Genomic DNA, 42,508 nt, shown 5'->3' on the forward strand with positions numbered 1-42,508 from the left:
CAAGGACGCCTCGCGACTGGTCTGACGCGCCGTCGGCGGGGGCGCCGCTCCCGCCCGTTGCGGAGCAATCAGAGATTGATCCTGTCCGGTTGGGCCCGGCGCCGCTGCGCGGCGCTGGGAGAAGACGGAAAAAGGCGGGCCACCGGCCCGCCTTTTACATTTTGATAGCAGTGATCTTGGTCGGAACTCGTCCTCGCTGCGCTCAGAAACCATGCATCCGCTTGGCCCATTGATAGGCCACCACCAGCCCCTTCATCCGGGGCAGCATCACCAGTGAGGCCACCACCGTCACGGCAGACAGGATCAGCGCCAGCGTCCAGGGGTCGGGACGCAGCTGCACATAGACGATGTGCAACACAAACCCCAGGATGTGCCCCACCACCAGAATGGTCAGATAGGCGGGCCCGTCATCCGCGCGTTGGTGGCTCAGATCCTCGCCGCATTCGCTGCAGCCGTCATTCACCTTGAGATAGCTGTGCAGCAACTTGCCCTGCCCGCAGGCGGGGCAACGCAGCCGCAGCCCGTTCACCAGCGCAGGCTTCATCGCCCGTGCATCCGGTTGCATCAGATCGGTGCCAGTCATTCGCGCGTCTCCTTCGCTTTGCCGTCTGATACCGCGATTCCGCGAATGCATGCAATCAATACGCAAGCATTTGCCTTGCGTAAATTGACGCAGTCTGACATTGAACCAATCAATTCTGGAACAATAGGCCTGCTCGGCAGGAGGGGCGGCAGATGGCACAGTGGACCCCGGAACGGCTGGCAGAGGCGCGACATGGCGGCAGGCCGCGCTATCTCGAGATCGCCGAGGCGATTGGCGCTGACATTGACTCCGGCGTCTTGACGCCGGGCGACCGGCTGCCACCGCAGCGGCGGGTGGCGCAACAGCTGGGGGTGGATTTTTCCACCGTATCGCGCGGTTATGCCGAGGCGGTGCGGCGCGGCTATATCGAGACCTTCGTGGGCCGCGGCACCTTTGTGAAAGCGGCGGATGCGCTGCCGCCCCGCCCGGATCCGCGCCGCGCGCGCGAGGAAGACCCGATGATGAACATGCCGCCGGAGCCGGACGACCCGGCGCTGCTTGCACGCATGCAGGCAGGACTGGCGCATGTCTCGGCCAACCTGATGCCCTTGCTTCGGTATCAATCGGTGACTGGTAGCCCGCAGGACCGGGAGGTGCTGTGCGGATGGTTGCAGGCCAACGGGCTGCCCGCGGCGGCGGAACGGCTGGTCATAACGCCCGGCGCCCATGCCGCGCTTTATGGCATTCTGACGGTGCAATGCGCGCCGGGCTCGGTGGTGCTGTGTGAGGATGTGACCTACCCGGGCCTGCGGGCCATCGCCGCGCAACTGGGGCTGCGTCTTGTGGGGCTGGCTGGCGACGATGACGGCATCCTGCCGCAGGCGCTGCGGGCGGCGATCCGCAGCCATGCCCCCGCGGCGCTCTATCTGAACCCGACGCTGCACAACCCCACCACCCGCACCATGCCCGCCGAGCGCCGCCGCGCAGTGGCCGCGGTGCTGGCGGAACATGACCTGCCGCTGATCGAGGATGATGCCTATTGCCTGGTCGCCGAGGACGCGCCACCGCCAATCAGCAGCCTGGTGCCGGAGCTGGGCTGGCATGTGGTCGGCCTGTCCAAATGCCTTGGTGCCGGGCTGCGGCTGGCCTGTACCACGGTGCCGCAGCAAGCTCGAATAGGCCGGTTCAGCCAGGCGCTGCGGGCGTTGCATGTGATGGTTTCGCCGTTGACCCTGGCGCTGCTGACGCGCTGGATCGAGGACGGCACCGCAACAGACATCCAGGCCCATCTGCGCCAGGCTGCACGGGCGCGGCAGGCGCTGGCAGCAGAGGTGCTGACAGGTGGTCTGCCAGAGGGGCTGGCCGGGGGGCTGATGGTGGCAACCGACCCGCTGGCGTTTAACCTGTGGCTGTCGCTGCCCCCTGGCACCAGCCGGGCCGAGGTCATGGGCCGCATGGCCACCCGCCAGATCGGTATCCTGCCCAGCGATGCCTTCACCATCAGCGGCCCACCGCCAGAGGCGCTGCGGGTCTGCCTGGGTGGCCCCATCGGCCTTGGCGCCCTGCGCGCGGATCTGCTGGCGCTGAAGGACGCGCTGAGCCGCAAGGATTGGCTGGGCTGAACGAGCGCTAAAGCCCTGCACAGCGGCTGAAATCCAGGCGGCCTAACGGCGAGTCCGCCGTAAAACCTTCACCCGTTAGCGCAATCGACCCGTTGTTTCTGCGCCGTTTCGCGGTATAGACAGCGCAAAGACTGACCATTTCCAACAAGAGTGACGCATCATGGCAAAAGACGCTTCCACCCAGCAGGCTCAATTCGACCGCATTGCCACTGGCAAGGGGTTCATCGCGGCACTGGACCAGTCGGGCGGCTCCACCCCGAAGGCGCTGAAGCTCTATGGCGTGACCGAAGACGCCTATGCCGGCGATGACGAGATGTTCGCCGAGATCCACAAGATGCGGACCCGCATCATCACCTCCCCCAGCTTCACCCAGGAGCGCATCCTGGGCGCGATCCTGTTTGAAAAGACCATGGACGGCGAGATCGAGGGCAAACCGACGGCGCAATATCTGTGGGAAGACTGCGGCGTGGTGCCGTTTCTGAAGGTCGACAAGGGTCTGGCCGACGAAGAGAATGGCGTGCAGGTGATGAAGCCGATGCCGGAGCTGGATGCGCTGCTGGCGCGGGCCGCCGACAAGGGGATCTTTGGCACCAAGATGCGCTCTGTCATCAAGGACGCCAACGCCGAAGGTATCAAGGCGGTTGTGGCGCAGCAGTTCGAGGTTGGCCAGCAGATCGCCGCCGCCGGGCTGGTGCCGATCATCGAGCCGGAGGTGGACATCCACTCTGCCACCAAAGCCGAGGCCGAGGAGATCCTGCAGGCGGAGATCGCTGCCCAGTTGGACGCCCTGCCCGACGGCACCAAAGTGGCGCTGAAGCTGACCATCCCGACCAAGCCGGGCCTCTATGACGATCTGGCCGATCACGCATCGGTGGTGCGGGTCGTGGCGCTGTCGGGCGGCTACAGCACCGATGAGGCCTGCGAGAAACTGGCGCAGAACCCGAAGATGATCGCCTCTTTCAGCCGGGCGCTGACCGAGGGTCTGAACGTGGACATGTCCGACGCCGAGTATAACGCGGCGCTGGATGCCAACATCGGCAAGATCTACGCCGCCTCGGTGTAAGCCTGCCGGGACGGTCCAGACAAGGGCCACACGCCAAGGAATGACAGGGCTGCGCCACCGGGCGCGGCCCTTTTTTGTGGTGCTATGGGGGGGGCGTCGGCCCGACCTGGCAGCGGACGGGACGCCGTGCCAAAGTTCAACCGCCGGAGCGCCCGGCCCAAAAGACCGCCAGCACCAATCCCGCACCGCTGAAAAAGGGGAGCCAGAAATGCCGCAGCCCCGTGGCGCTGAACCAGCCTGCCGCCCGCGGCGCGGCGTTCGGGGTCAGGCCGCTCCCCAGCCAGTGCCAGAACAGAACCGAGGCGAGGCAGATCAGGATGCCGCACAGCGCCAGCAACCAGCGCGCGGAACTAGGCATCCCTCTGCCTGCCGAGGCCGGTTGTCGCGTTCGGGCAGCCTCGGGGCCGGGCCGTCACGCCGCTTCTGTGAGCGAGGGGCGCAGCCCCGTGCAGCTGACCCGGTTTTCATTGACCGCAAGGTAGCTCTGCGCCGACTCGCGGTCGCCAAAGCTCAGAGCCTCGTCGTAGAAATAGGTGATCCGGTCCCCGCTGCGCGACAGGAGCGCGCCGCTTTCGAATGCGATGAACCATTTTTTCCGCACCAGCTGCATCAGCCTCAATCCTTCTTTTCACCCACGGACCTGCGGTCGCTGACCCCGGCCGGGTTCGCATTGCCTTATGGTCGCCGCCGCCCCTTCGGGGCAGATCGACCTGCCTCTGCCGTGTTGGTGCATGAACAAGATCTGGGCACCCGACGACAGATCCCGGCCAGATTTTGCGCTATTTCCTTGCCAAAAGGTTAACAAGGCCGGGTAATCCCGGAACGCGGCAGCATTCTGCCGGCTGCGGGCGGTTTCCCGCCGGCCTCGGCGGAAAATGGATCATTCCGGCAAGAATTTGCGCTAAATTTTCAGAGGTTTACATCCGGGTTGCCAAGCCGGACCGTCGCCCGACAGCACCGCGAGTGGCCCGTGCGACTCGGTCCGGGCAACTGGCGCGTTTTCAGCTGAAATCCGGCTTGCGCTTTTGCAGCTGGGCTGTCACGGCCTCCATCTGCTCCGGCGTGCCGATGAGCGCCAGCTGTTCGCGGCTTTCTGCCAGCAGCACCTCTGCCTGGCAGGCACCGCTCTCGGCGAGACCGATCAGACGTTTGGCCGCACGGATCGCGGCGGGGCTTTGCCCGGCGATATGCCCCGCCAGTTCACTGGCCCGCGACAGCGGGGTGTCGGACAGCTCGCTCAGCACTCCCCAGTCCAGCGCCTGTTGCGCGTCGACCACCTCGGCGGTGTAGGTCAGGCGGCGCAGCACGTCAGAGCGCAGCAGTCGCGGCAGCAGCGCCATGCCGCCCATGTCAGGGATCAGGCCCCATTTCATTTCCATCACCGACAGGCGCGTGTCGGGGTGGGCAATGCGGATGTCAGCCCCCAGCGCCAATTGCAACCCGCCACCGTAGCAGGCGCCGTGAAGCGCCGCGATCACCGGCATCGGCAACCGCCGCCAGACCATCGCGACCTCCTGAAAAAGGTTGGCATCGTTGTGGGTTCGCGTCATCACCTCTGCGGTGAGGTCGCGTTGAGCGAGGCCAGCAAAGCTGGCCATGTCGAGCCCGGCGCAAAAGCTTTTGCCTGCGCCCGAGACGACCACCGCGCGGGCGTCGGACCCGGCCAGCTCCTGCCCTGCGGCGACGATCGCCTGGATCATCGCGTCATCCAGCGCGTTGTGCTTGTCCGGTCGGTCAAGGGTGACATAGGCGACGTGGTCCGTGTGGCCGATGGTGACGCGGGGCATGGGGTGGGTCTCCGGTGTTGGGGCTGTCGTCAGCCTGCCCCGGATGCACAGCCCCGCGCCAGTACAACGTGGCGGCAGGCCAAGGCTTGCCCCGCCCGCCCCCTTGCGGTTATCTGCCGGCATGACTGGACCCCGCTATACCCCGCTTGTGCAATCCCTGCCCGCCACCGTGCCCTTTGTCGGCCCCGAGACCCAGGAACGGGAGCGCGGCGCGCCCTTTGCCGCGCGGCTGGGCGCAAATGAGAACATCTTTGGCCCCTCGCCCCGCGCGGTGGAGGCAATGGCGCAGGCCTCGGCGGAGATCTGGAAATACGGTGATGCAGAAAACCACGACCTGCGCCAGGCGCTGGCGGCAGAGCACGGCGTGGCGATGGACAATATCGTCGTCGGCGAGGGCATCGACGGGCTGCTGGGCTATCTGGTGCGGCTGCTGGTGGCGCCGGGCGATGCGGTGGTGACCTCCGAGGGGGCCTATCCCACCTTCAACTACCATGTGGCGGGGTTTGGCGGGGTGCTGCACAAGGTGCCTTACCGCGACGACCGCGAGGACATCGCGGCGCTGTTTGCCCGCGCCGCCGAGGTGGATGCCAAGATCGTCTACCTGGCCAACCCGGACAACCCGATGGGCAGCTGGCATAGCGGCACGGAGATCGTCGCCGCGCTGGACAGCCTGCCCGCGGGATGTCTGCTGTTGCTGGACGAGGCCTATGTGGAATGCGCCCCCGAGGGTACCGCGGCGCCGGTCAGCGTTGATGATCCGCGGCTGATCCGCATGCGGACCTTCTCCAAGGCCTACGGCATGGCAGGCGCACGGGTCGGCTATGCGCTGGGGCATCGCGATCTGATCGCCGCCTTCCACAAGGTGCGCAACCATTTCGGCATGAACCGCGCCGCCCAGGCCGGGGCGCTGGCGGCGGTGCAGGACCGTGACTGGCTGGCGCAGGTGATCGCGCAGATCGAGACCTCTCGCTGCCGGATCGGCGAGATCGCCGCGCAGAACGGCCTGACCGCGCTGCCGTCCGCGACCAATTTCGTCGCCATCGACTGCGGCCGCGACGGCGCTTTTGCCAAACGCGTTCTGGATGCGCTGGTGACGCGCGGGGTGTTCGTGCGGATGCCGCAGGCGGCGCCGCAGAACCGCTGCATCCGGGTCAGCTGCGGGCCTGAGGTCGAGATGGCGGCGCTTGCCGCGGCCTTGCCACAGGCGCTGGCAGAGGCACGGGGCGAGCCGTCGGCCGAGACGCGGGCCACAAACGGCTGAAACCCGCCCATGCGCCGTGAATCACGCGGCTTTTAGCGGACATCTCCCCCGGCCGGCCTATCCTTTTGCTGGTATCACCGGGAGAATTGTCATGCGTGACCCTAACCTGCCGGACCGCATTCCGGACCTGTTCACGGCGGCCATCACCTTTGCCGCCATCAATCTGATGTGGATCTTCTTTGTCATCTGGGTGCTGTACGGGCTGGTGCCCGTGCTGGTGCTGGCGGTGTTTATCAACCACTTCATCACCCGGCTGGAAATTCGCCTGAACGGGCATAAAGGGCACAAGGGGCGCAACGCCTGATCCCCCCTGCCCCTTTGGCTCGCGCGCGGCGCCCGCTCTGCCACGGGCAGCCGCAATCAGCTCGCCGCAAGAACCGCTGCGGCGTTCTCCAGCGCGCCAGTGCCATGCGGGATGCCGAGCGTCTTGAGGCCGGCATCAATGCCGCCCAGAAGCCCCATCACCATATGACCATTCACATGCCCCATATGGCCCAGCCGGAAAAACCCGTGCCATTCCGGGCTGTCCGGCGCAGCCATGCCCAGTCCGATGCCCAGGGTCAGGCCCAGGTTCTGCTCCAGCCACTGCCGCAGTCGGGTGCCGTCCGGCGGTGCCAGGTGCAGCGCGGTGACCGCGTTTGAGCGCAGCGAGGGGTCCGGCACGTTCATCCGCAGCGGTCCCGCCTGGCCCCAGGTCTCGCAGGCGGCCCATATGGCACGGGCCAGATGGGCATGGCGCGCCCAGACGTTTTCGACCCCTTCGGCGTGGATCAGGTCCAGCGCGGCCCGCAGCCCGTAGAGGTGATGGGTCGGCGCGGTACCGCCGAAATACTGGTAGAAGATCTCCGGGTTGGCGCGCGGGCTCCAGTCCCAATAGCGGCTGATGCGGGGCAGCGCGGCGCGGGCTGCGGCGGCGCGGTCGTTAAAGAAGACAAAGCCCATCCCGGCAGGCACCATCAGCCCCTTCTGACAGGCGGTGACCATCACATCGACGCCCCAGTCGTCCATTTCGAACCGGTCACACCCAAGCGAGGCAATGCAATCGGCCATCAGCAATGCCGGGTGGCCCGCGTTGTCCAGCAGGCGGCGCAGGGCCGCCACGTCATTGCGGATCGAACTGGAGGTATCCACATGCACCCCCAGCACCGCCTTGATGCGGTGATCGCGGTCGGCGGCCAGTGCCTCGGCGATGCGATCATGGTCCCACGGGGCGGCCGTGCCAAAGTCGAGAATCTCGACCTCCAGCCCGAGCGCCTCTGCCATTTCCGACCAGCCGATGGCAAAGCGTCCCGAGGCAGGCACCAGCACCCGATCGCCCGGTTGCAGGGTGTTTTGCAGCGCCGCCTCCCAGGCGCCGTGGCCGTTGGAGATGTAGATCGCCACCTGATGCCGGGTCCGCGCCACCCGGGTCAGATCCGGGATCAGGGTCTCGGTCATTTCCACCAGCTCGCCCGCGTAGATATTGGGCGAGGCCCGGTGCATCGCTTGCAGGACCTGGTCCGGCACCACCGAGGGTCCGGGGATGGCCAGGTAAGATCGCCCGGCTGACAGGTTGACGGAAGTGTTCATGGCTGCTGCTCCCTGCGCTGCGGCGGGCGCGCGGGCGCGCCGCAAATGGTTGTGCCGGTACAGTAGCCATCCCGCCCGCCGGGTCAATCGCGCCGCGCGCCCGACTTTTGCAGCGGCGCGGCCTTTGGGGCCAATAGGTTGCACCGCCGCCGTTAGCTGCTTAAATGGCGCCATCCCGCCGGGATGGACACCATCACAAAGAGGCCCGAGATGACCACAACGAACCGCCGGACCTTGCCCCTGCGCCGGAGCCTGCTTCGATGAGCAAGCCGCATAAATCCTCGCGCGAGCTGTTTGGCTGGCTGTGGCGCGGCTACCTGCGCCATTATATCGGCATCCTGGGTGTTGCGGTGGTCTTCATGCTGATCGAGGGCGCCACCATGGGCGCGCTGGGATACATGATGCAGCCGATGTTCGACCTGGTCTTCGTGGCCGGCAATTCGAACGCGCTGGTCTGGGTCAGCCTGGCCTTTCTGGCGATCTTTACCCTGCGCGGCGTCTCCAGCGTCACCCAGAAGGTGCTGCTGAGCAAGGTCTCGCAAACCTCCGCCGCGCATCTGCGCAAGGATCTTCTGGCGCGGTTGATCCGGCAGGATCCGGCCTTTCACCAGCAGCATCCGCCGGGTCTGCTGTTGCAACGGGTGCAAAGCGATGTGGGCGCGATCAACGCGGTCTGGCAGGCGGTGATCACCGGCGCAGGCCGCGACCTGGTGGCGCTGGTGGCGGTGCTGAGCGTGGCCTTCAGCATCGACTGGCGCTGGACCCTGATCCTGCTGATCGGCGTGCCGGTCCTGCTGCTGCCGATTGCCTCCATCCAGCGCTATGTCCGCAAAAAGGCATCCCGTGCGCGCGATCTGGGCGCCGACCTGGCAACCCGGCTGGACGAGATTTTTCACGGCATCGTGCCCGTCAAGCTGAACCGGCTGGAAGACTATCAGGTGGGTCGGTTCGCCCAGCGAACCGACGAATTCGTGCACTCCGAGGTGAAGGCCGCCTTTGGCACCTCGTCGATTTCGGGGATGACGGACATCATGGCGGGCGTCGGTTTCATGGCGGTGCTGCTGTATGGCGGCAATGAGATCATCGCGGGCGAAAAGACCGTCGGCCAGTTCATGAGCTTCTTCACCTCGATCGGGCTGTCGTTCGAGCCGATGCGGCGGCTGGCCAATATCTCTGGCGTCTGGCAGGGCGCTGCGGCCGCGCTGGAGCGTATCAAGGAGCTGCTGGACGCACCGATCCTGCTACAGGAGCCGCAAAACCCCAAGCCCGCCCCCGAGGGCCTGCCGGACATCCGGCTGGAGGGTGTGAACCTGCGCTATGGCGAGGCGCAGATCCTGAACAGTCTGTCGCTGGAGGCCGAGGCCGGCAAGACAACGGCGCTGGTGGGGGCTTCCGGGGCGGGGAAATCGACCATCTTCAACATTCTGACCCGGATGGTTGACCCGCAGGACGGCGCTGTGACCGTGGGCGGGGTCGGCGTGGCGGAGCTGAACACCGCCGATCTGCGCAGCCTGTTTTCGGTGGTGACGCAGGATGCGATGCTGTTCGACGAGACCCTGCGCGAGAATATCGTGCTGGGGCGTACGGATGTCAGCGAAGCGGAGTTGCAGGCGGCGCTGGAGGCCTCGCATGTGGCGGATTTCCTGCCCAAGCTGGAACATGGGCTGGAGACCCGCGTCGGCCCGCGCGGCTCTGCCCTGTCGGGGGGACAGCGGCAGCGGGTGGTGATTGCCCGCGCGCTGCTGCGCAACACCCCGGTGCTGCTGCTGGACGAGGCGACCTCAGCCCTGGACGCGCAGTCGGAGAAGGTGGTGCAGCAGGCGCTGGACAAGCTGTCGGGAGGGCGCACCACGCTGGTGATTGCGCACAGGCTGTCGACCATCCGCAATGCCGACAAGATCGTGGTGATGGACCGCGGCCGGGTGGTGGATCAGGGCAGCCACGATGAGCTGCTGGCGCGCGGCGGCATCTATGCCGATCTCTATCGGTTGCAGTTCCAGGACGGCAAGACGGTGGTCGACACCACCGCCATCGCGGCCCAGACAGAGCATCTGCCCAAGGGCCGCAGCGGCCAGCGCGACCGCTGGTTCCGCCGCTTTGTGCGCAAGGTGTTCGGCTAGCTAGCGGGCAAGAGGCGGCCCGCCTCGCCGGGGCACGGGCAGCGTCGTCGCCCGCAAAAGGGCGCTGCGCGGCCGCCTACTTTCGGTAGGACGCTGCCAGTTTGTGCGTGTCCTGGCCCATGAAATACCGCGCCAGCGTCCAGAGATTGCGCGCGCCGCGGCGCAGCCAGCCCGCGCGCTGATAGCGCGCGGCGCTGGTGAAGGCGGTGCAGGGCAGCGGCGTTAGCCCGCGCAGGCGACGCACCAGCGCCACGTCCTCCATCAGCGGCTGCTCGGGATAGCCGCCAGCGGCCGCATAGTCGGCCCGGCGCAACAACAAGCCCTGATCGCCGTAAGGCAGGCCAAACAGGCGCGCGCGCAGGTTGGCCCAGCCCGCAACCCAGGCCGCTTTTGGTCCGGTGGCGCGAAACCGCAGGCGGAAGTAGGCCGCACGCCCCTGGCCCTCGTCCAGATGTCGGCTCACCGCCGCCGCCCACCCCGGCGCCAGATGGGTGTCGGCGTGCACCACCAGCAGCCAGTCCCCGCGCGCCGCCGCGCAGCCGCGTTGCAGCTGCCCGCCGCGGGACGGCGCGCCGCTGATCCACGCCGCGCCGGCGGCTTGCGCGATGCCGTGCGTCTCGTCCTGCGAGCCACCATCGCTGACGATCAACTCGCGGATCAGCCCGGCGCCCAGCCCCTCCATCAGATGCTCCAGGCAGGCGGGCAGCTCTGCCCCGGCATTCAGGGTGGGGATCACGATGCTGACCGGCGCGGGCATGGCGGCCTCCTGTGCGGATTTGCGGTTTTCTTCCGCCGCACTTTCTATATCACTGTGCGACAGAGTTAAACGTCCCGGCCCCGCGCCCGGTTCCAGTGGAGACACGAGCATGAGCAACCGTCGCATTCTGCGCCTGAGCGGCACCGACACACGCAGCTTCTTGCAGGGGTTGGTGACAAGCAACGTGGACCGTCTGGACGATGCGCAGGGCGGCGGGCTGGTCTATGCCGCGCTGCTGACGCCGCAGGGCAAATATCTGGCCGATTTCTTTCTGGCCGCGGAGGGCGACGCGGTGCTGCTGGACGTGGAGGCGAGCCTGGCCGACGGGCTGATGAAACGGCTGAACATGTACCGGCTGCGCGCCGATGTGCAGGTGGAGATGACCGACCTTGAGGTGCAGCGCGGCACTGGACCGGCACCGGCGGGCGCGCTGGCCGATCCGCGCCATGCGGATATGGGCTGGCGGCTGTATGGGACCGAAGGCGGCGATGACGGCACCGATTGGGACGCGATCCGGGTGGCCCATTGCATCCCCGAAAGCGGCGTTGAGCTGGGACCGGACAGCTATATTCTGGAAGCCGGCTTTGAGCGGCTGGGCGGGGTCGATTTCCGCAAGGGCTGCTATGTCGGCCAGGAGGTCACCGCGCGGATGAAGCACAAGACCACCCTGCGCAAGGGGCTGCGGATCGTCGAGGTCACGGGTGCCGCCCCTGTCGGCACCGAGATTACCGCGGACGGCAAGGTGGTGGGCTCCCTGTTCACCCAGGCGGGTGGCAAGGGCATCGCCTATCTGCGGCTGGACCGCGCCAAGGGCGACATGCAGGCAGGCGACGCACGCGTCAGCTGGCAGCCCGACGCGGAAGCCGAGACGGACGGCAAGGGCTGAGGCCCGCTGCCGACACGAGGGCAAAAAGGCTTTGTTCACCCCTGCGCGATAGGCTCGGGCCAAATTGTTCCATGACCCAAAGGATCCTTCATGCGCCTGATTTCCGCCGCCGTGCTGGCCGCGATGACCGCCTCCCCGACTTTCGCCAACGAGTGGAGCTACAAGGACTGGCGGGTGTCTGTCACTCCGCACGAAAGCGCGCAGGACAGCTACGTGTACTGCCGCGCCAGCACCGGCGGCGATGGCGATCCGGTGCTGGAGCTGAACGTGTTTTCCGGCGATGCCGGTCCGCCCTACAGCTATCCGATGGCCGTGGTGGTGGAACGCGCCCCGCGCGGCTACGCCACGGCGGTGCAGCAGGGCCAGCCGGTGGATTTCATATTCGACTTTGACCGCAGCTTTGCGATCACCGCCCAAGCCGCATCCTGGTTCGACCAGGAGGGCATCGCCACCGCCGGCACCAACCTGCACACGCAGGACCGGCTGCCGATGCTGCGGGCGATGAAGCAGGGAAGCTGGGTGGAAATCTGGACTGGCAACAACATGCTCTATGAGGCGTCGCTCAGCGGGTTCACCGCCGCTTATGGCAAGATGATGGATGAATGCGGTTTCAGCCTTGATCTGCCTGCGGGCTGATCCGGCAGACACAGCCGCACACAACAGTTTTCCGCAGAACGTTTGCCAGGACGTCTTGCAAAAGTCTTGGGTGCCCCGCGGCCACAAAAAAGCCGCCCCGGTCGCGGGGCGGCTTTCTGATTTGGGACGCTTGGTCCGGATCAGGCGCGTTCGGAGTATTCCATGGTCTCGGTGTTGACCACGATCATTTCATCCTGGCCGACAAAGGGCGGCACCATGACCTTGACGCCATTGTCCAGGATCGCAGGTTTGAAGGAGTTGGCAGCAGTCTGCCCCTTCACCACCGGCTCTGTCTCGACGATCTTGCAGGTCACTTTCTGCGGCACGGTGGCGTTCAGCGCCTCCGACTCGTAGAATTCCACCACGATGGTCATGCCATCCTGCAGGAACGGGCGGCGATCGCCCAGCAGGTCTGCGGGCAGCTCGATCTGCTCATAGGTTTCGGTGTCCATGAACACCAGCATGCCGTCGGACTCGTACAGGAACTGCTGGTCTTTCTGCTCCAGGCGGACGCGCTCCACCTTGTCCGCCGAGCGGAAGCGCTCGTTCAGCTTGGAGCCGTTGCGCAGGTTGCGCAGTTCGACCTGGGCAAAGGCGCCGCCCTTGCCGGGCTTGACGTGATCGACCTTCACCGCTGCCCACAAACCGCCATTATGTTCCAGGACGTTTCCGGGACGGATTTCATTGCCGTTGATCTTGGGCATGGGAAAATGCCTTTCAGATGGTTGATGATAATTTGCAAGACCCTATATCTGGCAGGCTGATCGCTGGCAAGACAAGGATATGGTATGGAGGAAGGGTGAAGAAGCTATGCGCAATTTGCATGAATGCTATGCATCTGCGCTCTATCCGAATCGTCACAATTCCGCCATAAGCAGCGCTACGCCGAAAATTGCAATAGCAAGAACAACAAGGGATACGAGATGCGAGATTTCGTAGACGGCACCGCTTACAACAACGAGCAAGGCAACCGCGCCCGCAAACTTTTTGCCGCAGTTGTCCTGGCCGCATTGGATGATGCCATCGCCGACGACAAGAAATATGGCAACGGCCCGGAACAGATCGCCCGCTGGGCGCGCTCGCGCGATGGTCGCGAAGTGCTGTCCTGCGCCGGTATCGACCCCAACGAACGGGTGGTCGAAGGGCTTATGGACTTTGTGGGTCGCGGGGTGCGAACCTCTGTCGCGCTGTCGCGCGAAGAAAGTGAACGCCGCAACGCCGCACAGGCAGAAGCCGCCTGACGGCCTCTGACTGTCTGATATAAATGTCAGATGAAAAACGCGCCCCTAGCGGGGCGTGTTTTCTTTTGTCCGGCCAAAACATTACCGGTCGGCAGATCACACGAGGGCAGCCTGTCGCGCCCATGCCGCACGACGGCGGATCTGGTCCGCGCCCCATGGACGATAGCGGCTAACCTGCTATCCATGCCTGCATCCAGAGGCGCAGTCAGGGAGCCGCGAATGGCGCGTTCGATCATGATCCAGGGCACCGGCAGCAATGTCGGCAAATCGCTGCTGGTTGCGGGGCTGGCGCGTGCCTATGTGCGCCGCGGACTGAAAGTGGCGCCCTTCAAGCCGCAGAACATGTCCAACAACGCCGCCGTGACGCCAGAGGGCGGCGAGATCGGCCGTGCCCAGGCGTTGCAGGCCCGCGCTGCCAAGCGCCCCGCCCATACCGACATGAACCCGGTGCTGCTGAAGCCGGAAACCGACACCGGCGCGCAGCTGATCGTGCAGGGCAAGCGGCGCGGCAGCCAGGGGGCCGGGTCGTTCCTGCGCGACAAATCCGGATTGCTGGAGGCTGCGCTCGAAAGCTACCGACGGCTGGCCGCAGATGCGGATCTGGTGCTGATTGAGGGCGCGGGATCGCCTGCTGAGACCAACCTGCGCAAGAATGACATCGCCAACATGGGCTTTGCCTGCGCGGCGCAGGTGCCGGTGGTGATCGCCGGCGACATCCACCGTGGTGGCGTCATCGCGCAGATCGTCGGCACCCATGCGGTGCTGGAGCCGCAGGATCTGGAGTGGGTCGTCGGCTTTGTGGTCAACCGCTTCCGCGGAGACCTGAGCCTGTTCGACGGCGGCCGCGACGATATTGCTGCACGCACCGGCTGGCCAACCCTGGGCGTGGTGCCCTGGTTCTGGGACGCCTGGAAACTGCCGGCTGAGGACATGATGGACATCGCCTCGCGCCAGGGCGGCGCCTGCAAGGTGGTGGTGCCGCAGCTGGAGCGGATGGCGAATTTCGACGACCTTGACCCGCTGGCGGCAGAGCCCGCGGTGACGGTGGAGATCGTGCCGCCGGGCCGCGCCCTGCCGGGCGATGCCGACCTGGTGATTCTACCGGGCAGCAAATCGACGATCGGCGATCTGGCCTATCTGCGCGCGCAGGGCTGGGACATCGATATTCTGGCCCACCACCGTCGCGGCGGTCATGTGATGGGGCTGTGCGGCGGCTACCAGATGCTGGGCCGCACCATCAGCGACCCCGACGGCGTCGATGGGCGCGCGGGCAAGGTGGCGGGTCTGGGCCTGCTGGACGTGGACACCGTGATGGCAGGCGACAAACGGGTCACCCTGACCCAGGCCACCACACGCGACGGCAAGCTGCCAGTCAGCGGCTACGAAATTCACATGGGCCGCACCAGCGGCCCTGACTGCGCCCGCGCCTGGCTGGACATCCAGGGGCGGCCCGAGGGCGCTGCCTCGGCGGATGGGCGCGTCAAGGGCTCCTACCTGCATGGGCTGTTCGCCGCGGACGCCTACCGCGCCAGCGTTCTGGACGCGCTGGGACATGACAGCCAGCCCGGTTACGAGGATGGCGTCGAGGCCACGCTGGACGCGCTGGCCGATCACCTGGAGCGTTACATGGATCTGGACCAGCTGCTCGCGCTTGCACAGCCCGTTATGGTCTGACCGCCGACCGCGGGTGCCCGCCGCCTGCCCCGCCTACGGTGGATGTGGCCTTGCCCTTTATCCGTCGCCTTCGCTGATGCCGTTCGATGGCGGGCCGGGTTCTGTGTCAAGGATTTACCAGCTTGCTGGCGCGCAGCGTCCTTGATGCAGGTTCGGGCGCGCCATAGGCATCTGTCTGCGAAGGGGATGGAGACAGGGCAAGGCGGCGCCTGCACCCATTCTCTTGAGCCAGAAGCAAATAAACCGGAAGCCAGAGTTCCGTGCCCCGCCAACCGCGGTCAAACAGGCGCGAGGCAGGGTCAGCCGGTCAGAGCAGGTCGTGCGCCGCCAGCGCGCGGTGGATTTCGCGGCGCACCAGTTTGCGGACGTTGCGGGTGATCCGCTCACCCAAGGCGCCCTGGAGCTCTTCGCGGACGATGCTGGCGACGAGGTCGCGCAGACCGTCCTCATCCAGAAATGTCTCGCCCTCATCACCGGATCCAGCCTCGTCGCGACCGGCAGTCAACGCATCCAAGGCCGCCTCGGTTGCCGCGGTCTCGGTCAACGTTTTGACCGGGTCCGCTCTGGCGTCGTCCGCCGCCGTTTCAGCTGGTTCCGCCTCTGGAGAGGACGTGTCGGCTGCGGCCTCTGCGCCTGTATCCTTGGGGTCGTGAGGTTCCACCTGGCCTCGGGTGGTGTGCGCGGCCAGGGCGAAGGGTGTCTGACGCAAGGGTTCGTCCCGCCACTCGATCACGTCTGGCCCGGCAGAGGCAAACGGCGCCTCGCTCACGCTGTCAGGTTCCCAGTCCGGCTGCGCCTGCTCTTGGCTGCGAGCTTCCAGCTCGGCAATCTTGCGCACCACAGAGGCGGCGCGATGGGCGGCGGACCCGGACTTGGCCGTCTCGGAAACGGAAGTGGCATCCGGCGTCTCTTGCCTGTCCACAGGCGGTACGACGTCCAGACGTGCACGCTGGGCGCCGGGCTCTGCCGCGGACGTGTCCGCCCCCGGCGCGTCCGCTGACGCCCGCCGCTGCGCCGCATCGGCTGCGGCGGCAAAGAGGGTGGCACCCGGACGCACCCAGGGAACGTTGGGCGCGCTGGGGTTGTCCGTGTCAGGCGCAGCCCCCCCACTGTCCACAGGTTCCGCGGCAGCGTCGTGAGCCGGCTCCGCCTGCCCAGCCGCGGCCTTGGGTTCCGTTGGCGCTGCGGCCAGCTGCTCCTGCACGGAGGGCTCCTGCGCGGGCGGCTTAGCAGGGGTCATGTCCCGATGATGAAAGACCAGCGCGGGTTCGGAGGTCAATTCAGCCGCGAGGTCCGCCGCCGCAGAAGCGGCCGCTGGCCCCTCAGGCTCGGTTGACCGGTCCGGTTCGAGCTCCGGCCGGGCGTCGCAGTTGTTGGCCGCGCCGTCCGGCACCGGGTTCTGTGACGCCTGTTCGGTCGGTTCCGGCTGTGGTGCCGCGCCGCTATCCTGCACCCGCAAGGCTGGCGTCAGCACCAGCCGCGCCGCGGGGTGCGGCGTCGCTTCTTCGCTGCTTGGGTCTTCGCTCACCAAACGGCGGATCGAGGACAGGACATCTTCAATCTCGGCGTGGGTAACTGGGTCGGACATTTTTTTGATAACCACTCTTGCCTCTTGCGGTAGAGTGTAACGGCCTTCCCGTTGCCACACAACAGATAGGATGAATTGTCAGTTCCGCCCCAAGGCCTTGAGCACCCGGTCCAGATCCTTGCCGCGCTTGCTGACAGGCGCCGGGGCGTCCTTGACCAGGTTGTAATACAGCGTCGGATCATAGATCTCCACCGCGAGGCCCAGGTGTTCCGCCGTCAGGAGCCCCTGCGCCTGCAGCAGCTGATAGGCGGCGATGGCCTGGTTGGCACGGGCGTTGATCTGCTCTGTCTGCGCATCCAGATAGTCCTGCTCCGCCGCCAGCACGTCCAGCGTGGTGCGCGCGCCCAGCGTGGATTCCTCGCGGATGCCGTCAAAGGCCACCTTGGAGGCGCGCACGCGCTCTGCCGAGGAAATCAGGCTGACCCGTGCAGTTTCCACATTGTAATAGGCGGCACTGACGCTTTGCTGCACCGCACGCTGGGTGTTGATCAGGAGACCGCGCTGCGCGTCGGCATTCGCGATTGCGCGACGTCGGATGGCCGAGTTGCGGCCACCGGCATAGAGCTGCTGGCTGAGATTGACGCCGATGCTGGAGGTATTGCCGGAACTGCTGCCGTCGTGGGTGTCCTCGCTGACGCCGATCTGTGCCTGCAGATTGACTTGCGGTCCCAACCCGGCGGTGGCGGCGGCGACCTGGTAGTCGCGGGCCTTGACCACATGCTGCTGCGACAGCAGATCCGGGTGGTTGCGGATGGAGACGGCCAGCGCCCGGTCCAGCGAGGCGGCATTGCGCGGCAGCGGCGGCTGCCCGGCGATGACGCCGGGGTCACGTCCGACCACCTGCCTGTAGGTCGCCTTGGCGGTCAGCAGCAGACCTTCGGCGGTGGTCAGGTTGGCGCGCGCGCCCGCGACCTGGGCTTCGGCCAAGGCGACGTCGGTGCGCGTCACCTCCCCCACGTCGAACCGGTCGCGCGCGGCCTTCAGTTCTTCGCCCAGAAGGCGCAGGTTGTTGCGGCGAAGGCGGACAGTTTCCTGCGCCTGCAGCACATCCACATAGGCCTGCACCGAGTTCAGCAGCACCGCCTGCTCAACGCTGATCAGCGCCTGACGGGTGGCCAGGACGGTTTCCTGTGCTGCCAGCGTGTTCAGACGGGAGGCGCCGCCGTCATACAGCAGCTGTGTCAGTTGCAGCCCGGTGGACAGGGTGTTTTGAGTCCCGTTCAGGCGAAACTCGCTGTAGCTGTTAGTGGCGGAGATCGTCCATTCGATCAGCGGCCGCAGCTGCGAAACCGCAATGGCCACGTCCTCGTCCGCGGCGCGCAGCAGGGCGCGGTTCTGTTCCAGCAGGCCGCTGGTCTTGTAGGCGCCGATCAGCGCATCCGAGAGATTATCGGCCGCGGCCTTCAGCGGCGTCAGAGCCATGGCGGTCACGCCGCCGGCAAACACAAAAGCCTTGAACACACTCGCAGGAAATTTCATTCGCATCGGTTGCCTTGTTCTCTTGCCGCGCCGCCAGCCGCGGTGAATTACTCCTGAAAGTCGGCCGCCAGAGTGTCCTCTGCGCCCAACCCGTTCGCTGTTGCCGCACGGCCGCCCCACCGGCCGCGGTACCATCCGACGATGGCCTAGAGCGCAAACTCGCGCGCGGCTGCAAAGCCCGGCAATACCGGTGCATTTGCGTTGAATTCAAACCGCCAGGAGATCTGCCCACCGGACTTGTAGCCGATCTTGACCTCTCCCAACGCGCCGCTGACCATCAGCACCGCGATGCGGCCGCCGTCCTTCAGCTGGTCCAACAGGGCTGCGGGCAGCTGCTCGGCGCCGCCCTGCACCAGGATCACGTCATAGGGTCCATGCTCCGCCGCCCCCTCGGCCAGTGGGCCGATGTGGACGATGGCGTTGTCTGCCCCGGTGTCCGACAGCAGCGTCTGGGCATCTGCCGCCATGTCTTCGTCTTCCTCGACGCCAATCACCATCTGCGCGATCCGCGCGGCCACGGCGGTGGAGTAGCCCAACCCGCAAGCCACATCGAGCACCAGTTCGTCGTTTTGCAGGTCGACGGCGTCCAGCATCTTGGCCAGCGTGCGCGGCTCCAGCAGGACCCGGGAGCCGCCGAGCGAGACGTTCTGATCGGCATAGGCGGCTTCAACCTGGGTGTCCGGCACGAATTCTTCGCGCGGGACCGCCAGCATGGCCGCAATGATCGGGTATTTGGTGACATCCGACGGACGGATCTGGGTATCCACCATCATGCGGCGGCGCTCAGGGAAATCTGGCATCTGCTAAACTCATGTGTTCAGTCGGTCAGGCAGGTTGTGACACATCCCGCCCGGCACGGCAACGGTGGCTTTGGCGCGAACGGCCAAAGTCGTGCTGTGCTGCCGCCCGGCAACTGTCGGAACCAATTGGGCTATCGGGACCCGACGCCCGCGCGACAAGCGCACCGTTGCCAAGCGGCGCGTCGGCTTCGCTGCGGGTGCGGTCGCGAACAGGTCAGCGGGCAGGCAACCCGGAGATTGCCAGACGCGTTACTGCGCGCAGGATTTGCAGAATGGCGTCGCCGGGCGCTGGTCCAGCCAGTCTGCGCCGATCTCGTCGCCGCAGATCTGGCAAAACCCATATGAGCCCTCGCGCAGGCGGGCCAGTGCGGCCTCGACCCGGCGCAGTTCTTCAATTCGGGCACTGGAAGGCACCGCAGTCCCGGCCACGTTCAACGGATCCGGCCAGGCCGACGGCGCTGTGGTGCCCTGTGGGCGCAGCGCCAGGTCAGACACGTCGCGCGGCTGCCGCGCAATACCCGGCCCAATGCCCGAAGCGGCGCCAGTCAGCCGCGTACGCTGCACCTCAAGCGTCTGCTTCCTTGATGAAAGATCCATCTTTTCACCCTCCAGCGCTATGTTCACCCATTATGCTGCCACGCGATCTGTCGTGGCGGGCCTTGAGATCAGCACACTCACAACAAGGCCCTTGCACACGCCCGATCTTAACACTCACCCTATAGTTGCGCAAGCCGGTGAAGCGGCCCAGCGCGGCCAGGCGCCGCTTTCGCGCCTGCCGAAACCGCTGGCCTGCCTGCGGACCGCTTGCTAGAAACTTTGCAAGAAGCGTATCACCTCATTACTCTTCACGTCAGGGAGCCATCGGAATGATCCGGATTTTTGCAATAGGGCTGGCGCTGCTGGGGCTGGCCGCCTGCGAAACCGCAAAGGGCGCGGGGCGCGACATCCAGAAGGCGGGCCAGGCCATCAGCGGCGCCGCGCAGGACGTGCAGAACACCATGTGACCCTGCCCAGGCGCGGCAGTCCGCCGGTTCGGCAGCCGCCGCGCGCGCCGCGCCCGCGCCGGTCCCGGCGCCCCGTCAGCGCCCCCGCCGACGCCTGTTCACAGGCCCGCCGCACCTGTGCGTATTTTGCGCCGGGGTCCACGTGGCGGCTTGACCAAACCCCGAATCCAAATCATATGCCTGAGCATGACAGATCTCGCCAAAATCCGTAATTTCTCCATTGTCGCCCATATCGACCATGGCAAATCCACGCTCGCTGACCGGCTCATCCAGGAGACCGGAACGGTGAAGGACCGCGATATGAAGGAGCAGCTGCTCGACGCGATGGACATCGAGCGCGAGCGCGGGATCACCATCAAGGCCAACACCGTCCGCATCGACTACACGGCGCAGGACGGCGACACTTATGTACTGAACCTGATCGACACCCCCGGCCACGTCGACTTTGCCTATGAGGTCTCCCGCTCCATGCGCGCGGTCGAAGGCTCTCTGCTGGTGGTCGACAGCACCCAAGGGGTCGAGGCGCAGACATTGGCGAATGTCTATCAGGCGATCGAGGCGGACCATGAGATCGTTCCGGTCCTGAACAAGATCGACCTGCCCGCCAGTGATTGCGACCGGGTGGCGGAACAGATCGAGGATGTGATCGGCATCGACGCCACCGGCGCCATTCAGGTGTCGGCCAAGACCGGCCAGGGCATCCGCGAGACACTGGAAGCCATCGTCCAGCACCTGCCTGCGCCCACCGGCACCCGCGATGCACCGCTGAAGGCGATGCTGGTGGACAGCTGGTACGACAGCTACCTGGGCGTGATCGTTCTGGTCCGCATCATGGACGGCACCCTGAAAAAGGGGATGCGGGTCAAGTTCATGTCGAACAACACCCTGCACCACGTGGACCGCGTCGGCGTGTTCCGCCCGCAGATGCAGATGATCGACGAGCTGGGGCCGGGCGAGATCGGCTTCCTCACCGCCTCGATCAAACAGGTGCGCGACACCCGCGTCGGCGACACCATCACCAATGACCGCAATGGCTGCGAGACCGCCCTGCCCGGCTTCAAACCCGCCCAGCCGGTCGTGTTCTGTGGCCTGTTCCCGGTGGACAGCGCCGAATTCGAGGACCTGCGCGATGCCATCGACAAGCTGGCGTTGAACGACGCGTCGTTCTCCTTCGAGATGGAGACCTCGGCGGCGCTTGGCTTTGGCTTCCGCTGCGGCTTCCTCGGCCTGTTGCACCTAGAGGTGATCCGCGACCGGATTGAGCGTGAGCATGGTATCGAGCTGATCACCACCGCGCCCAGCGTGATCTATCATGTCTATATGAAGGGCAAGGACAACGAGCCCGGCGAGATGATCGAGCTGCACAACCCGGCCGACATGCCGGATCCGTCCAAGGTCGACCACATTCAGGAGCCGCGCATCAAGGCGACCATCATGGTGCCGGATGAATTCCTTGGCGACGTGCTGAAGCTATGCCAGGACCGCCGCGGCATTCAGGAAGACCTGACCTATGCCGGCAGCCGCGCCATGGCCGTCTACGACCTGCCGCTGAACGAGGTTGTGTTCGACTTTTACGACCGGTTGAAATCGGTGACCAAGGGCTATGCCTCGTTTGACTATCAGATGACCGGCTACCGCCAGGACAACCTGGTCAAGATGTCGGTGCTGGTGAACGATGAGCCGGTGGATGCGCTGTCGACCATGGTGCACCGTGACCGCGCCGAGATGCGCGGCCGGGCGATGTGCGAGAAGCTGAAAGACCTGATCCCGCGCCACATGTTCAAGATCCCGATCCAGGCGGCCATCGGCGGCAAGGTGATCGCGCGCGAGACCCTGTCGGCGCTGCGCAAGGACGTGACCGCAAAATGCTACGGCGGCGACGCGACGCGGAAGCGCAAGCTGTTGGACAAGCAGAAAGCGGGCAAGAAGAAGATGCGCCAGTTCGGCAAGGTGGACATCCCGCAAGAGGCGTTTATTTCCGCCCTCAAAATGGACAGCTGAAGCTGTCCGATTTGAGGCACGGCGGGCGAAAGCGGCTGGCACAGCCAATTGTCTTCCCGTCCTCCGGCGTTCTGCGGCGGAAACGCCTATCAAACGCTTGCAAAGCGGGGCTTCGGCCCCGTTTTTTGTTTCCGCCCCATTGAATGTCTGGTCCGACGGAACGCTGGGCACCTTGCACCGTCCTCGGCACCAACCAGCGCCTCCATGCGCCGCTCTCCGCCGGTCCGTAGCCCTAGGGGAAAGTCTGCCGCTAAAACGCACGCATTCTGTGTTATCCTCCGTCCCGTTCATCTGTGGAGGACAACACCATGAAACACCTGACATTGGCCGCGGCGCTCACCCTCTTGGCGTCGCCGCTTCTGGCCGGGCAGTGCCCTGCCGATATTGCCGCCATCGACGCCGCGCTGGCGGCCGGGACAGAGCTGTCGGAGGAAGATCTGGCAACGGTTCGGGAATTGCGCGACGAGGGGCAAAGCTTGCATGACAGCGGCGACCATGACGCCTCGGTCGAAATCCTGGCCGAAGCCAAGGGGCTGCTGGGGATCGAATAACCGCTAAATGAAGGACGCCCGGCGGCAAACCGGGCGTTCTTGCATTGGCTCTGCCCGCCCCGCCCCGGCCAGAACGCGCCGATCCCCCCTGCATTTCCCGCCAAGATCCGCTATACTGCGCCCATTCCGCGGCATACGCGGCCCCTTGCGGGTGACGAACCAAGCACAGGAGGACCACCGGAATGGACACCATCAAAGCCAGTGAATACGCGCGCGCGCTGTACTCCGCACATGGCGACAAGGCCGAGGCCGAGGCGGCGCAGAAGATGCGCCAGTGCTCAGAGGCCGGACGCGACAGCGAGGCCGAGGACTGGAAGGCCGTGCGCCAGGCCGTGCGCTCCATGCGCGGCCCGAACCAGGGCTGACAGGGCACTGACACAGGGGCGGCAGGCATTGCACTGGCGGTGAGCTGCCACCCCGTTTCACCTCCGGTTTACCAAGATTGAAACGCCTGCCCGGATGCGGCATACTGCGGCCAATTGCGGGCAACAAGCCCGCGCCGCATGAACGGGGCACGAGCAAATGAAACACTTCCTGACCGCCGCATTCTGCGCCGCTCTCCTGACCGGACTGACCCCGGCGGAGTCGACCGCGGGTGCCATTGAACGCGCTTGTCGCCAATCTGATCGCACGGCCGCCTCGCCCGGTCTGTGCCGCTGCATCCAGCAGGTCGCCGACGGCAGCCTGTCCCGCAGCGAGCAGCGGACCGTGGCCAAGTGGTTTTCAGATCCGCACCGGGCGCAGGTGGTGCGCCAGTCTGACCGGCGCAGCGACGAACGGCTGTGGCTGCGCTACAAGGCGTTTGGCGAACACGCAGCGCGCAGCTGCGGCTGATCCTGCCACTGCCACCACCGCCACTGTCGCTTCCGTAGAGGCCTGCCCACAGGGCTGCGGTCCACCTGCGTGGAGCTGGTGGTTACTGCCACGCCATATCCCAGACTGCCGCTGCCGCCCGGCGGCTGCGGCATTTTGCTGTGCCGGGCACAGCCCCTTGACCATCATGTTGCAACGCGGAACAAACGGGCCGAAGGGATTTGGAGTGTTTGCATGTTGATGAAGGGTGTCACCCTGCGCGGGCTCGAGGTGTTCGAGGCGCTGGCCAAGACCGGCTCTGTGGCGCAGGCGGCAGAGCTGACGGGGCTGAGCCAGCCTGCGGTCAGCCAGCAGATGCGCAACCTCGAAAAGGCGCTGGACAGCGAGCTGATCGATCATGGTCGCCGCCCGATGGTGCTGACCGCCGCGGGGCGCAGCTTTCTGACCCGCACAGAGGCCGTGCTGGGCGAGCTGCGGCTGGCACAAAGCGAGCTCACGGTGATGGACCTCAGCCATTTGCAGGCGCTGTCGATCGGGTTGATCGACGATTTTGACAACGACCTGACGCCGCGGCTGGCCACCATCCTGGCCGACAGCCTGACCGGGTGCAGGCTGAAGCTGATCACCGCCTCCAGCCATGACATCGTGCAGGCGCTGGAAGCGCGCGATCTGCATATTGCCATTGCCGCGACCTCTGGCACGGTGCGCGAAGGGCTGGTGGAATATCCGTTGGTGCGCGACCCCTTTATCCTGGTGGCGCCGCGCGGCACGGTGCGGGACACGGCAGAGGCTGCGGCGCAACTGGAGGGGCTGCCCCTGCTGCGCTATGCCCGCGAGCAGCTGATCTCGCAACAGATTGAGGGGCTGCTGGCGCGGCAGGCGTTGTCCTTTGAGAACCGCTTTGAGGTCGGTTCGCATCTGGCGCTGATGGCGATGGTGGCGCGGCGCATCGGTTGGGCGATCACCACGCCGCTCGGCTATATGCGCGCGGGCCGCTTTCACGACGAGATCGACGCCCTGCCGCTGCCCTTTGGCGAGATGTCGCGGACGATTTCCCTGTTCACCGGTGCCGATTGGTCCGACCGGGTGCCGCGCGACGTAGCCCAGACCGTGCGCCGTCTGGTGCAAAGCCAGATGATCGACCCGGCGGTGCATCAGATGCCGTTCCTGGCCAGCGGCTTTCGCGTCATCGCCGAGTAGGCGTTTCGGGTCAGAGCGTCGCTTTCAGACCTTGAGCGGCTTTTGCGATCAGGTCCAGGCAGCCCTCGAAATCGCGGGTGTAATACGGATCCGGCACGTGGTCCGCGCCGGTGTCGGGCGCGTAGTCGGTGAACAGCCGCACCGGGGTGGCGTTGCCGTCGGGCCGCAGCGCCTCGATCCTGGCGATGTTGCTGTCATCCATGGCGACGATCAAATCGAACGCGTCGAAATCTGCCGCCGTAAACTGCCGCGCCCGCAGGTCGCTGATGTCCAGCCCGCGCGCGGCAACGGCAGCTTGCATCGCCCCGTAGGGCGGCGCTCCCACATGCCAGTCCGAGGTTCCTGCGCTGTCGGTCTCGACCTTTGGGCACAGCGCGCGAAACACGCCCTCGGCGGCGGGGGAGCGGCAGATGTTTCCTAGGCAGACAAACAGAATACGGGTAGGCATGGGGCGGCTCTCCTCTGGACGTAGGCCGTATAAGGGGTTCGTGGCAAATGGAAAAGAGCATGCAGAAGATCGTGATCCTGACCGGTGCCGGGATCTCTGCCGAAAGCGGGCTGGGAACGTTTCGCGACGCGGGCGGATTGTGGGCGCAACACCGGATCGAAGATGTGGCCACGCCGGAAGGGTTTGCCCGCGACCCCGGCCTGGTGCAGGGGTTCTACAATACGCGCCGCGCGCAGGCGGCGGCGGCGCAGCCCAATGCGGCCCATCGCGCCCTGGCGCAGTTGCAGGCGCAACATCCCGGCGAAGTGGTGATTGTCACCCAGAACGTCGATGCGCTGCATGAGGCCGGCGGCGCCGCCTCGGTTCTGCATATGCACGGCTCGCTGGCGGGGGCGCTCTGCCCGGCCTGCGATCATCGCTGGACCGCGCCGCCAGAGATGCAGGCAGGCCACCCCTGTCCGGCCTGCGCCGCCCCCGCGGGGCGCCCGGATGTCGTCTGGTTCGGCGAGATGCCGTATTTCATGGAGGAGATCGACGCGCATCTGGCGACGGCGGATCTGTTTGCCGCCACCGGCACATCGGGCGAGGTCTATCCGGCTGCGGCCTTCGTCGATGAGGCGCAGGCGGCGGGGGCTCATACGGTGGAGCTGAACCTGGAGCCCTCCAGCACCACCTCGCGCTTCGCCGAGCGCCGCTTTGGTCCCGCCAGCGAGATCGTACCTGCCTGGGTGGCGGAGCTGCTGGCCTAGCGGCCGGACGGCAAAAAGCCCGCCCTCGAGGGCGGGCTTTGGGCGCGAAGGAGGGCTGCGCCGCAGCCTGACGCCGCGCCCGCCCCGCCCTGCGGATCAGTTGGAGTGACCAGAGTGGTCGTGGCCGTCATCATGGCCGTGATCTTGGCCATGGGCGTCGGGTTTGCGTTCCAGGTCAACGGGCACGTCGATCTCGATTTCACCGGCCTTTTCGAACACCAGCGTCAGTTGCACGGTGTCACCGTGGTTCAGCGCCCCCTTCAGGCCCATGAACATCACGTGGTCGCCGCCGCGTTTCAGCCTGTGGGTGACGCCTGCGGGCACGGCAAAGCCTTCCTCGACGTGCATCATCTTCATCACGCCATCGCCGCTTTCCTTGTGGGTGTGCAGCTCCACCCGCGCAGCAACGTCGGAGCGCACGGCCACCAGCCGGTCGTCCTGTGGCGTATGGTTGGTGATCTCCATAAAGGCGGCGCCAGCCTTGGCGACGGGCGAGGACACCCGGGCGTATTGGTCGTGGACCATGATCTTGGCGGCGTGGTCAGCCAGCGCCGAACTGGCGAGGACAGCGGCAGCGGAGGCCGCAAGAAAAACGGATTTCAGGGACATGGCATGTCTCCTCATAAGTCAGAATTTTGGCAAGGGTATCAGGGGGAAGGCCCGCGGGCCTCAGCCTGCTTCGGGAGGCGCACGCGCGCTGGCGCGCGGCTGCGCGGCTGCCGCTTGCCGAACCGGGGCCCCCATCATCAAACCCTCCGCGGCATATTCGCCGGGCACCGGCAGCGCAGCCAGTGAGACCACCGCATCCAGAACATGTGTCACGCAGTCGGGACAGTAATGCGGTGTCGGAACCGGCTGGCCCTCGGCGTCCACATAGACGACAGCGGCGCCCATGCCGGTGCAGATCACCATCCGCCCCGCCGCATCGCGGCTGCCCTGCGCCGCGGCGGCGCTGTGCGCCGTCAGGGCAACGGCAAGGGCCAGAAACAGGCCGAGGTATCTGCGCAGCAAGGGTTTCATCACCGCAAGATATGCCCGCGCCGCACCACAACCGCAAGGGGCCGAAGGGCGACACAGCCGCGACAGTTTGTGCAAACGCAAACACCGCGCGAAGGAAGCCCTTCGCGCGGTGTCCGTATCCGTGATCCGTGACGGATCAGCGCCAGAAGATCAGGCCGCGGCGGCCTGCGCCTTGGCGATCTCTTTTTTCACTTTCAGCGCGTTTGCCGACAGCTCTTCGTCCTTGGCTTTGGCCAGGAACGCGTCCAGACCACCGCGGTGGTCGACAGAGCGCAGCGCGGCTGCCGAGATGCGCAGCTTGACGCCACGACCCAGAACTTCGGACTGCAGGGTCACGTCGTTCAGGTTGGGCAGAAAGCGGCGTTTGGTTTTGTTGTTGGCGTGGCTGACATTGTTGCCAGTCATCGGGCCTTTTCCGGTCAGTTCGCAACGGCGCGACATATCATCATCCTTCGTTTCTGTAAGCCCAGAGCAGATCCGGGCCAAATCACAAGGGGCGCGGCCATTGGCTGCGCCCGAAAACTGGTCCGCTGCTCTTACGCTCAACCGGCAACAGCGTCAAGTGATTCAACTCAGCTTTCTTGCCCGGCTTATGCCCCGGTCTCTGCGGCCGGTGCAATCCGCTTCAGCTGGGCCTCCGCCGCCGCGCCGAGCTGCGCACGCCCGCGCTGCCGCGCCACCCGTGCCAGTTTCTGCCAGTAGCTGGGGGACTGCCTGCGGCGGCTGCGGTGCATCGCCAGCACGTGTGCCGCTGTCAGCGGCCCCTCCCGCAGCAGGGATTGCAGATCCCAGAAGCTGCCGCCCTCACGGATCACCTGGGTGGCGGGGTGACCGCCGCAGGACAGGCGGCACAGGCTCAGATCGGAAAACACCGCCTGGATGAACAGCGCATGGCTCACATCCATCTTGCGAAACGGATCGAACAGCACCACCCCCTGCACCCCGTGGCGGCCATAGCGCACCAGATCACCGAGCGCGGCGTCAAATGCCGCGGCCTCCTTGCGGCGGCGGTCGTGGGGCACGGCACCTGGGGCAATGGTGAACTGCGGCGACACCGCGATCAACCGGTTGAGGTGCAGCGCCTTTGAAAACCGCAGCGCCCCGTAGCCGCCCATGGAAAAGCCCATCGCCGACACATCGCAATACCCCTTGGTCAGCGCTGACAGACTGCGCGACAGCGCCTTGGTCTCGGCGTTGATGTACCAGTCGTTGTGTTTTGGCTGGATATGCAGATGGGCGTAGCCATGTTTGGTCATGTTTCTGACCGGGCCGCGGTCCTCGAACTGCCCCGCAACAGCAACGCGCTGGCGGAAGGTCACGAACAGCCGCTCGCCGCCCGGATTGAACAATGAGGCGCGCAGGGCCTCGCCGTCAAAGACGCGGGTTTCCTGCATCGCGCCTCAGCCCTGCAGGTGCTGGTGCAGCATTTGCTCAGCCGCGGCGGCCGGGGTCAGCGCCCCGTCGGCTACCTGCGCCGACAGCTCCGCCATGGCCGCCTGCGCCCCGGCGCTGCGCAGCCGGGCCAGCAACGCCTGGCGCACCTCCTGCTCAAACCAATAGCAGGCCTGATGGCCGCGTCGTGCATCCCAATGGCCGTTTTCGCGCCGCCAGGCGACCAGCGCCTGGATCTCGGCCCAGGCCTGCTCCAGCCCGTGTTCCTCCACCGCGGAAACCATCAGCGCCTTCGGGAAACCCTCGGGATCCTGTGGCCGTTTGCGCAACAGCCGCAGCGCGCCGGCGTAATCGGCACAGGTGCGGGAGGCGACCGGTTTCAGCGCGCCATCTGCCTTGTTGACGAGGATCAGGTCGGCCATTTCCATGATACCGCGCTTGACCCCCTGCAATTCATCCCCGCCAGCAGGCGCCAGCAGCAGCACGAACAGGTCGGACATTTCCGCCACCACGGTTTCCGACTGGCCGACGCCGACGGTTTCGATCAGCACGACGTCAAACCCGGCCGCCTCGCACAGCGCCACCGCCTCGCGGGAGCGCCGGGCAACACCGCCCAGGTGGCTCTGGCTGGGGGACGGGCGGATAAAGGCGTTTTTCTCGCGGCTGAGCCGCTCCATCCGGGTCTTGTCACCGAGGATCGAGCCACCGGACCTAGTCGAGCTGGGATCAACCGCCAGCACCGCCACGCGCAGGCCCATGCCGGTCAGCATCATGCCGAAACTTTCGATAAAGGTGGACTTCCCCACCCCCGGCGTGCCGGACAGACCGATGCGCAGGGCCTGGCGGCGATGCTCGGCCAGTGCCGACAGCAGCTGAGTTGCCAGGGCGCGGTGATCTTCGCGGCCGCTCTCAATGAGGGTGATGGCACGGGCCAGGGCGCGGCGGTCGCCCGCCAGGATCTTGGGTTTCAGCTGTTCGATGTCCATCTGGGCCTTCCTGTCGTCACGCGGGTGACCTTGGCGCAAGGCCGCCTGCAATGTCCAGTGGGTGCAGGGCCTGTTTCGCCCAGCTGAAAGCCGGGCAGCGCCCGTCGGGCGCCGTCAAACCGCAGGTTTGCCTGCAGCAAATCGGCGGGCGCCGCCTTGGGCGGTCCGCCAGCCAACGCCTTTGCATCACATGAGCTAGACCTCTCCCGCAGGTTTGGCGATAAGGCGACATGACCAGATTGCCGATCGAAGACGCCCTGCCCGAGTTGTTGACTGCCCTGCGCGCGCGCGGGCGTGCCGTGTTGCAGGCGCCCCCAGGCGCGGGCAAGACCACGCGGGTGCCGCTGGCGATGTTGGAGGCCGGGCTGACGCAGGGCCGCATCGTGATGCTGGAACCGCGTCGGCTGGCCGCCCGCGCCGCTGCCGAGCGGATGGCCGAAACCCTGGGGGAGGCCCCGGGCGAGACCGTCGGCTACCGGGTGCGCGGCGATGCGAAGGTATCAAGCTCCACCCGCATCGAAGTGGTGACAGAGGGCATTCTGACCCGAATGCTGCAATCGGAGCCGGACCTGCCGGGCGTGGGCGCGGTGATCTTTGACGAATTTCACGAACGTTCGCTGAATGCGGATCTGGGGCTGGCGCTGTGCCTGGAAGTTGCGGGCGCGCTGCGCGACGATTTGCTGCTGCTGGCCATGTCGGCCACGCTGGACGCAGATCCGGTGGCGACGCTGATGGACGCCCCCATGGTGACCTCCGAGGGGCGCAGCCACGCGGTGGAGACCCGCTGGCTGGAGCGCCCCCTGCCCGCCCAGGCCCGGCGCACCGATGCGCTGGTGGATCTGGTGGTACAGGCGGAGCGCGAGACAACATCCAGTGGCGGCGGCATCCTGGTGTTCCTGCCCGGCGAGGGCGAGATCCGCCGCGCGGCGGGCGCGCTGGCCAAACGCCTGCCCGGCGACTGCCACATCCGCCCGTTGTTTGGCGCCCTGCCCTTTGCCGAGCAGCGCGCCGCGATCCAGCCCGAAGCGAATGGCCGCAAGGTGGTGCTGGCGACCTCGATCGCCGAAACCTCGCTGACCATCCAGGACATCCGGGTGGTGGTGGATATGGGCCAGGCGCGCCGGGCGCGGTTTGATCCGGGCTCGGGCATGTCGCGGCTGGTGACGGAAAAGGTCACCCGCGCCGAGGCCACCCAGCGGCAGGGCCGCGCGGGCCGGGTCGCCGAAGGCATCTGTTACCGGCTGTGGACGCGCGGCGAGGAAGGCGCGCTGCTGGCCTTCCCGCCCGCCGAGATCGAAAGCGCCGACCTGACCGCGCTGGCGCTGGAACTCGCGCTGTGGGGGGCGTCGCCGGAAGATCTGTCGTTTCTGACACCGCCACCCGCGGGGGCGATGGCCGAGGCGCAGGCGCTGCTCGTCATGCTGGGGGCGCTGGACGCGCAGGGGCGTATCACCAAACACGGCAAGGCGCTGGCGGCGCTGCCGCTGCATCCCCGGCTGGGGCATATGCTGCTGACCACCGGGCCTGACGCCGCACCGCTGGCCGCCCTGCTGGGAGAGCGCGATCCCTTGCGCGGCGCGCCCTCGGACCTGTTGCTGCGGCTAAAGGCGGTGAAGGATCCCAAGGGATATGAACGCAGCCACACCCATCAGCTGAACCGCGCGGTGGTGGAGCGCATCAACGCCGAGGCGCGTCGGCTGCAACGACAGACCGGGCGCAGCGAGGCCGGGCTGTCGCCCGCGGCCATGGCGGCGCTTGCCTATCCCGACCGCATTGGCCAGCGCCGCAAGGGGGACACCCCGCGTTATGTGTTGTCGGGCGGCAAGGGCGCGGTGCTGGACGGCGGCGACACCTTGGCGGCGGCGCCGTTCATCGTGGCGCTGGACACCGACGGCAACCCGCGCGAGGCCCGCATTCGCATGGCCGGGCAGATTGCCCTGTCAGAAATCCGCGCGACCTTTGCCGATCAGATCGCCTGGGTGGATGTTTGCGAATGGTCGAAACGCGAGCGCCGGGTCGTGGCGCGCCAGCAGGAGCGGCTGGGTGCCATCGTGCTGGACGACCGGATCTGGAAAGACGTCCCGCCCGAGCGCGTGGCCTTGGCGATGCTGGACGGTGTGCGCGACCTGGGACTGCGGCTGGGCGGTGCGGCGGCGCGGCTGGCCGCGCGGGTGGAGCTGCTGCGTGCCGATGGCCATGATCTGCCGGATTTCTCGATCGCTGGGCTGACGGACACGCTGGACGACTGGCTGCTGCCGATGCTGAGCGGGGTGAAATCCGCCGAGGACTGGAAACGCTTTGACGTGCTGCCCGCGCTGCGTGCCGCGCTGAGCTGGGAGCAGACGCAGCTGCTGGACCGCGAGGCACCGGGCAGTTTCATCACCCCGTTGGGCCACAAGGTGCCGATCGACTATGCCGGCGAGGTGCCGGAGGTGGCCTTGCGCCTGCAGGAGCTGTTCGGCGTCACCCGCCACCCGGCGGTGGGGGGCGTGGCGCTCAAGGTCACGCTGCTGTCCCCTGCCCGTCGCCCGATCCAGATCACCCGCGATCTGCCGGGGTTCTGGGCCGGGTCTTATGCCGATGTGCGCAAGGATATGCGGGCGCAATACCCCCGTCACCCCTGGCCCGAGGATCCGACCCGGGAAGACCCCACCCTGCGTGCCAAGCGGCGCAAGTAGCGCCGCCTCCCTCTCAGCCCCAGCCCCCCGCTGCGGCATCGCCATTGCTAGCCTTGCGTAAATGCTGCCCGCCCGCCTGCTGCGGAGCCGCCCGGCGCGCCCGGCCCCGCTGCGCGCTTGCAAAGCCGGGGCGGCGCTCCTACTTTGTGACAAACCAAAAAGACACGGGGTATCCCGCATAAAGAAGGCTGAGCAAACATGACCCGCACCCTGACCCGCGCCTGGGAAGAAATCCTGAGACCGCTTCTGAAACGGCCCAATCGGTTGCAAGTCGCCGCGCTGTGCTTCCGCAACGGTGCCGCCGGCAAGGAAGTGCTGATGATCACCAGTCGCGGCACCGGCCGCTGGATCCTGCCCAAGGGCTGGCCGATCGACGGCAAAAACGGCCCGGATTCCGCCTTGCAGGAAGCCTGGGAAGAGGCGGGCGTGCGCAAGGCCCAAATCTCCGAGCGCCCGATTGGCGAATACAACTATATCAAGCGCCACGACAACGGCACCGATGAGCCGGTGACGACGCTGATCTTCGCTGCCGAGGTGGAAGAACTGGAGGACAGCTACCCCGAAGCCGCCGAGCGCAACCGCCAGTGGATGTCCCCGCAGGAGGCCGCAACCTTGGTCCATGAACCGCAGCTGCAGGACGTTCTGCGGCAATTGTAAAACTTATGTGACATTTTTATGTCAGGAACTTGATCCGGCGCCAGCCGGGCGTTAGGCGCGTGCGCAGACCTCAGATTCGGGATGATGATGACGATGAGCGACGAACCGCAACGCAGCCAGTGGAACACGCTGGACAAGGACCTGAACCGGATTTCCCAAGTGGAGCTGGCGACGAGCTATGTCTCGCGTCCCTTGGTGGCACCGGGGATCGCGCTGGCCTTTATCGTGCTGGCGGGCCTGGGCGCCGGCGTGTTCTTTGGCGGCTCTGCCATGAGCATGGTGGTGATCGCCGCAGCTGCCTTTGGCGCCTATATGGCGATCAACATCGGCGCCAATGACGTGGCCAACAACATGGGACCGGCGGTGGGTGCAAATGCGCTGACCATGGGCGGGGCCATCGTGATCGCCGCCATCTGCGAGAGCGCAGGTGCCCTGCTGGCGGGCGGCGATGTGGTTTCGACCATTTCCAAAGGCATCATCGACCCCACCGCAGTGGCCAATGAAAGCATCTTCATCTGGGCGATGATGGCCGCGCTGATTTCCTCGGCGTTGTGGGTAAATCTGGCCACCTGGGTCGGCGCGCCGGTGTCGACCACCCATTCGGTCGTGGGCGGTGTTCTGGGCGCCGGCGTTGCGGCCGCGGGAATTGCCGTGGTGAACTGGCCGACCATGGCCAAGATCGCCGCCAGCTGGGTGATCTCGCCGGTGCTGGGCGGGGTGATCGCGGCGGCGTTTCTCGCCTTCATCAAGGCCAAGATCATCTACCAGGACGACAAGATTGCCGCCGCGCGCCGCTGGGTGCCGGTGCTGGTGGGCATTATGGCCGGCGCCTTTGCCGCCTATCTGGCACTGAAGGGCCTGAAGAAGATCGTCAAGATCGACTTGCAGACCGCGCTTTTGATCGGGGCTGCGGCCGGGGCGCTGTCCTATGTGATCACCGCGCCGCTGATCAAACGCCAGTCCGAGGGCATGGAGAACCGCAACAAGTCGCTTAAGGCGCTGTTCGGCCTGCCGCTGGTGATTTCCGCGGGGCTGCTGTCGTTTGCCCATGGCGCCAATGACGTGGCCAATGCGGTCGGCCCCTTGGCGGCCATTGTGCATGCAACCGAGTTTGGTGACGTCGCCTCCAAGGTGACAATCCCAACCTGGGTGATGGTGATCGGCGCTTTTGGCATTTCCTTTGGCCTGTTTCTGTTTGGCCCCAAGCTCATCCGCATGGTCGGCAGCCAGATCACCAAGCTGAATCCGATGCGCGCCTACTGCGTGTCGCTGTCGGCGGCGATCACCGTGATCGTGGCCAGCTGGCTGGGGCTGCCGGTGTCCTCGACCCATATTGCGGTGGGGGCGGTGTTCGGTGTCGGCTTCTTTCGCGAATGGCACATGGAGCGCCGCCTAAAGAAATCCGCAGAAGGCCGCCCGTCGGAGAAGCGCATCGCACCCGAGGAACGCCGCCGCCGCAAGCTGGTGCGCCGCAGCCACTTCATGACCATTGTCGCCGCCTGGGTCATTACGGTGCCGGCTGCCGCGCTGCTGTCGGCCGGGATCTACCTGCTGCTGAACGCCATCACTAGCTGAGACGGGGCAATTTCCTGTCAGCCCCACCTGCCCCCCCCCGCCGGAGTCCCTCCGGCGGGTTTTCTTTAACTTGCGTGCGCAGCGACCGATCCGGATGCCCGGTGCAACCGCGATTGCTGACAGGAAAACTTTTGGGCATCTGTCGTATCGTGTCGCAACCCGCCGCCAGTCCTTCAGCCTGCCGAACATAATCTCAATGCGGTTGCGCCGCTTATATCGGCGTTTGTCGTATCTGATGGCTTTCTTGCGCTGCTTTCGGCCGGGGATGCAGGCGCGTATCCCTTTGTCTTTCAACGCTTCTCTAAACCAATCGGCATCATATTCGCGATCTCCGAGAAGCCACTGGACGTCAGGCAGGCCACTCAGCAGCGCCTTTGCACCGGTGTAATTACGGACCTGCCCGGCAGTTACGAACAGGTTCAGCGGACGGCCCTGGCTGTCACAGATTGCGTGCAGCTTGGTGTTCATGCCGCCCTTAGTGCGCCCGATCAGACGCCCACGCCCCCCTTTTTATCCCCAAGACTGGAGGCTGTACGGTGTGCTTTCAGGTAAGTTGCGCCGATCATCACGGTCTTTTCCTCACCGTGATCAGCAGCCAGACCGGCCATCATCTGGGCAAAAATGCCCTTGTCGCTCCACCGCTTCCAACGGTTGTACAAGGTCTTGCGCGGGCCATAACCTTTGGGAGCATCACGCCAGCGCAAGCCATTGCGATTGATGAAGATAATTCCGCTCAGAACACGCCGGTCATCAACAAGCGGCTTGCCGTGGGACTTTGGAAAATAAGGCTCAAGACGGGCCATCTGCGCATCCGTCAGCCAGAAAAGATCGGACATATCACCGCTCATTTTTCGAACCGTGAATCACGCCACCTACCGGAAATCAATGGGTCCTGAGCCTAGCAGAGGACTTCGTTATGACGATCAGAGAACGCTCGTAGCCGGAGCTGCTCCTGCCCATTTGGAACAGGATACCAGCTCAAGAGCCACATCGCGCGTCAGGTCAAAAACGACGTTACGGGCCTTGTTGGGCGGAAGCCTTTTGGAAGAAGCCAGACAGACGGTTCGTTGAATAGGCGGATTGACAATTTCTGCGGCTTGGATTGATCCACCGAGCACCTCATGAGCAATTGCCGCCTTGGATACGATTGAATAGCACGATCCTTCCGAGGCAAGTCTAACGAGAACTGACGGTGCGTCTGCCTCGAACCGAAAGTTCAGGGTGATGTTGGCATCGCTCGACCATCGTTCCAGGACAAGTCGCAAACCGTGTGGCGGTCGCGTGCCGACTAAAGGCACCTTGGCAAGCTGTCGCGCGTCAACCGTGTCGCCTTGGATGAGGGGGGCGTCCGCGGCGCCGATGAGGTGCAATCGCTCGGTCAAGAGGGCTTCCGATGTGTGGTCATCGGTCTCGTGAACATTGAAGAGCACCGCGATATCCGCACGCCCCTCGCGCAGGTACTCCTCCAGATCGCCGCTCATGAGCTCGAATATCTGGAGCCGCACGCCCGGGTATTTCTCCGCCGCTGCCAGCATCAGCGGTGGCGCCAGCACCGAGCAGATCGACCCGGGCAGGCCCAATCGGATCTCGCCGTGAATTTCGTCGGCGCCTCGGCGGTAGCGACGCTCCGCCCGCTCCACAAGCGTCAGAATCTCGCGCGCATGGGCGCTAAAATCGCGCCCGTTGGCCGTTGCCGAAACACCGTGGGCGCTGCGATCCAGGAGCTGCGTGCCAAGCGCGTCCTCCAGCTTTTTCACATGCTGGCTGAGCGCGGGCTGTGCGATATTAAGCGACCTTGCCGCCTTCGAGAAGCTGCCCAGGTCCAGAACGCGCAAGAAGCTGCGAATATGTTTGTTCTCGATCATGAGGTTATAATCTTTCGAAATAATGTGAATATCAATATTGTATTTCTGTATCGCCACATCAGTCCTTTAAGATGTGTGCAAGGCACGTGCTCTGCGTGCGGTTTGGGAGGAGCCAACATGAAACGTTCACAGACACTCGCGCTTGCGGCAGCCACAATGGCGTTTGCTGCACCGGCTTGGGCTGATTTTCCGGAAAAGCCGGTCAACCTCGTGGTTGGGTTTCGCGCGGGCGGAGGCAGTGATACCGCGGCGCGTATCCTGGCGACCGAGATGGAAGCCACGCTGGGGCAGAAGATCATCGTCGAGAACCGCGGTGGCGCCGGTGGTGCGGTTGCGACAGAATACGTCCGCGCGCAAGACCCTGACGGCTACACCATCGGGTTTGCAGTTGCGACGACGTTTTCGTTCACCCCGCTCACCGGTAGCGTCGCCTACACGCCGGATGACGTGACCTTCATCGCCACGACGCATGGCTATCGGACCGTGATGGTCGCGCCGGCGGACGCCCCCTTCGACAACTGGGCCGGCATGCTCGAAACCGCCAAGGAACGTGGATGGATCAATTATGCGTCGATCATCCCGCTGGACCGCGCAATCATGCAGTATGTCGGCAAAAAGGAAGACATCGCGATCAACATTGTGCCGACCCGGGGCGGTTCCGGTGCGCGGCAGGCCGTGCTTGGCGGTCATGTGGACTTGGCGTTCTCGGGCTCGAACGCGCTGCCGATGATGGAAGACGGCGCCTTGAAGGTCGTCGCGGCCCTGAACCCGGAAGGGATCGAGGAACATCCCGACATTCCGACATTCCGACGCTGGACGCGCTTGGTTATGGCGTCAACGCCGTTGAGGCGGCCGTGTTCTTCGGACCGGCCGACATGGATGTCGACGCCTTGGCGAAACTCGAAACCGCGCTGGCGACAGCCGTGCAATCCGATACGTTCAAGGATTTCGTGAACAACAAGTTTCGGGGTTTCGAAACCTTCAAGACCGGGGCAGAAACCGCCGAGGGCATCACCTTAGACGCCAAGGCCTACCGCGACCTGCTCGACTTTATTTCGGAATAAGCGCGATGTCGCCTTCCTCCAGAGGGCCCAGCGATGCCACATCGCCGGGTCCAGCGACCGACCTGATCCTTGGGATCGTGATTGTCCTGTTCAGCCTTCTCCTGCTCTTCTGGATCATTCCGGCCCAGGTGAATGACGCGGGAGCCTTCGGACTTCCGCCCAGTCTTGCGCCCCGCGCGCTGGCCTGGCTCATGGCCGCACTTGGCGCCGCGCTGATTGCCGGGAACTTGCGTCATGGTGAGGACGACCCGCTGGCCGGGAGACTGACGTGGCAGGATACCGGGCACCTCGCGCTATGCATCCTTGCGGTCGTGTTGATGCTAATCGTGATGCGGTTGGTCGGAGACGCGATCGGACGGCCTTACTCGGGGTTCTGGATCGGCGCCCCCCTGGGGTTGATCGCATTTACGCTGATCCACACCCGTGCCCCGCTTTGGGCCTATGCATTCAACGCATTGGCTGCGCCCGCCGTAATCTATGCCGGGTTCTGGTGGGGCCTGGAACTGCCTTTACCCTGACTGGAAGCATCACATGGATATCATTTTCGCAGCCATGCTCGACGCGCTATCGCTGACGACGTTTCTGTCAGTCGTGCTCGGCGTCATGATCGGGATCGTAATCGGCGCCGTGCCGGGGCTAAATGCTCCTATGGCCATCGCAGTGGCCATCCCACTGACATTCACGATGGCGCCGCTCGCAGCGATCGGCATGCTGGTAGGCGTGATGAAGGGTGGTGGCTTCGGCGGAGCAATCGGGGCGATCCTGCTCAACACGCCAGGCGAGCCGCACTCTGCCGCGACGACCCTCGATGGCCATCCTCTGGCCAAGGGCGGCAAACCGCGCAAGGCCTTGCAGACAGCTCTCTATTCCTCTGTCGCCGGGGACAGTTGCTCGGACCTTGTACTGATCCTGTTGGCGCCCACGCTCGCAATTTTTGCCCTTCGGGCCGGACCGGTCGAGCTTGCGGCTATCCTCGTGATCTCGCTCACGCTGATCGCTTCCCTGTCGGGCCGCTCGCTGACCAAGGGGATATTTGCCGCGGCCCTTGGTGCTTTCCTTGCCACGGTCGGGGTGGACCCCGAAACCGCGTCCCCGCGCTTTACCTTCGGGCAGGTCGACCTCTTCGACGGCCTTCCTCTCGCGGCCGTTGCCATTGGCGTTCTCGCCGTACCCGAAATCATCCTGAGGCTGCAGGAGGGCCGTCGCTACCGCCCCGATGCCAGCAGGATCGTTGCCAACAGCGAGGGCGATGACCGCCTGACGTTCGGCGAATTCCTGGCCCTGCGACGCACGGTCTTTCGCGGCGCGGGTATCGGAACGGCCATCGGCGCCTTGCCGGGGCTTGGTATGACGCTCGCCGCCTTTCTGAGCTACGCCGCCACCAAACGGTTCTCGACAGCGCCCGAGAAACTCGGCACCGGCGCGACCGAGGGCATTGCCGCGACTGAAAGCGCTAACTCTGCTGTCTCAGGCGCGAACCTGATCCCCCTTCTGACGTTGGGTATCCCCGGCAACCTCACCGCTGCCCTTCTGGTCGGTGCCTTCCTGATCCATGGCGTGACGCCTGGGCCACTGATCTTCCAGCGCGATACGTCGCTGGTTTACGGGCTCTTTGCGGCGATGATCATGGCCAACGTCATGGTGCTGATCCTCGGAAGCCTGGGGCTTCGCGTCTTTGCGCTGATCGTGAAGGTCCCGCCCTTCGTGATCTATCCCATCGTACTGCTGCTCTGCGTCGTCGGCATCTATGTGAGCCAGGGCGGGTTCTTTGCCGTCGGGGTCATGCTAGCCTTCGCGGTGCTGGGCTTCTTCATGCTGAAACTGGAGATCTCCATCGTCTGCTTCATCATCGGGCTTGTGCTCGGCCCGATGATCGAACTGTCGATACGCCAATCCGTGATCCTGCTCAGCCGTAACCCGGCTGCCATCCTCGATCACCCCTTCGCGCTGGTCCTGTTTGCCGCATCGCCCTTCGTGGCCTGGCTGCTGATCCGCGACCGCAACCGCCTGTCCGACGGCTAAAGGAAAGGAATTCCATGAAAGCCCCTTACACACCTGATGCCAAAGGCCCGCTTCATGGCCTGCGGGTTGTCGATATGACGCGGCTCGCCGCTGGCAACATGATGACCCACATGCTGGCCGATTTCGGCGCTGACGTGATCAAGATCGAACGCCCCGGAAAGGGCGACGACCTGCGCCGCTTCGGCGAAGCCGAAAGCTGGTGGAAGGTCTATGCCCGCTCCAAGCGGAGCATGGAACTGGATTTTCGCTCGGAGGCAGGGCGCGCCGTACTCGACAAGCTGATCGCTAGCGCCGACATTCTCTGCGAGAACTTTGTCCCCGGCACGCTCGAAAAGTGGGGGATGGGGCCGGAGGAGCTTTGGAAAGCCAATGATAAACTGATCATCGTGCGAGTGTCGGGCTGGGGACAGACCGGACCCTACAAGGACAAGCCGGGCTTCGGCAGCCTGATCGAAGGCATGTCCGGCTTCGCGGCGATGACAGGCTGGGAAGACAAGCCGCCGCTTCTGCCACCGCTGGCTCTGGCCGACATGGTCGCCGGGATTGCCGGGTTCGGTGGTGTTCTGTCCGCCGTGATTGCCCGCGACAAGGGCCAGACGAAAGGCCAGGTCGTGGACCTCTCGCTGTTCGAGCCTCTCTTCGGCATCCTCGGCCCCTGGGCGGCGACCTACGAGGCGACCGGCAAGGTGCCCAAGCGGATGGGGAACTCCAGCGAAGTCGCGGCCCCGCGCGGCCTTTATCCGACGAAAGACGGCAAATTTATCGCCATGTCGGCCTCCATGCAGTCGATGTGGGAAAAACTCGCGGCCGCCATCGGACGGCCCGAGCTGAACGACGATCCACGCTATGCAACCTCGCGCGCGCGGGTTGAACATGCGACAGAGCTTGATGCCATCATTGCCGATTACATGAAGACCCGGACGCTTGATGAAAACCTCGCCTTTTTCGAAGCCAAGGGCGTCACCGTCGGCCCGATCTGCGACATCTCGGATCTGGTCGATCATCCCTATATCCGTGGCCGCGGCGTGTTGCAGGATTACGAATACGACGGCATGGAGCGCCTGCCGATGCACCAGACCTTTCCGCGTCTGAGCGCCACGCCGGGCGCCGTACGCGCCCCGGCGCCGAGGCTGGGCCAGCACACCGCGGAAATCCTGGCCGAGCTTGGCATCGACGATCCGGGCAAGGCCTGCCCCGCCAGGGAAGGTGCGTGATCATGTGGCGCTCCCTGCTGTTCATACCGGTTCTGGAAGAGACGTTCATCGCCAAGGCCGCAAGCCGCGGCGCCGATGCCGTCGTTCTCGATCTCGAAGCCAGCGTCGATCCCGCCCGCAAGGACGAGGCCCGGGCGGCGCTGCCAGACGCGGTCTCGCGTCTCGCGTCGCAGGTCGATGTGACGGTGCGCATCAATACGCTCTGGTCACCGGCGTTCCGCGACCTCGAAGCCAGCGTGATCGAAGGCGTCTCGGCGATCCATCTGCCGCTTTGCGAGACCGCCGCACAGGTTGAGGCCGTCAGTGAGATGATCGACGAACTGGAACGGGAACGCGGCCTTCCGCAGGGCAAGATCCGTCTTATCACGTTGCTCGAGTCGGCCGGTGCGGTGCTGAATGCGCGGCAGATCGCGAGTGCCTCCCCACGGCTTGCCGCCATGACGGTTGGCGTCGAAGACTATGCAACGTCGATGGGCGTTGCCGCCACCCCGGAGGTTCTGACGCCCGCGGTTCAACAGGTCAACCAGGCCGCGCGGGCCGCCTCGGTTGCCTCACTCTCGGTCGCCGCGAGTATGTCGGATTTTCGGGATGTCGAGGGGCTGCGGGCCGCGGCATCTTACGCCCGCGCCATCGGGACCACAGGGGGCTACGCGGTACATCCGGCACAGGTGGCGGTTCTCAACGACGTCTTTTCGCCCACCGAGGCCGAGCTTGAATGGGCGCGACGTGTCGTTGAGGCAGCCGAGATTGCCGCCAGGCAGGGTCAGGGTGTGACGAAGGCCGACGGCCAGATGATCGATTTACCGCTGGTGACTCGAGCCAAATCCATTATCGCGCGCGAGCAGGCGTCTGACTGATTCACCGAATTCTCAGCATCGTAATGCGCTCGCGCCCAGCGGCCTCAAAAGCGTCGGCCAATCCGCCGACAACAGAGCGACATCGACCGTAAGCCTCACACCGCAGCCTACATCTGAGATCATTCGCCGTTAAAGCCATTGCGCCCGCGTGCAACGAAGGACGGTTAACCTGAATGACGTGCATGTAACCTTCTTGTTGCAGCTGAACCGCGCCGGGTTTGCCGGAGGCTGATTTCAGTTAGTTACGCGGCTCGTGCCTCAGTTTCCAGAGCGGCGTAGAAATTGGCCTCTGCTTCTGCCGGCGGAATGTTCCCGATAGGCTCGAGCAGACGGCGGTTGTTGAACCAGTCCACCCATTCGAGTGTTGCGTATTCCACCGCTTCGAAGTTTCGCCAAGGACCGCGGCGGTGAATGACCTCGGCCTTGAAGAGACCGTTGATCGTTTCGGCCAGCGCGTTGTCATAGCTGTCCCCAACGCTGCCGACAGAGGGCTCGATACCAGCTTCTCCCAACCGCTCTGTGTACTTGATCGACAGGTATTGGCTGCCGCGGTCGGAGTGGTGAACAAGCCCCATCGCCTTTGTCGGCCGCCGCTCGTGAACAGCCTGCTCCAGCGCATCGAGAACGAACCCGGCATGCGCCGAGGTGCTGACACGCCAACCAACGATCTTGCGGGCATAGGCATCGACAACGAAGGCGACATAGGTGAACCCCTTCCAGGTGGCGACATAGGTGAAATCGCTCACCCGGAGCATATTTGGAGCAGGCACCCGGAATTGCCGGTTCACTTTATCCAGCGGGCATGGGGCCTTCTTGTCGGGCACAGTCGTCTTGTGCGGCTTGCCCCGGATGATACCTTGAATACCCATGCTCCTCATCAGCCGGGCGACCGTGCAGCGGGCGACGTCGAAACCTTCCCGTTGCAATTGCCGCCAGACCTTCCGCACGCCATAGACTCGCCAGTTCTCTTCGAAAACCCGCCGGATCTCGGGCCGCAATGCCGCGTCACGCCGGGCACGGTCCGACCACCGGGCCGGATCAGCCCGCTTCGCCAGGTGGTCGTAATACGTGGAAGGGGCAATCGGCAGGACAGTGCAGATCGGCTCGACCCCATACTCCGCGCGATGCATGTCGATAAATGACACCATCACTTCGACCGGCGGTCGAGCTCCGCCATCGCAAAATACGCTGATGCCTTGCGGAGGATCTCGTTCGCCTGGCGCAGCTCGCGGTTCTCCCGCTCCAGCGCCTTCAGTTTGTCGGCCACATCGGTTGGAACGCCCGCCCGCTTGCCGCTGTCGACCTCTGCCTTCTTCACCCACTCATTCAGAGTGTGCGCCGAACAGCCGATCTTCGCGGAGATCGACATGATCGCCTGCCAGCGGGAACTGTGCTGGCCCTGGTTG

45 protein-coding genes, 1 pseudogene and 1 other annotated feature (1 of these 47 running past the window's edge) are annotated in these 42,508 nt (G+C 65.2%); of the genes and pseudogenes, 26 read left to right on the top strand and 20 right to left on the bottom strand.

What is annotated here, in order from left to right:
- Positions 1 to 25 carry the final stretch of a CTP synthase gene (locus AC0IPL_RS04945; protein WP_474272535.1) on the top strand. Its footprint begins 1,619 nt before the window's first position, so 25 of the gene's 1,644 nt are visible here — the last part of the coding sequence; the start codon falls outside the window, past its left edge; its stop codon occupies positions 23 to 25.
- 177 nt (positions 26 to 202) lie between these two features.
- Here the strand turns inward: AC0IPL_RS04945 and AC0IPL_RS04950 are convergent, their stop codons facing one another.
- Positions 203 to 583 (bottom strand): DUF983 domain-containing protein, encoded by a 381-nt coding sequence (locus AC0IPL_RS04950; RefSeq protein ID WP_474272536.1) that lies wholly within the window; start codon positions 581 to 583, stop codon positions 203 to 205.
- Positions 584 to 735: 152 nt separating this feature from the next.
- Here AC0IPL_RS04950 and AC0IPL_RS04955 point away from each other — a divergent pair, with 152 nt between their 5' ends.
- Both AC0IPL_RS04955 and AC0IPL_RS04960 read left to right on the top strand, forming a co-directional pair.
- A complete protein-coding gene (locus tag AC0IPL_RS04955; protein WP_474272537.1) occupies positions 736 to 2,145 on the top strand; it encodes an aminotransferase-like domain-containing protein in 1,410 nt (469 codons plus the stop codon).
- Between the two features lie 160 nt (positions 2,146 to 2,305).
- On the top strand, positions 2,306 to 3,208 hold the full coding sequence (locus AC0IPL_RS04960; RefSeq protein ID WP_474272538.1) for a fructose bisphosphate aldolase: 903 nt from the start codon (positions 2,306 to 2,308) through the stop codon (positions 3,206 to 3,208).
- A 136-nt stretch (positions 3,209 to 3,344) separates the two neighbouring features.
- Here AC0IPL_RS04960 and AC0IPL_RS04965 read toward each other — a convergent pair whose 3' ends face one another.
- From AC0IPL_RS04965 to AC0IPL_RS04975, 3 genes are all read right to left on the bottom strand, one after another.
- Entirely contained in the window at positions 3,345 to 3,566 is a 222-nt protein-coding gene (locus AC0IPL_RS04965) for a hypothetical protein (RefSeq protein ID WP_474272539.1), read from the bottom strand.
- Between the two features lie 54 nt (positions 3,567 to 3,620).
- Complete coding sequence (locus AC0IPL_RS04970; protein WP_474272540.1) at positions 3,621 to 3,818, bottom strand: hypothetical protein; 198 nt, start codon at positions 3,816 to 3,818, stop codon at positions 3,621 to 3,623.
- A 391-nt stretch (positions 3,819 to 4,209) separates the two neighbouring features.
- Entirely contained in the window at positions 4,210 to 4,995 is a 786-nt protein-coding gene (locus AC0IPL_RS04975) for a crotonase/enoyl-CoA hydratase family protein (RefSeq protein WP_474272541.1), read from the bottom strand.
- Positions 4,996 to 5,116: 121 nt separating this feature from the next.
- Between AC0IPL_RS04975 and AC0IPL_RS04980 the strand changes: the two genes are divergently transcribed.
- Together AC0IPL_RS04980 and AC0IPL_RS04985 are read left to right on the top strand one after the other, a co-directional pair.
- Positions 5,117 to 6,256 carry a pyridoxal phosphate-dependent aminotransferase gene (locus AC0IPL_RS04980; protein ID WP_474272542.1) on the top strand — a complete coding sequence of 380 codons (1,140 nt, stop codon included), beginning with the start codon at positions 5,117 to 5,119 and terminating at the stop codon, positions 6,254 to 6,256.
- A gap of 91 nt (positions 6,257 to 6,347) precedes the next feature.
- Complete coding sequence (locus tag AC0IPL_RS04985) at positions 6,348 to 6,560, top strand: histidinol phosphate aminotransferase (protein WP_474272543.1); 213 nt, start codon at positions 6,348 to 6,350, stop codon at positions 6,558 to 6,560.
- A gap of 56 nt (positions 6,561 to 6,616) precedes the next feature.
- On the opposite strand, the gene AC0IPL_RS04990 is transcribed toward AC0IPL_RS04985, so the two are convergent.
- Positions 6,617 to 7,825, bottom strand: a complete 1,209-nt coding sequence (locus AC0IPL_RS04990; RefSeq protein ID WP_474272544.1) for a pyridoxal-phosphate-dependent aminotransferase family protein — start codon at positions 7,823 to 7,825, stop codon at positions 6,617 to 6,619.
- Between the two features lie 260 nt (positions 7,826 to 8,085).
- Here AC0IPL_RS04990 and AC0IPL_RS04995 point away from each other — a divergent pair, with 260 nt between their 5' ends.
- Complete coding sequence (locus tag AC0IPL_RS04995; RefSeq protein WP_474272545.1) at positions 8,086 to 9,945, top strand: ABC transporter ATP-binding protein; 1,860 nt, start codon at positions 8,086 to 8,088, stop codon at positions 9,943 to 9,945.
- 76 nt (positions 9,946 to 10,021) lie between these two features.
- Here AC0IPL_RS04995 and AC0IPL_RS05000 read toward each other — a convergent pair whose 3' ends face one another.
- The gene (locus AC0IPL_RS05000; protein WP_474272546.1) at positions 10,022 to 10,702 is read right to left on the bottom strand and encodes a TIGR04283 family arsenosugar biosynthesis glycosyltransferase; all 681 of its coding nucleotides are present in this window, start codon (positions 10,700 to 10,702) and stop codon (positions 10,022 to 10,024) included.
- Between the two features lie 109 nt (positions 10,703 to 10,811).
- Here AC0IPL_RS05000 and ygfZ point away from each other — a divergent pair, with 109 nt between their 5' ends.
- Both ygfZ and AC0IPL_RS05010 read left to right on the top strand, forming a co-directional pair.
- Complete coding sequence (gene ygfZ / locus AC0IPL_RS05005; protein ID WP_474272547.1) at positions 10,812 to 11,588, top strand: CAF17-like 4Fe-4S cluster assembly/insertion protein YgfZ; 777 nt, start codon at positions 10,812 to 10,814, stop codon at positions 11,586 to 11,588.
- 90 nt (positions 11,589 to 11,678) lie between these two features.
- The gene (locus AC0IPL_RS05010; RefSeq protein WP_474272548.1) at positions 11,679 to 12,224 is read left to right on the top strand and encodes a hypothetical protein; all 546 of its coding nucleotides are present in this window, start codon (positions 11,679 to 11,681) and stop codon (positions 12,222 to 12,224) included.
- A 140-nt stretch (positions 12,225 to 12,364) separates the two neighbouring features.
- On the opposite strand, the gene efp is transcribed toward AC0IPL_RS05010, so the two are convergent.
- On the bottom strand, positions 12,365 to 12,928 hold the full coding sequence (gene efp / locus AC0IPL_RS05015; RefSeq protein ID WP_474272549.1) for an elongation factor P: 564 nt from the start codon (positions 12,926 to 12,928) through the stop codon (positions 12,365 to 12,367).
- A gap of 219 nt (positions 12,929 to 13,147) precedes the next feature.
- On the opposite strand from efp, the gene AC0IPL_RS05020 reads away from it, so the two are divergent.
- Positions 13,148 to 13,465 (top strand): DUF6280 family protein, encoded by a 318-nt coding sequence (locus AC0IPL_RS05020; protein WP_008556013.1) that lies wholly within the window; start codon positions 13,148 to 13,150, stop codon positions 13,463 to 13,465.
- A 219-nt stretch (positions 13,466 to 13,684) separates the two neighbouring features.
- Complete coding sequence (locus tag AC0IPL_RS05025) at positions 13,685 to 15,139, top strand: cobyric acid synthase (RefSeq protein WP_474272550.1); 1,455 nt, start codon at positions 13,685 to 13,687, stop codon at positions 15,137 to 15,139.
- Between the two features lie 307 nt (positions 15,140 to 15,446).
- Here AC0IPL_RS05025 and AC0IPL_RS05030 read toward each other — a convergent pair whose 3' ends face one another.
- The 4 genes from AC0IPL_RS05030 to AC0IPL_RS05045 form a co-directional block, all read right to left on the bottom strand.
- On the bottom strand, positions 15,447 to 16,742 hold the full coding sequence (locus tag AC0IPL_RS05030) for a hypothetical protein (RefSeq protein WP_474272551.1): 1,296 nt from the start codon (positions 16,740 to 16,742) through the stop codon (positions 15,447 to 15,449).
- Between the two features lie 63 nt (positions 16,743 to 16,805).
- On the bottom strand, positions 16,806 to 18,212 hold the full coding sequence (locus AC0IPL_RS05035; protein WP_474272552.1) for a TolC family outer membrane protein: 1,407 nt from the start codon (positions 18,210 to 18,212) through the stop codon (positions 16,806 to 16,808).
- Between the two features lie 140 nt (positions 18,213 to 18,352).
- Positions 18,353 to 19,006 carry a protein-L-isoaspartate O-methyltransferase family protein gene (locus AC0IPL_RS05040; RefSeq protein ID WP_474272553.1) on the bottom strand — a complete coding sequence of 218 codons (654 nt, stop codon included), beginning with the start codon at positions 19,004 to 19,006 and terminating at the stop codon, positions 18,353 to 18,355.
- Positions 19,007 to 19,255: 249 nt separating this feature from the next.
- On the bottom strand, positions 19,256 to 19,603 hold the full coding sequence (locus AC0IPL_RS05045; protein ID WP_474272554.1) for a TraR/DksA family transcriptional regulator: 348 nt from the start codon (positions 19,601 to 19,603) through the stop codon (positions 19,256 to 19,258).
- A 269-nt stretch (positions 19,604 to 19,872) separates the two neighbouring features.
- Here AC0IPL_RS05045 and AC0IPL_RS05050 point away from each other — a divergent pair, with 269 nt between their 5' ends.
- The 6 genes from AC0IPL_RS05050 (at position 19,873) to AC0IPL_RS05075 (ending at position 24,575) form a co-directional block, all read left to right on the top strand.
- Positions 19,873 to 20,010, top strand: coding sequence for an entericidin A/B family lipoprotein (locus AC0IPL_RS05050; protein ID WP_474272555.1), 138 nt, complete (start codon positions 19,873 to 19,875; stop codon positions 20,008 to 20,010).
- A 186-nt stretch (positions 20,011 to 20,196) separates the two neighbouring features.
- Positions 20,197 to 22,011, top strand: coding sequence for a translation elongation factor 4 (gene lepA, locus AC0IPL_RS05055; RefSeq protein WP_474272556.1), 1,815 nt, complete (start codon positions 20,197 to 20,199; stop codon positions 22,009 to 22,011).
- A 308-nt stretch (positions 22,012 to 22,319) separates the two neighbouring features.
- Positions 22,320 to 22,562 (top strand): hypothetical protein, encoded by a 243-nt coding sequence (locus tag AC0IPL_RS05060; protein WP_474272557.1) that lies wholly within the window; start codon positions 22,320 to 22,322, stop codon positions 22,560 to 22,562.
- 182 nt (positions 22,563 to 22,744) lie between these two features.
- Positions 22,745 to 22,927 carry a hypothetical protein gene (locus AC0IPL_RS05065; RefSeq protein WP_474272558.1) on the top strand — a complete coding sequence of 61 codons (183 nt, stop codon included), beginning with the start codon at positions 22,745 to 22,747 and terminating at the stop codon, positions 22,925 to 22,927.
- A 157-nt stretch (positions 22,928 to 23,084) separates the two neighbouring features.
- Entirely contained in the window at positions 23,085 to 23,396 is a 312-nt protein-coding gene (locus tag AC0IPL_RS05070; protein ID WP_474272559.1) for a hypothetical protein, read from the top strand.
- 213 nt (positions 23,397 to 23,609) lie between these two features.
- Positions 23,610 to 24,575, top strand: coding sequence for a LysR family transcriptional regulator (locus AC0IPL_RS05075; RefSeq protein WP_474272560.1), 966 nt, complete (start codon positions 23,610 to 23,612; stop codon positions 24,573 to 24,575).
- Positions 24,576 to 24,585: 10 nt separating this feature from the next.
- Here the strand turns inward: AC0IPL_RS05075 and AC0IPL_RS05080 are convergent, their stop codons facing one another.
- Positions 24,586 to 25,023 carry a low molecular weight protein-tyrosine-phosphatase gene (locus AC0IPL_RS05080; RefSeq protein ID WP_474272561.1) on the bottom strand — a complete coding sequence of 146 codons (438 nt, stop codon included), beginning with the start codon at positions 25,021 to 25,023 and terminating at the stop codon, positions 24,586 to 24,588.
- Between the two features lie 59 nt (positions 25,024 to 25,082).
- Here AC0IPL_RS05080 and AC0IPL_RS05085 point away from each other — a divergent pair, with 59 nt between their 5' ends.
- On the top strand, positions 25,083 to 25,772 hold the full coding sequence (locus AC0IPL_RS05085; protein WP_474272562.1) for an NAD-dependent deacylase: 690 nt from the start codon (positions 25,083 to 25,085) through the stop codon (positions 25,770 to 25,772).
- Positions 25,773 to 25,868: 96 nt separating this feature from the next.
- Here AC0IPL_RS05085 and AC0IPL_RS05090 read toward each other — a convergent pair whose 3' ends face one another.
- From AC0IPL_RS05090 to meaB, 5 genes are all read right to left on the bottom strand, one after another.
- On the bottom strand, positions 25,869 to 26,381 hold the full coding sequence (locus AC0IPL_RS05090) for a copper chaperone PCu(A)C (protein ID WP_474272563.1): 513 nt from the start codon (positions 26,379 to 26,381) through the stop codon (positions 25,869 to 25,871).
- Between the two features lie 60 nt (positions 26,382 to 26,441).
- The gene (locus AC0IPL_RS05095) at positions 26,442 to 26,792 is read right to left on the bottom strand and encodes a hypothetical protein (protein ID WP_474272564.1); all 351 of its coding nucleotides are present in this window, start codon (positions 26,790 to 26,792) and stop codon (positions 26,442 to 26,444) included.
- Positions 26,793 to 26,942: 150 nt separating this feature from the next.
- A complete protein-coding gene (gene rpmB, locus AC0IPL_RS05100) occupies positions 26,943 to 27,233 on the bottom strand; it encodes a 50S ribosomal protein L28 (RefSeq protein WP_474272565.1) in 291 nt (96 codons plus the stop codon).
- Positions 27,234 to 27,382: 149 nt separating this feature from the next.
- Complete coding sequence (locus AC0IPL_RS05105) at positions 27,383 to 28,186, bottom strand: alpha/beta hydrolase (RefSeq protein WP_474272566.1); 804 nt, start codon at positions 28,184 to 28,186, stop codon at positions 27,383 to 27,385.
- A gap of 6 nt (positions 28,187 to 28,192) precedes the next feature.
- On the bottom strand, positions 28,193 to 29,170 hold the full coding sequence (gene meaB, locus AC0IPL_RS05110; protein ID WP_474272567.1) for a methylmalonyl Co-A mutase-associated GTPase MeaB: 978 nt from the start codon (positions 29,168 to 29,170) through the stop codon (positions 28,193 to 28,195).
- 230 nt (positions 29,171 to 29,400) lie between these two features.
- Between meaB and hrpB the strand changes: the two genes are divergently transcribed.
- From hrpB to AC0IPL_RS05125, 3 genes are all read left to right on the top strand, one after another.
- Positions 29,401 to 31,848: an ATP-dependent helicase HrpB gene (gene hrpB / locus AC0IPL_RS05115; protein ID WP_474272568.1), complete on the top strand. Its 2,448-nt coding sequence runs from the start codon at positions 29,401 to 29,403 to the stop codon at positions 31,846 to 31,848.
- A 198-nt stretch (positions 31,849 to 32,046) separates the two neighbouring features.
- A complete protein-coding gene (locus tag AC0IPL_RS05120) occupies positions 32,047 to 32,505 on the top strand; it encodes an NUDIX hydrolase (RefSeq protein WP_474272569.1) in 459 nt (152 codons plus the stop codon).
- 93 nt (positions 32,506 to 32,598) lie between these two features.
- Positions 32,599 to 34,080, top strand: a complete 1,482-nt coding sequence (locus AC0IPL_RS05125; RefSeq protein WP_474272570.1) for an inorganic phosphate transporter — start codon at positions 32,599 to 32,601, stop codon at positions 34,078 to 34,080.
- Between the two features lie 102 nt (positions 34,081 to 34,182).
- On the opposite strand, the pseudogene AC0IPL_RS05130 reads toward AC0IPL_RS05125, so the two are convergent.
- Together AC0IPL_RS05130 and AC0IPL_RS05135 are read right to left on the bottom strand one after the other, a co-directional pair.
- Positions 34,183 to 34,916 (bottom strand): annotated as a pseudogene (locus AC0IPL_RS05130) (IS5 family transposase); the annotation flags it as partial.
- Between the two features lie 87 nt (positions 34,917 to 35,003).
- Complete coding sequence (locus tag AC0IPL_RS05135) at positions 35,004 to 35,945, bottom strand: LysR family transcriptional regulator (RefSeq protein ID WP_474272571.1); 942 nt, start codon at positions 35,943 to 35,945, stop codon at positions 35,004 to 35,006.
- On the opposite strand from AC0IPL_RS05135, the gene AC0IPL_RS05140 reads away from it, so the two are divergent.
- Genes AC0IPL_RS05140 through AC0IPL_RS05165 form a run of 6 tightly spaced genes read left to right on the top strand, consistent with a single transcriptional unit; the run spans position 35,928 to position 41,102 of the window.
- Complete coding sequence (locus tag AC0IPL_RS05140; protein WP_474272572.1) at positions 35,928 to 36,899, top strand: tripartite tricarboxylate transporter substrate binding protein; 972 nt, start codon at positions 35,928 to 35,930, stop codon at positions 36,897 to 36,899. The genes AC0IPL_RS05135 and AC0IPL_RS05140 overlap by 18 nt on opposite strands.
- Positions 36,869 to 37,009 (top strand): hypothetical protein, encoded by a 141-nt coding sequence (locus AC0IPL_RS05145; RefSeq protein WP_474272573.1) that lies wholly within the window; start codon positions 36,869 to 36,871, stop codon positions 37,007 to 37,009. The genes AC0IPL_RS05140 and AC0IPL_RS05145 overlap by 31 nt, the downstream gene beginning before the upstream one ends.
- 5 nt (positions 37,010 to 37,014) lie before the next feature.
- Positions 37,015 to 37,527 (top strand): tripartite tricarboxylate transporter TctB family protein, encoded by a 513-nt coding sequence (locus AC0IPL_RS05150; protein ID WP_474272574.1) that lies wholly within the window; start codon positions 37,015 to 37,017, stop codon positions 37,525 to 37,527.
- A 13-nt stretch (positions 37,528 to 37,540) separates the two neighbouring features.
- Positions 37,541 to 39,031 (top strand): tripartite tricarboxylate transporter permease, encoded by a 1,491-nt coding sequence (locus AC0IPL_RS05155; RefSeq protein ID WP_474272575.1) that lies wholly within the window; start codon positions 37,541 to 37,543, stop codon positions 39,029 to 39,031.
- Between the two features lie 14 nt (positions 39,032 to 39,045).
- Positions 39,046 to 40,245 (top strand): CaiB/BaiF CoA transferase family protein, encoded by a 1,200-nt coding sequence (locus tag AC0IPL_RS05160; RefSeq protein WP_474272576.1) that lies wholly within the window; start codon positions 39,046 to 39,048, stop codon positions 40,243 to 40,245.
- 2 nt (positions 40,246 to 40,247) lie between these two features.
- Complete coding sequence (locus AC0IPL_RS05165; RefSeq protein WP_474272592.1) at positions 40,248 to 41,102, top strand: HpcH/HpaI aldolase/citrate lyase family protein; 855 nt, start codon at positions 40,248 to 40,250, stop codon at positions 41,100 to 41,102.
- A 242-nt stretch (positions 41,103 to 41,344) separates the two neighbouring features.
- On the opposite strand, the gene AC0IPL_RS05170 is transcribed toward AC0IPL_RS05165, so the two are convergent.
- Positions 41,345 to 42,508 (bottom strand): IS3 family transposase gene (locus tag AC0IPL_RS05170; protein WP_474272577.1). Its coding sequence is split into 2 segments (ribosomal slippage), with 1,165 coding nucleotides annotated over them: positions 41,345 to 42,285 and positions 42,285 to 42,508; the frame shifts between segments, so codons are not numbered across the junction. This gene is flagged as partial in the annotation.
- Positions 42,176 to 42,292: a sequence feature (AL1L pseudoknot), on the bottom strand. It overlaps the preceding gene by 117 nt.

It is taken from the genome of Leisingera sp. SA32, from assembly GCF_056033425.1.

Excerpts from the sequence above, each read along its gene's own strand:
- AC0IPL_RS04975 (WP_474272541.1), bottom strand. The coding sequence starts at position 4,995 with ATGCCCCGCGTCACCATCGGCCACACGGACCACGTCGCCTATGTCACC.
- AC0IPL_RS05160 (WP_474272576.1), top strand. The coding sequence starts at position 39,046 with ATGAAAGCCCCTTACACACCTGATGCCAAAGGCCCGCTTCATGGCCTG.
- AC0IPL_RS04970 (WP_474272540.1), bottom strand. The coding sequence starts at position 3,818 with ATGCAGCTGGTGCGGAAAAAATGGTTCATCGCATTCGAAAGCGGCGCG.
- hrpB (WP_474272568.1), top strand. The coding sequence starts at position 29,401 with ATGACCAGATTGCCGATCGAAGACGCCCTGCCCGAGTTGTTGACTGCC.
- AC0IPL_RS04965 (WP_474272539.1), bottom strand. The coding sequence starts at position 3,566 with ATGCCTAGTTCCGCGCGCTGGTTGCTGGCGCTGTGCGGCATCCTGATC.
- AC0IPL_RS05065 (WP_474272558.1), top strand. The coding sequence starts at position 22,745 with ATGGACACCATCAAAGCCAGTGAATACGCGCGCGCGCTGTACTCCGCA.
- AC0IPL_RS05165 (WP_474272592.1), top strand. The coding sequence starts at position 40,248 with ATGTGGCGCTCCCTGCTGTTCATACCGGTTCTGGAAGAGACGTTCATC.
- AC0IPL_RS05125 (WP_474272570.1), top strand. The coding sequence starts at position 32,599 with ATGAGCGACGAACCGCAACGCAGCCAGTGGAACACGCTGGACAAGGAC.
- AC0IPL_RS05090 (WP_474272563.1), bottom strand. The coding sequence starts at position 26,381 with ATGTCCCTGAAATCCGTTTTTCTTGCGGCCTCCGCTGCCGCTGTCCTC.
- AC0IPL_RS05080 (WP_474272561.1), bottom strand. The coding sequence starts at position 25,023 with ATGCCTACCCGTATTCTGTTTGTCTGCCTAGGAAACATCTGCCGCTCC.
- AC0IPL_RS05150 (WP_474272574.1), top strand. The coding sequence starts at position 37,015 with ATGTCGCCTTCCTCCAGAGGGCCCAGCGATGCCACATCGCCGGGTCCA.
- AC0IPL_RS05135 (WP_474272571.1), bottom strand. The coding sequence starts at position 35,945 with ATGATCGAGAACAAACATATTCGCAGCTTCTTGCGCGTTCTGGACCTG.
- lepA (WP_474272556.1), top strand. The coding sequence starts at position 20,197 with ATGACAGATCTCGCCAAAATCCGTAATTTCTCCATTGTCGCCCATATC.
- AC0IPL_RS05035 (WP_474272552.1), bottom strand. The coding sequence starts at position 18,212 with ATGCGAATGAAATTTCCTGCGAGTGTGTTCAAGGCTTTTGTGTTTGCC.
- AC0IPL_RS05060 (WP_474272557.1), top strand. The coding sequence starts at position 22,320 with ATGAAACACCTGACATTGGCCGCGGCGCTCACCCTCTTGGCGTCGCCG.
- AC0IPL_RS05020 (WP_008556013.1), top strand. The coding sequence starts at position 13,148 with ATGCGAGATTTCGTAGACGGCACCGCTTACAACAACGAGCAAGGCAAC.
- ygfZ (WP_474272547.1), top strand. The coding sequence starts at position 10,812 with ATGAGCAACCGTCGCATTCTGCGCCTGAGCGGCACCGACACACGCAGC.
- AC0IPL_RS04990 (WP_474272544.1), bottom strand. The coding sequence starts at position 7,825 with ATGAACACTTCCGTCAACCTGTCAGCCGGGCGATCTTACCTGGCCATC.
- AC0IPL_RS05105 (WP_474272566.1), bottom strand. The coding sequence starts at position 28,186 with ATGCAGGAAACCCGCGTCTTTGACGGCGAGGCCCTGCGCGCCTCATTG.
- AC0IPL_RS04960 (WP_474272538.1), top strand. The coding sequence starts at position 2,306 with ATGGCAAAAGACGCTTCCACCCAGCAGGCTCAATTCGACCGCATTGCC.
- AC0IPL_RS05025 (WP_474272550.1), top strand. The coding sequence starts at position 13,685 with ATGGCGCGTTCGATCATGATCCAGGGCACCGGCAGCAATGTCGGCAAA.
- rpmB (WP_474272565.1), bottom strand. The coding sequence starts at position 27,233 with ATGTCGCGCCGTTGCGAACTGACCGGAAAAGGCCCGATGACTGGCAAC.
- AC0IPL_RS05010 (WP_474272548.1), top strand. The coding sequence starts at position 11,679 with ATGCGCCTGATTTCCGCCGCCGTGCTGGCCGCGATGACCGCCTCCCCG.
- AC0IPL_RS05045 (WP_474272554.1), bottom strand. The coding sequence starts at position 19,603 with ATGGATCTTTCATCAAGGAAGCAGACGCTTGAGGTGCAGCGTACGCGG.
- AC0IPL_RS04980 (WP_474272542.1), top strand. The coding sequence starts at position 5,117 with ATGACTGGACCCCGCTATACCCCGCTTGTGCAATCCCTGCCCGCCACC.
- meaB (WP_474272567.1), bottom strand. The coding sequence starts at position 29,170 with ATGGACATCGAACAGCTGAAACCCAAGATCCTGGCGGGCGACCGCCGC.
- AC0IPL_RS04950 (WP_474272536.1), bottom strand. The coding sequence starts at position 583 with ATGACTGGCACCGATCTGATGCAACCGGATGCACGGGCGATGAAGCCT.
- AC0IPL_RS04995 (WP_474272545.1), top strand. The coding sequence starts at position 8,086 with ATGAGCAAGCCGCATAAATCCTCGCGCGAGCTGTTTGGCTGGCTGTGG.
- AC0IPL_RS05000 (WP_474272546.1), bottom strand. The coding sequence starts at position 10,702 with ATGCCCGCGCCGGTCAGCATCGTGATCCCCACCCTGAATGCCGGGGCA.
- AC0IPL_RS05155 (WP_474272575.1), top strand. The coding sequence starts at position 37,541 with ATGGATATCATTTTCGCAGCCATGCTCGACGCGCTATCGCTGACGACG.
- AC0IPL_RS05085 (WP_474272562.1), top strand. The coding sequence starts at position 25,083 with ATGCAGAAGATCGTGATCCTGACCGGTGCCGGGATCTCTGCCGAAAGC.
- AC0IPL_RS05075 (WP_474272560.1), top strand. The coding sequence starts at position 23,610 with ATGTTGATGAAGGGTGTCACCCTGCGCGGGCTCGAGGTGTTCGAGGCG.
- AC0IPL_RS05140 (WP_474272572.1), top strand. The coding sequence starts at position 35,928 with ATGTTTGTTCTCGATCATGAGGTTATAATCTTTCGAAATAATGTGAAT.
- efp (WP_474272549.1), bottom strand. The coding sequence starts at position 12,928 with ATGCCCAAGATCAACGGCAATGAAATCCGTCCCGGAAACGTCCTGGAA.
- AC0IPL_RS05040 (WP_474272553.1), bottom strand. The coding sequence starts at position 19,006 with ATGCCAGATTTCCCTGAGCGCCGCCGCATGATGGTGGATACCCAGATC.
- AC0IPL_RS04955 (WP_474272537.1), top strand. The coding sequence starts at position 736 with ATGGCACAGTGGACCCCGGAACGGCTGGCAGAGGCGCGACATGGCGGC.
- AC0IPL_RS04985 (WP_474272543.1), top strand. The coding sequence starts at position 6,348 with ATGCGTGACCCTAACCTGCCGGACCGCATTCCGGACCTGTTCACGGCG.
- AC0IPL_RS05095 (WP_474272564.1), bottom strand. The coding sequence starts at position 26,792 with ATGAAACCCTTGCTGCGCAGATACCTCGGCCTGTTTCTGGCCCTTGCC.
- AC0IPL_RS05120 (WP_474272569.1), top strand. The coding sequence starts at position 32,047 with ATGACCCGCACCCTGACCCGCGCCTGGGAAGAAATCCTGAGACCGCTT.
- AC0IPL_RS05070 (WP_474272559.1), top strand. The coding sequence starts at position 23,085 with ATGAAACACTTCCTGACCGCCGCATTCTGCGCCGCTCTCCTGACCGGA.
- AC0IPL_RS05050 (WP_474272555.1), top strand. The coding sequence starts at position 19,873 with ATGATCCGGATTTTTGCAATAGGGCTGGCGCTGCTGGGGCTGGCCGCC.